The sequence below is a fragment of the Martelella sp. K41-7 genome, assembly GCF_055808365.1.
Genome location: NZ_CM147867.1, coordinates 1,381,523 through 1,439,193, shown reverse-complemented (window position 1 = coordinate 1,439,193; position 57,671 = coordinate 1,381,523). Strand labels below are relative to the sequence as shown.

Below are 57,671 nucleotides of genomic sequence, written 5' to 3'. Positions count from 1 at the left end.
AGCGCTGCCGCCCTTAGATAACGCCACCTCAACGACGTCGGTCAGATAGAATTCGCCCTTGGCATTGTCATTGCCGATTGCATCGAGGAATTCGAGCGCGCGGCGGCCGTTGATTGCCATCAGTCCGCTATTGCAGAGTGTGACCGCCCGCTCTTCGCCGCTCGCGTCTTTTTCTTCACGAATGGCCGTCAGTGCGCCGTTGCGCACCAGCAGCCTGCCGTAACCGGTGGGGTCGGCAGCCTCGAAACCGATGACGACGACATCGCTGCCTTCGGCAAGTGCCTTGCGGGCCTTGTCCAGGGTTTCGGCGGTCACCAGCGGCGTGTCGCCATAGGTGACGATGAGATCATCAAAGCCGGCGGCAATGGCTTCGCGCGCGGCGAGCACAGCATGGGCGGTACCAAGGCGTTCGCTCTGCTCGAAGGTCTTGCCTATCCGCCCAGCTTCTGCGCAAGCTGCCGCGACCTTTTCCCCGTCGCGGCCGACAACAAGGACGGTCTCGTCCACGCCTGAGCGGCCAACGGTCTCAACCACATGCGCTGCGATCGCACGTCCTGCCACTGCGTGCAGCATTTTGGTCTTGTCGGATTTCATCCTTGTGCCGTCGCCGGCGGCAAGAACGATGGCCAGAGCGCTGCGTGACATAAAACCTCCATTTACGAACCGGTTACCGCTTTTAGCTGAATCGTGCACGAGACCTATTCAAAAATTATGAATGAAGTTTATCGGTTTCCGGCAAAGACAACGGCGCAACAAAAAAGGCGCCCTTGCGGACGCCTTTTCTGAAGCGATTGAGAGAAGCGTGATCATTCCGAGCTTGGAATGGAACCGTCAACGCCTTCAACCAGAACATTAAGGCCGAGCAGTGTACCGTCATCGGCGGTTTCGCCTTCGGCAAGCCATTCGGACCCATCCTGCAGCGAAACCGGACCGGTAAACGGCTTTAGCTCACCGGAGATGATCTTGGCTTCGGTTTCCTCGGCCAATGCCTTCACATCGTCGGGCATATTGGTATAGGGCGCCATCGACAGGATGCCGTCCTTCAGACCGTCCCAGCTCTGTTCGGATTCCCAGGTGCCGTTCTGAACCGCTTCAACGCGCTTGATGTAGTAAGGCGCCCAGGTATCGAGGATCGCCGTCAACTGGGTTTCGGGGCCGGCCTCGATCATGTCGGATGCCTGACCGAAGGCCTTGACGCCACGCTCTGCAGCAATCTGCATCGGAGCGGTGGTGTCGGTGTGCTGCGCCAGAACATCGACCCCCTGGTCGATCAGCGCCTTGGCGGCGTCAGCCTCGCGGCCTGGGTCGAACCAGGTATTGGCCCAGACAATCTTGGTGGTGAAGTCGGGGTTGACCGACTGTGCGCCGAGCTGGAAGGCATCAATGCCCATGACCACTTCGGGAATCGGGAAGGAGCCGATATAGCCGCCAATGCCGCTTTCGGAAATCGAGCCAGCAATGACGCCGGAGATATAACGGCCTTCATAGAAGCGCGAATTGTAGGTCGCGACATTGTCGGCAGTCTTGTAGCCGGTGGCGTGTTCGAACTTCACATCCGGATATTTGGCGGCGACCTTGAGCGTCGGTTCCATGAAGCCGAAGGAGGTGGTGAAGACGACGGTGCAGCCGGAACGGGCCATGCGTTCGATGGCGCGCTCGGCATCCGGGCCTTCCGGCACGTTTTCGATGTAGGCGGTTTCCACACCGAGCGTATCTTCCAGCTCCTGGCGTGCGATATCGTGCGCCTGGGTCCAGCCGCCGTCAGTTGCCGAGCCGACATAGACGAAGCAGGCTTTGACATCTTCCTGGGCGCTGGCGCCCGAGGCGGCAAAGCCGGCGATAACTGCCGCGGAGGCAGCCAGTGTAAGTTTCAGGGATTTCATCGTTCACCTCTTTCGGTTTGATCTGAAATGACAAGTTTAACGCGGCTAGCGGTCCGGCACAAAGGGTTTGCCAAGCGCCGCCGGCGTGTTGATGAGCGTCATCCTGCGGTTCTGCGAGATGATGACGAGGACGAGGATGGTCACCACATATGGCAGCGCCGACAGGAACTGCGAAGGAATGGCGATACCGAAGGCCTGGGCATGCAGCTGGCCGATGGTGACCGCGCCGAAGAGGTAGCCGCCGAGCAGCACACCCCAGGGGCGCCAAGAGGCAAACACCACCAGCGCCAGTGCAATCCAGCCCCTGCCCGCCGCCATGTTTTCGGTCCATTGCGGGGTGTAGACCAGTGACAGCTGCGCACCCGCAAGCCCGGCACAGGCGCCGCCGAACATGACCGCGAGATAGCGGATGCCGATGACATTGATACCGAGCGCATGGGCAGACGCATGGCTGTCGCCGACGGCACGCAGGACCAGACCCTTGCGGGTCTTGAACAGGAACCATGAGGCGGCGGCCACAATCGCGATCGACAGATAGAAGAACAGATCCTGATCGAACAACAACGGACCGATAAAGGGTATGTCGGAAAGCACCGGGAAATCGAGCGACGGCATTTTGATGCCGGCACGACCGACCAGGCTTTCGCCGATCATCGCGGAAAGCCCTTGGCCGAGAATGGTCAGCGCAAGACCGGTTGCAACCTGATTGGCAACCAATGTCAGCGTCAGGAACCCGAACAGAAGCGAGAAAACCGCGCCGGTCGCAAGGCCCGCCAGCATGCCGAGATAGGGCGATCCGGTGGCATGGGCGGTGGCAAAAGCACCAACGGCACCCATTACCATCATGCCCTCGACACCGAGATTCAAAACACCGGCCCGCTCGCAGACGAGTTCGCCGATTGCAGCCAGAACCAGCGGAGTCGATGCGGTGATAACGGTCAGGAGAATGGCTTCGACAATCATGACGCTTTCCCCTCAGACGCCTTGCCCGCGAAAATCACCCGCACCTTGTACAGGATCAGCGTGTCGCAGGAGAGAACGAAAAACAGCAGCATGCCCTGGAACACGCGGGTCACTTTGTCGGAGACACCGAGTGTGAACTGCACGCCTTCACCGCCAATATAGGTCAGCGCTAGCACAAGACCGGCGACGATGGCGCCCAGCGGATTGAGACGCCCCAGAAAAGCAACGATGATGGCGGTGAAGCCATAGCCGGGCGAGATCTGCGGCTGCAGATAGCCGAGCGCGCCGGAAATCTCACTGATGCCGGCAAGACCCGCAAGCCCTCCGGACAGAAGAAATCCGAACCAGACCATGCGCCTGGAGGAAAAGCCAGCAAATCGCCCTGCCCGCTGCGATTGACCGATGACGTTGACCTCAAACCCTTTCAGGGTGAAGCGCATCATGAACCAGACCACCAATGCCGCTAGAATGGCGAGCGCGAAACCATAATGCGCCCGGCCCGAAGCAACCATTTCGGGCAACATGGCCGCGTCCACAAATTCGCGAGTCTGCGGGAAGTTGAAGCCCTCCGGATTACGCCATGCCCCGCGCACCAGCCAGTCAAGGAAAAGCTGTGCGACATAGACCAGCATCAGCGAGGTCAGGATTTCATTGGTGTTGAAGTAGTTTTTCAGGAGCGCCGGAATACCCGCATATAGCGCGCCGCCCACAGCGCCCATCACCAACATGATCGGCAAGAGCAGGGGCGAGGACCACTCGTAGAAATAGACTGGCACAATGGAGCCGACGATCGCGCCGATAGTGAACTGCCCTTCGGCGCCGATATTCCAGAGATTGGAGCGGTAGCAGACCGTCAGGCCGACCGCGATCATGATCAGGGGGGCGGCCTTGATCATCAGCTCATGCAAGGACCAGACATCAAACCACGGTTCGATGAAAAAGAGATAGAGCGCCTCGACCGGGTCGTTGCCCAACAGCGCAAACATGATCGCACCGAAAAACACCGTCAGGCCGAATGCTATCAGTGGCGACAGCAACGAAAACAGCGGCGAGCCGTCGGCGCGCCGTTCAAGTTCAATGCGCATCGGCAGTCTCCAGCTCGGCATCCCTGCCCGCCTCCTCGCCATGAATACCGCCCATCAACAAACCGATCCGCTCGCGGGTCATGGTTTCGGCTGGATGGCTATCCGAGAGTCGGCCCTCGGAAATCACGGCGATCCTTGTGGCAATTCCGAAAATTTCGTCGAGGTCCTGCGAGATGACCAGAACGGCGGACCCCGATTTGGCAAGATCGACCAGAGACTGGCGGATATGCGCGGCAGCGCCCGCATCCACACCCCAGGTTGGCTGGTTGACGATGATGACCTTTGGCTGGCGGTCAAGCTCGCGGCCGACGATGAATTTCTGCAGATTGCCGCCGGAAAGCGAACCGGCCGCCGGATTTTCGCCACTCTTTCGCACATCCATAAATCCGGCAATCTGCCCGGTGCGTGCGCGGGCCACGGCACGGCGGATGATCCTGAGCGGTCCTCCGGCCAGAAAGGTTTCCGATTCGGCCTGGTTACGGGCCAGAATAAGGTTTTCCGAAAGCGTCATACCTGTGACAGCGGCATGGCCGTGGCGCTCCTCTGGCACAAATCCCGCGCCGAGTTTGCGGCGATAGTTGATCCCTCTGGCCCCAACCGGCTGGCCCTCGATTTGGACACTGATATTGTCCACCACCGGGTATTCCCCCGACAGCGCATCGAACAACTCCGACTGGCCGTTGCCGGCGACACCCGCAATGGCGAGGATCTCGCCGGCCTTTACTTCAAGATAGATGTCCTTGAGTGCCGTTGCGAACGGCGTGCGAGCCGGTGCATTCAGCCCCTTGGCTTCCAGAAGAACCCTTCCGGTCTTCATGGCCTCCGGCCGGGAAATCTCGGAAACCTCCCCGCCAACCATCATCCGCGCCAGTGACGACGCTGTCTCGTCGCGCGGGTTGCAGGCACCGGTCACCTTGCCATGGCGCAGCACGGTGGCCTTGTCGCAAATGCGCTGAACCTCCTCCAGACGGTGGGAGATATAGAGCACTGAACGACCTTCGGCCTTCAGTTTGGCCAGCGTCTCAAACAGTCGGTCCGCCTCTTGCGGGGTCAGAACCGAGGTCGGTTCGTCAAGAATGATCAGGCTTGGGTTCTGCAACAGCGCACGCACGATTTCGATGCGCTGGCGCTCGCCGACAGACAGGTCGGCGACATGGGCGCGCGGGTCAAGAGGCAAACCATATTCAACGGACAGCCTGCGTGATTCTTCCGCGATTTTTGCAAGCGAGATACCGGGATCGAGCGAAAGGGCAATATTTTCAGCGACCGTTAGCGCCTCGAACAACGAGAAGTGCTGAAACACCATACCAATGCCGATCTTGCGGGCGGCGGCCGGCGCTTCGATGCGCTGTGGCTTTCCTTTCCACAATATCTCGCCATCGGAGGGCTCCAACACCCCGAACAGCATTTTTACCAGTGTTGATTTGCCGGCGCCGTTTTCGCCGAGCAGCGCATGGATTTCGCCCTTGTCGATATTGAGATCAATGCCGTCGCAAGCGGCAAAACTGCCGAAATATTTGGTCAGACCCCGGACGGACAGCAATGACCCGCTCGCCAGTTTATTATTTTGGTTCAAATTGTCCTCCGGTATCGACCCGAAAACGCGCACCCGGTGCTGCCGCAAATGTCGACATCACATCCGGAAATTGACTAAAAAATAGAACATCCCCTGTATTGCGTACAAATGAAGCACGAACCCTCATTGAAACGCAATGACTTTTGCCTGCCTCTCAACGAATTTATTCGCCTGCGTCATTCACCGCTTCAAAACTCCGCACGGGTTTCAGCAGCGTGAGAGCCAAGTTTCGGCAGGAATTGCAGCACTATTCCGATCAGATAAAGGTAGACGCCGCTGATCACGAACAAGACCTCGACAACGACCGGAGCATCAAAATTTGCAAGCAGCGCGATGAACCCGGTGACGCACCAAACCGCGAATACGCCAAGGTTCAGCGGCCTCAACCGCTTCACTCTCACCGGATGTAAAAAGTTCACCGGCGCGAAGGTGAGCGCGACCGAGGCGATGACAATCGCCATGGCCAGCAGCGAGGATGGCTGAATCACAAAGAAAGAGAACACCACCATATTCCAGACCACGGGAAAGCCGGAGAAAAAGTTCTCGTCGGTCTTCATTCCACTGTCGGCGTAATAGATCGCGCTGGACACCACGATCAGCGCCGCAGCAACGAAGGACAGCGGTTCGCCGATCATGTGCGACTGGTAGAGCGCGAAGGCCGGAAGCAAAACATAGGTGACATAGTCGATGATGTTGTCCAGCATCACGCCGGACCAGCTCGGCAGCACTTCACTGACCTTGAGCCGGCGCGCGATCGGCCCGTCAATGCCATCGACCAGCAGGGCGGCGGCCAGCCACCAGAACATGGCAACGAATCGTCCCTCGGCGGCGGCAACCACACCAAGGAAAGCCAGAAACGAACCTGAAGCTGTCAGAATGTGGACGGAAAACGCCCTGATTTCGGCATAGGGAACTTTGCGTTGACTGAATAAACCCATTCGATTTCCGTTGATTTCTGCATGTGGATGCCTGTCTCTCATACAATGCACCAGAACCGTGCCGAGGTACAAAAAAAACATGTTTTTCCAGAATTTTTCAGGGCAAAACCATGTCAGTCGCATTATATCGGTAGCCAACAGCTCCATGTTGAGACGAGGTGTCAGGAATGTCGGATTTTGAGATTGCCGTAATTGGCGGCGGACCAGCCGGAATGATTTCAGCACTGGCTCTTGCCCGTGCCGGACGGCGTGTCGCTCTGGTGGCACCTTCGCCCAATGTCAGCGATCACCGGACAACGGCGCTGATGGACCACTCGATCGCGCTTCTTGCCCGTCTCGGCCTGTGGCAGTCGATCAAGCCGGAAGCTGCACCTTTGAAAACCATGCGCATCATCGATGGCACCGGCCGCCTGGTAAGGGCGCCGACCGTCAGCTTCCGTTCGGCCGAGATCGATCTGGAGGCCTTCGGTTACAACATTCCGAACAGGGTTCTCGTTGGCAAGTTGACGGACGCCGTCGCAGCCGAACCGAACATCACCCATCTCGAGACCACGGCAGATGCCGTTACGGTCGACAAAAATACCGTTTCGATCACGACGGCCGGTGGCGATCCGATGACAGCAGACCTTGTCGTCGGTGCCGACGGGCGCCGTTCGAATGTGCGTGAAAGTGCCGGGATCGGCGTGAAGACATGGTCCTATAAACAATCCGCAGTGGTGCTGAATTTCAGCCACGCCCTGCCCCATGACGATATTTCGACCGAGTTCCACACGCGCGGTGGACCGTTCACCCAGGTGCCGCTGCCGGACAAAAACCGCTCCAGTCTGGTCTGGGTGATGGACACACCGGCGGCCGAAGCGATGGTCGCACGGCCCGAGGTCGATATTGCTGCCGCGATCGAGGAGCGCATGCAGTCGCTGCTTGGCGCCGTCACTGTCGAGGGGCCGGTGCAGAAATGGCCGCTGTCCTCCATGGTCGCCAGCCGTTTCGGCAAGGGCCGCGCAGTGCTTGTCGGCGAGGCCGCCCATGCGTTTCCGCCAATCGGCGCACAGGGGCTCAACCTCTCCCTGCGCGACATCATGCGCCTTGCCCGCATGCTGGATGGCATTGACGGCTCGAAGGTTTCGGCACGTGCAGGAGATCGCTACGATGTCCTGCGCAAATCCGACGTCTGGAGCAGAACCGCAAGCGTCGATCTGCTGAACCGTTCATTGCTGGCCGATTTCATTCCAGCCCAGCTTGCCCGTTCGGCCGGGCTCTTCATGCTGTCGTCCGTGCCGCCGCTGCGCCAGTTCGCCATGCGCGAGGGCGTGCAGCCGTTGAGAGGCGTCAGGGCGCTTTTCACCAGCTAAAACCGCAAAACCCCGCCGTCGATCAGCGCGAGCAGAATGGCGAGCGTTGCCGCAGAGCACACTGTTGTGATCAGAATGGTGGCGGATGCTCGCTCGTACCAGATGCCATATTGCTGACCGATGACAAACACATTGGTCGCGGTCGGAAGTGCGGCCAGAAGCACAGCCGCTTCCACCCAGACCGGATCGAAGCCGCCATGGATCATCATGAAGGTGAAAACCAGTAGCGGATGGAGAACAAGCTTGGCAGGCACGATATAGCCGATTTCCGCCGGCACGCGTTTGACCGGGCGAAGCGCCAGGGTGACCCCCATCGCAAAAAGCGCGCAAGGGGCAGCCGCCTGTGCCAGATAGTCCACCAGCCGCTCAAAGGCCGATGGCATATCGATCCCGCTGGCGGCGACGGCAAAGCCCAGCGCCGTGGCGACAATAAAGGGATGCAGCAGCGCTTTGGTCAGCACCTGGCGGGCAAGCTGCGCCTTGCGGACGGCCTTGCCATCGGCCACAGCCATGATCGTCGGTGCGACGATGAAATGCAGTGCATTTTCGAAACACACGATCAGAGCGACGGGGACAGCCGCGGCCTCTCCCAGCGCCAGAAGTGCAAGCCCGGGGCCCATATAGCCGATATTGCCATATGAGCCGGCAAAGGCCTGGATCGTGCTTTCACGCACGCCATTCTGCTTCCACCAGAAACCGGCCGCAAACAGCAGTGCAAACACGCTGTAGGTCGCCATCAGATCGACCGAAATGAAATCAAGCCTTGTGAGCTGATCGAATGGCGTGTTGGAGACAAGCTTGAAAAACAGAGCTGGCAGTGCCGCATAAATGATGAACACGTTCAGCCAGACGAGGCCCGATTCCGGCTGACGGATGATCTTGGCGGCGATGAAGCCGACAGCAATCAGCCCGAAGAAGGGAAACAAAAGCTCAAAAATGTCTGTCATTGCGCGAAACCCGGGTTTCGCAGGCCCTAGCCGATTTGCGACAGAACGGGGAAGGTCTGCTGGAACCAGATCGCCATATCGGCAATGAAGCCGAAAAGAAAGGCAAGACCGGTCAGAATCAGCAGTGCACCCATGGTTTTTTCGACCGCGCCCAGATGCTTACGGAAACGCGACAGGAACCGCATGAATGCCCCCGAGAAAAGAGCGGCGATCCAGAAAGGCACAGCCAGGCCGAGCGAATAAATCGCCAGCAGAACCGCACCGTTTGAAACCGTTGCCTTTGTCGCGGCAACCGCGAGTATCGCGCCCAGAACAGGCCCGATGCAGGGCGTCCAGCCAAAGGCGAAGGCGAGACCCATCACGTAGGCGCCGGAGATGCTGGCCGGCTTGCCGCCGCCATGAAACCGCGCCTCGCGCGACAGAAACGGAATACGAAGCACGCCGAGAAAATTCAGCCCCATGATGATGATGATGACGCCGCCGACCTTTGAGAGAAGGTCCATGTATTGCCGCAAGAGCTGACCGATAGAGGATGCCCCTGCCCCGAGCGCCACGAAGATCGTTGCAAAGCCAAGCGTGAAGAACAGTGCCGGCAGAAGAACGCTTGCCGTCCTGACTTTGGTATCGCCCCTGAACTGGTCGACCGAAATCCCGGCCATGTAACAGAGATAGGGCGGCACCAGCGGCAGAACGCAAGGTGAGAGAAACGACAACGCGCCGGCGAGAAGCGCGGTCCAAAGGGAAATATCGCCAATCGACACCAGAATGTCTCCCATCCCATCGGCCGAGGCGCAAAGGCGCCCGGCAACAGCAAAAAACCGCCGGAAAAGCGGCGCGTGAACAACCGGTTCCTTAAACCAGGCCTGCCATCAATTCCAATCACCTTTCTGCGCGCGAGGCTTGAGGGCAAATTGTCGCCTCAAGGCTGAATTTCCGGTTGACCTTCTGCAAGACCCTTTCTATGTTCCGCCCACTTTCAGCCGGTCACCCGGCTCGGGAGAGCGTAGCTCAGCCGGTAGAGCAACTGACTTTTAATCAGTAGGTCCAGGGTTCGAACCCCTGCGCTCTCACCACTTTGCAACACAGATCCCCCTCCTTCAGACTTTCAGCAATTGTTCATCTACAGCTGTGATCCGAGACCGAATCTGCATCACCGGGTGCTGCTTCCGGTGCTGGCGGCATTTGCAGCTTGCGGAACACAGTGAGAACAGATATAAACGTTCTGTATTTGTTTCGAAAGCAAGGGGCTGCAGATGCTGACGCGCAAACAACAGGAACTGCTCTATTTCATCCACGAACGGATGAAGGAAACAGGCATTCCCCCATCTTTCGATGAAATGAAGGAAGCACTCGACCTAGCTTCCAAGTCCGGCATCCACCGTCTAATCACAGCGCTTGAGGAGCGCGGTTTCATCCGCAGACTTCCAAACCGCGCGCGGGCTTTGGAAATCCTCCGCATGCCCGAAAACATGGTTGCACAGCCGCCACGCCGGGGCTTCTCGCCGAGCGTGATCGAAGGCAGCCTCGGCAAGACGCAGGCCGAAAGCAAGCCGCTCGTCGCGGGGAATGACAGCGGCTCTGCCGACATTCCCGTCATGGGACGAGATCGCAGCCGGCGTTCCGATTTCAGCTATTCAGGACAATACTCATGCAATTGCCGTCCCGGCAGAGATGCTGGGAGGCGGAGAGCACTACGCTCTGGAAGTTCAGGGTGATTCGATGATCGAGGCCGGTATTTTCGACGGTGACACCGTGATTATCCGCAACATTAACACCGCCTCCCCCGGCGATATTGTCGTTGCGCTGGTGAATGATGAAGAAGCCACGCTGAAACGCTTCCGCCGCAAGGGGGCGTCGATTGCGCTGGAGGCTGCCAACCCGGCGTACGAAACCCGGATATTTTCGGCCGACAAGGTCAAGGTTCAGGGCAAGCTCGTTGGTCTGATCCGCCGCTATCACTGACAAAATTGAGCCGGTGCGGTAGAATCACCGGCTCGGCATATTCATCGCGGCGCCAATTGTAGAGGCGATGCATGTTCCATTGTCGGCCTGTCGTGGTGACTGCGGGCGTGACGGAGACCTGTTTCTTTTCGCATAGACTGACTGGACTGGCACTCAGGGCTGCCGGGTCAGGATCGTCCGTGTCCGTGATGACGGCAAGTTGCAACGTGCCGGTCTGGCGCCTTAATGACGGCGTTATAAGGAAGCTCCCGGAATAGCATGTCTGAAATCCGGGACGATAGACGCTGACGATGATGTCGGCCAGGTCGCATGCGGGGCCTGTCAGAGCAGGCCGGAAGATCTGCGCAACCGTCGGACCAGTACCGGTTAATGACGCCACACACCATTCGCCTCTCTCGCAGATGAACAGACCGGGGCTGTCGCGCGCCGCCTTCAGATTTTCGGCTAGCGCTGCTCTTGCTGTTGCTGTTCGGGTTTCGCCCAGATGGTCGAACCGGTCCGCGCCATTGAACTGGGCCGTGATGTTTTCTGTTTCGACGGGCGGAAGCTTGACTTTGATGGAAAGGGCGCGCTGCCACTGATCGAAAACAAAGGCCGGGGGCCGGCGTTTACTGAGCGCGGCCTTATCCCCTCGAATGATCGAGACCAGCGAACCGTCTTCCGAGATCAACAAAAGTTGCGGTTTGTTGCCATCAGAAAATGCCGGCAACGCAAATGCGAATGCGATCGGCACCAGCCCGGCAAGCCTCAGTCGCGTGCGCAACAGAACCAACGGCATGAAGCCGATGAAGAACAGCAAAAGAAATCCCGGTGGCATGGCCCCACTGTCGAGCGCGCCGTCGAGATGATCGACCCACGCTGCGATAGACATCACCCGATCGAGCCCCCAGCCCATGACCAGAAGAAAGGGCGCGTGAAGATTGAGCGGCATGGCCAACATCGCCAACAGGCCGGCTGGCATGACCAGAAAGGTCACGATCGGCATGGCCAGCAGGTTGCCAAGCAAACCATAGCTGGCAATGCGCTGAAAATGAGCCATCGCGATCGGCGCGGTCGAAAGCCCACCAATCAACGCAGTCATCAGGATACCGAAAATGCCCAACGCGACGAGACGGAACAGATTGTGCTTCGGCATCTTGTCCGGACGCGCGAAGGCGCGCCTCTGCCACGCGCTGTAGCCCGCAATCAGCGCCAGTGTTGCCGCAAACGACATCTGCATGCCCGGGCCAACCGCTTCCGACGGCGAGACCGCGAGTATCGCAAAGCCCGCTAGCGCGACATTGCGCATGCTGATCGCCGGACGGTCCGCGACTGTCGCCGCCAGCATGATGGCAAGCATGATAAAGGCGCGCTGGGCCGAAACCTGCATGCCTGAAATCAGCAGATAGAAACCGGCAGCAGCAATGGCGGCCACCGCCGCAAGTTTCTTGGTTGCGATAGCTGCGCTCGCCTTCGGCGAGAGCGATAACAGCAGCCGCAGAGTGGAAAAAGATGCCTGCAGCCAGTGCCATGTGGAGCCCGGAAATGGCAATGACATGTGCGAGACCGGCATTCCGCAGCGCTTCCAGCGTGTCGCTGCTCATCGCGCGGCGTTGTCCGGTGATAATCGCATTGGCGAAGGCGCCCGATTCTCCAGGCAGAACAGCACGGATCCGTCCGGCAATTGTACCGCGCAGCTTTTCAACACCGTGACGCATGAACAGACCGGTGGATTGCAATGCGCCCTGCTTCGCTTCGACAGCACCTCCCGGAACCGCGTCCGGAGCGCCGTAGAAGAACCCGACGGCCCCGATACCGTCGAAATAGGACAGGAAACCGAAATCGACCAACCCGGGCAAGGCTGGCCCGGATGGCGGCGAAAGACGCGCGAGCCCGGTCAATGCGCCGCCGATGTCCACCGGCGGCAAATTGCCGCGGGCAACCAGGGTTACACGCTGCGGCGGACGATGAATGACCGGATCATCCGTGGCGACAACATGCACCACATAGCGCCATCCGTTTTCGGTCGGCTCACGCGCATCAACTACACCCGTTACATGGGTCGTCACCGGCAGATCGAGCATCACCGTGGCGCGTCTGACGGTCTCAGACTGCGCGAATATGGCACCAGTGAGAAAAAGCGCGATCAATCCCGCGACAAGACGTTTGCCTGCTCCACCATGGCGCAACGCAAAAGCAGTGAGCACAGCAACCGACCAGTAGAGCCAAAGCCCCCATGACAACGGCGATACCGGCCTTGAAAACCACCATGTGGCTCCAAAAGCCAAGAATAGCGGCGCGAACAGAAAGGCGCGTCCGAACGACAGTTCCTCCGAAACTACGGAGGCAAGACGCGCGGGTCTTGCCTGTTGGTGAAGTCCGGAAACATCTGAGGCAGGATTGCGGAAAGGCCCAAATTTCGTTGTTACAGCACGTGAGGTCCCACGAGCGGCCCCCGATCCGGTGCGCGCTTCAACTCCCGCAGACTGTATCTCACCCTCTCCCATCGCGCCCGCCCACACTCAACCGAAAGTATGGTGTGACCGCAGAGGTTGAAATGCAACATTGCAGAACAGAGTGAGCAGAAGATTTTCCTTTTCAGAACATCAAAAAACTTGCTAAACGCAATTATAAATCATCAATCGCACCGCAACATGAACCATTCAGCGGCTTGGCAGCGGCGCATCGATCCTATACCTAGTTGGTACGTTTGATCGTGTTTATCACGCGTCCCGCGCTGGAAGATTTGGAGGATAGCATGACGGAAACTGGCAAACTCACCTTTGACGGACAGGAATTCGATCTGAACGTCGAAGCAGGCACCTTCGGTCCAAAAGTGCTCGACATTAACAGCCTGTACAAGCAGTCGGGCATGTTCACCTACGACCCCGGTTTCACCTCGACAGCATCGTGCAAATCCACGATCACATATATCGATGGCGACAACGGTATTCTTTTGCACCGCGGCTATCCGATCGATCAGCTGGCCGAAAACGCCGACTTCCTGGAAGTGTGCTACCTGCTGCTGTTCGGCGAACTGCCGACGGCAACGCAGAAGAAGGATTTCGATTTCCGCGTCACCCATCACACCATGATCCACGAACAGCTGACGCGGCTGTTCACCGGTTTCCGCCGCGATGCCCACCCGATGGCAATCATCTGTGGCGCTGTTGGCGCCATGTCGGCTTTCTATCACGACTCGATCGATATTACCGATCCCTACAAGCGTGAGATCGCCAGCGTCCGCATGATCGCAAAGATCCCGACGATTGCGGCGATGGCCTATAAATATCACGTCGGCGAGCCCTTCGTTTATCCGCGCAACGATCTCGATTACGCGGCAAACTTCCTGCACATGTGCTTCGCCACGCCGTGCGAGGAATACAAGGTCAACCCGATCCTGTCGCGCGCGCTTGACCGGATCTTCATTCTGCATGCAGATCACGAGCAGAACGCCTCGACCTCGACCGTGCGTCTTGCCGGCTCTTCGGGCGCGAACCCGTTCGCTTGCATCGCCGCCGGTATTGCCTGCCTGTGGGGCCCGGCCCATGGCGGCGCAAACGAAGCCGCCCTCAACATGCTTGAGGAAATCGGTTCCGTCGACCGTATTCCTGAATATATCGACCGGGCAAAGGACCGCGACGACCCCTTCCGCCTGATGGGCTTCGGTCACCGCGTCTACAAGAACTATGACCCACGCGCCAAGATCATGCAGAAGACCTGCCATGAGGTTCTCGGCGAACTCGGCATCAAGGATGACCCGCTTCTCGACGTCGCCATGGAGCTGGAAAGGATTGCGCTGACGGACGAGTACTTCATCGAGAAGAAACTCTATCCGAACATCGACTTTTATTCCGGCATCACCCTGAAGGCGCTGGGTTTCCCCACCTCCATGTTCACAGTGCTGTTCGCACTCGCCCGTACCGTCGGCTGGATTGCCCAGTGGAACGAGATGATCGAGGATCCGGAACAGCGCATCGGCCGCCCGCGCCAGCTTTACACGGGTGCAGCCGAACGCGACTTTGTCGCCGTAGCCGATCGCTGATCGAACGCACAGCCACACCGATTTCAGAACGGGCCGGTCCGACGACCGGCCCTTTTGCGTATCGTGGCAAAGACAAAAAAGACCGCGACGCATCTTGCGCCGCGGCCATACTGAAGATCGGGCGGCATCGCCGCCACCCGAGCGGATCTGTGCTGGGCGTTACATACCCATCGGGACCTTGAAGAACAGAGTTTCGCCGGAGCTGTCATCAACGCCATCATTGTCGGTCACAGCATAGGCCGTGCCATCGGCAGCAATCGTGAAACCTTCGATCTTGTCTACAACGAAGCCGTTGGTGGCCGACTTCATCAGCGGCAGCAAATCGGTGACTTCCTGCTTTTCAACCACCGGAAGCTTTGAACCGATTGGCGCCGGTTTCAGGTCGGAGAGTGCCACCTTGAAGAGCTTCTTGACCTTGGCGGCGTCGCCGATCTGGTTGTCGCGCTCGACAATGTAAACAGTCTCGCCACTGGCCGTGATTTCCGAAAGACCGATCCAGCCTTTTTCAGGCGTTTCCAGCGCATAGGACACGGCGCCCCATTTACCTGTTGTCGGGGTGTAGGCCAGGAGCTTTACAAGCCCCTTGGTGTCATCGCCCCATTCGCGCTGAACGGCCATCCACAGCGTCAGGGCATCGCCCTCGCCGACCTTTGTGATGCCTTCCATACCGAATCGCGTCTGGTGGGCAAGGAGCGCTTCCGGCAGATTGATCGTTTCGGTGATCGCACCGGAGCCGTCGATATGAAGCACCGCATGCGGCACCTCCTTGTCCGGGTTCCCTTCCGAAGCAAGCCAGAAGCCGCCATTACCGTCCACGGCAACACCTTCAAGGTCGAGCTTTTCGGCAGGCTTGCCGTCACGCGTCACGCGGATAGCATCGGTAATCATCGCCGGCTTTTTTGAAGCGTCGATGATAAACACCGAGGGCTGGCCCGAATAGAAGCTGTCATTGACAGCGTAGAGTTTCGAGGCGTCCTCGGGGTCTGCCGCAAGGCCGGAAAGCGCGCCGAAACCGATCAGCGGATCGCGGGAAGCGTCCGAGGCGATCTGCGGATAGGCAGCCTCGCCCTCTTCATAGGCATAGAGCATGACATGGGCGCGTACGCCGCCGTCAGGTCCGAGGTCATTCTCATTGGCTGTGACCAGCAGATTGCGAGCCGGGATCGCAACACCGCTTTCCGGAGCGAGCCCGGACGGCAGAAGCTGAACCAGTTCGGGAGCCTCCTGGACGTTATCGTCGTAGACGCCCACGACAGAACCACGCTCGGACATGACGAAAAGGTAGTTTTTGTCGCCAAACGTGCCGGTGATGAGGCCTTCCGGCTCGACACCCTTCTTGCCCGCACGCTTGTCAGGGAAATGACCAATAGCGGCAACGGCGCGTTCGAATGAGGCACCAGCTTCATACAGCAGCTCACCGGCGTCGGAGAAGATCGAGAAGCCGCGAGAACCACCCTTGTAGTCGCCTTCATTGGCGATGACGAAACGGTCATTGTCGAGCCACTTGACAGTGTCGGGCTCGCGCGGAATGCCGGTCAGCGACCCGGTAAAGTCGAGCTTGCCATCCTTTTCGGTGTCGATCCCGGTCAGATCAACCGTACCGGCGGAGAAATGGTTCTTCACCTCACCCGTATTGCCGTCGACGATCACAAGGCCATTGTTTTCCTGCAGGGTTACGACGATCTCATTGTCGTCATTGATGTCGATAAATTCCGGCTCCGGATCGCTCGGGGCGGTCATTTCCGCAAAGCCGGTCATGGCGACGTGTTTCGTGGTCGCGCAATCAGCAGCACCGTCCTTCAACGCGATAATGACCAGATCGCCGGCCGGCATCTGCGGAATTACGCCGTCGTTCAGGTCTTCATCGCGTTCATTCTCGATGGCGATGGCAACGATCGAACCATCGGGAGACACGGCAACCGAATCGGGCTGGCCGCCGAGATCGCATTGGGCTTCAAGAGTCTTGGATGCGATATCGATAACCCCCAGGAAGCCTGAAGGCGCCGTATAGCTTTCCGAGGTGTTAACGCCGACAAAGGCTTTTGCACCCGAAACGGCGACCGATGTCGGCTCACCGTCCAGCTTGATGGTGCCGGCGGGCTTGGGCGCACGCGGATCGGTGATGTCGATCAGACCGACGGCTTCCAGAGGACTGTCGGAATAGACAAGCATAGTGCCGTCTTCGCTCGCGGCGATGATCTCCGCCGAAGTTTCACTCATCGCATCCACATCGGCAGGCAGGTTCTCGGCAACGCTGAAAACGGCGATACGGTTGAAAACAGGTTCTGCGGACGCCGGAATGGCAACAGACGTCAAAAGCGCGGCTGAGAGCGCAGCGCCGGAAAGGCGGAGTTTCATGGTTTTCCCTCCAGGAATGAGATACCGGAGGGTTGTGCGTCACGCCTGTGACAGGATGATTACGACTTAATGACGCGACGGTGACACTCAGCGTTCCTTCTGCCGCTCAATCAGCAAAATCGAAAGAGAGGCCGCCAGGATCATTACACCGCCGATCCAGAACAACGTGTCGGGCGCGAAGCCGAACACCAGCCAGCCGCCGAGAACATTCAATGGCAGCTTCAGATCGTCGAAAGGCTGCACATAGGCGGCATCGGCACGGGAATAGGCGAGTGTCAGGAAATACTGCGCCAATACAGTCATCAAGCCGAGCGCCAGCATAATCCAGATAGCATCTCCTGTGGGCACGGCGAAGCCGCCGCCCACTGCGACGATGGCGTTGATCGGCGTCAGCAGCATCAACAGCCAGACCGTGATCGATTCCGGACGTTCATGGGCTGTCAGCTTCTTGGTGATCAGCGATGTGCCACCCCACAGAAGCGCAGACAGAACCGGAAGGAGCGCCGCCCAAGTGAAACTCTCGGACCAGGGCTGAAGGATCAGCACCGCGCCGGAAAAGCCGGTTGCAGTCGCAATCCATCGCGAGGGACCGACGCGCTCGCCGAGAAAGACCCTGGCGCCGACGATGATGAAGAACGGTGAAGTCATCACCAGCGCGATCGCCTGGCTGATCGGAACCGATGCCAGGCCGATAGCCCAGGCCTGCACACCCAGAGCGGAAAGCGCCACGCGAGCGATATGCTGACCGGGAAAGGCGCTGCGCATCACCGAAAGGCCGGTGCGCCAGAGATAGGGTATGGCAAACAGAAAGGCGATGCCATACTGCCAGAAGGCCACCGACGATGCGGCAAAACCCATCTTCATCGTCAATTGCTGGATCAGCACATTGCCGGCGGCATAAACCACCCCGGCAAGCACCATCCAGAAGGCGCCGGTCAATGCGGGAGAACGATAGATTGCCTTGCTCATGCCTGTCTCGATCCTTCACTGCGCCTCAAGGCGCGCGCAATACGGGACGACGCATGTCACCGGCGGCGATCGGCGACCCCTCCGGCAGCTTGCATTCTCTTTCATCCGGACTGTAACCGTCGGCTCCGGTATCTCACCGGATCTGCTGACCCTTTCCGATCTTCATCGGAAAGGCGCTCGCGGGCTTGCGTCATCAACGCTTACCGCCGGTGGGGAATTGCGCCCCGCCCCGAGAATGTTCCGGCAGCACACCTGTGCGCCCGGCTGTGTTCATGCAGCAAGACTTAGTGAAGCCGCTCGCCTGTCGCAACAAAATTATGCGCAGGCTTTGGTAACTGAGCGTCAACAAAACACAACAAAAAACCCGGAGCGAAAAGCCCCGGGTTTGTGCGCCATTCATGAGACGGCAGATCAGGAGTTGCAAGCTTCCTTGAGACCCTTGCCAGCCGTGAACTTCGGAACATTGCGGGCCGGGATGTCTACTTCCGCACCCGTCGACGGGTTGCGGCCCTTGCGCGCCGCGCTGTGCGAAACGGTGAAGGCACCAAAGCCAGCAAGGCGCACTTCGCCGCCGTTCTTCAGTTCGCCCTGTACGGCGTCGAATACGGCGTCGACAGCAGAAGCAGCATCGGTTTTGGACAGACCGGCCTTTTCGGCAACGGAGGCTACGAGTTCACTCTTGTTCATGTTTCCACCCTTTCTCAAATGGTTCGAAACGGATCTTTTGTTTCTGGAATGTCGGCAACGCAATGACCGGCACCCGCTGACTTCAAAAGCCCTGCGTTTCAGGGAATTGCAATAGGCTTGCGCCAAATTGTGAGGAAAAGGCCGACCAAAGGACAACCTCAGGGGCCCCTTTTCCACAGGAGCCCCTGAAAAGTGGCGACATTACGGCCTCAATGCGCCACAGACTTGACCGATTCGCCGTCTGTTTCATCGGTGGAAATCGCAACAGGTTCGGCGTTCGGGTCCCATTCAATCGGCTGCGGCATCTCCAGAAGAGCATGCCGCAGAACATCACCCACATGCGATACGGGGATGATCTCCATACCGTTCTTCACATTGTCCGGGATCTCGGGAAGGTCCTTGGCATTCTCTTCCGGGATCAGCACCTTGGTGATACCGCCGCGCAGAGCCGCAAGCAGTTTCTCCTTGAGTCCGCCGATGGGAAGCACACGGCCGCGAAGGGTGATCTCACCCGTCATTGCCACGTTCTTGTTCACCGGAATTCCGGTCATCACCGAGACGATCGCAGTGGCCATGCCAACACCGGCAGACGGTCCGTCCTTGGGCGTTGCGCCTTCCGGAACATGGACGTGAATGTCAGTCTTGTCGAACATAGGCGGTTTGATGCCGAAGTCGACCGCACGCGAACGGACATAGGATGCCGCCGCCGAAATCGACTCCTTCATGACATCGCGCAGATTGCCGGTAACGGTCATACGACCCTTGCCGGGCATCATCACGCCTTCGATCGTCAGCAGCTCGCCACCAACTTCGGTCCAGGCGAGACCCGTCACGACACCAACCTGGTCTTCACCTTCCGCTTCACCATGACGGAAGCGCTGAACGCCGAGATAGTCCTCGAGATTGTCAGCGTTGATGTGAACAGCCTTCGCATCACCCTTGACGATTTCAGTCACAGCCTTGCGGGCAAGCTTCATCAGCTCGCGTTCCAGACTGCGCACGCCCGCTTCGCGGGTGTACTGCTGGATCGTTCGTTCCAATGCCGCATCGTCGACCGAAAACTCATCCGGCTTCAACGCATGCTCGCGGATCGCCTTGGGCAGCAGGTGACGCTTCGCGATTTCCAGCTTTTCCTGTTCGGTGTAGCCAGCAATGCGAATGATCTCCATGCGGTCCATCAGCGGGCCGGGAATGTCGAGCGTGTTGGCGGTGGTGATGAACATCACGTTGGACAGATCGTATTCGACTTCCAGGTAGTGATCCATGAAGGTCGAGTTCTGTTCCGGGTCCAGCACCTCAAGCAAGGCAGACGACGGATCGCCGCGGAAATCGGCACCCATCTTGTCTATCTCGTCGAGCAGGAAAAGCGGGTTGTTCTTGCCGACTTTCTTCATCGACTGGACGACCTTGCCGGGCATGGAGCCGATATAGGTGCGCCGGTGACCACGGATCTCCGACTCGTCACGGACCCCGCCAAGCGCCATCCGCACATATTCGCGACCGGTTGCCTTGGCGATCGACTGCGCAAGCGAGGTCTTGCCGACGCCGGGCGGGCCGACGAGGCACAGGATCGGGCCCTTCAGTTTCTTGGCGCGCGCCTGCACCGCAAGGTATTCAACCACGCGCTCCTTAACCTTTTCGAGGCCGAAATGGTCTTCCTCAAGCACCTTTTCGGCAAGCTTGAGGTCACGCTTGACCTTCGACTTCGAATTCCACGGCAGGCCGGTGAGCCAGTCAAGATAGTTGCGCACCACGGTCGCTTCCGCCGACATCGGGCTCATGTTGCGGAGCTTCTTCATCTCCGCATCGGCCTTTTCGCGGGCTTCCTTGGAAAACTTGGTCTTCTTGATACGGTCTTCCAACTCGGCCATTTCGTCACGGCCATCCTCGCCCTCGCCGAGTTCCTTCTGAATGGCCTTCATCTGCTCATTGAGATAATACTCGCGCTGGGTCTTCTCCATCTGCCGCTTAACGCGGGTCCGGATGCGCTTTTCGACCTGCAGGACCGAGATCTCGCCTTCCATGAAGCCGAGCGCCTTTTCCAGGCGGCCCTTAACGCTGGTGGTTTCCAGCATTTCCTGCTTTTCGGTGAGCTTGATCGCAAGATGCGAGGCAACGGTATCGGCCAGTTTCGAGTAGTCCTCGATCTGACCCGCAGCACCCACGACCTCGGGCGACACCTTCTTGTTGAGCTTCACATAGTTTTCGAATTCGGACACCACAGAACGGGACAGGGCCTCGATTTCGACATGGTCTTCTTCCGGCTCGCCAAGCACTTCGCCAGTGGCTTCGTAGAAGTCATTCTCCAGCCGGATATCACCAATGGCCGCGCGCGACTTGCCTTCGACCAGCACTTTCACCGTGCCATCGGGCAACTTCAGAAGCTGAAGCACATTGGCGATAGTGCCAATACGGTAAAGCGCGTCGGGCGCTGGATCGTCGTCGCTGGCATTGACCTGGGTAACCAGCATGATCTGTCGGTCGGCATTCATGACCTCTTCCAGGGCGCGGATCGATTTCTCGCGGCCAACGAAGAGAGGAACGATCATGTGGGGGAAAACCACAATGTCACGCAATGGCAACACCGGGAACGCAGCGTTTTCCGCTGCTGGCGCATTCTGCGTCATGTCTTTTTCCTTTCAGGCGGCCCGGCCGCAAACCGGGCGTTGACGGGCTGTTGGGAGGCAACCCGAACACTCTTCTAGATTGTTGCGGAACAAGTGGCGCTTTAAAAGGTCGATTTCAACCTTTGCCCCTGTTTTCGCTGGAACAACACACAGGGTGAAGCATTCAGGCAGGTTACAGATCAAAAACGCCGAAGGCAGGGACCCTGCCCTGCCTCCTGATTCGATTGCCAATATTGTTGTCAGGCCGAAGCGTTTGCCTTGTCATCCGAGCGATTGGCATAGATGTAGAGCGGCTGAGACGTTCCCGAAACGACTTCGTCCGAGATCACGACCTCGCGCACACCTTTCAGTGCCGGCAGATCAAACATCGTGTCGAGCAGGATCTTCTCCATGATCGAACGTAGACCGCGGGCACCGGTCTTGCGTTCTATCGCCCTGCGCGCAATCGCGAGCAGCGCATCCTCATGAAAGCTCAACTCGACATCCTCCATTTCGAACAGACGCTGATACTGTTTCACCAACGCATTCTTGGGCTCAGTCAGGATCTGCATGAGAGCGGCCTCATCAAGATCCTCAAGTGTCGCGATTACGGGAAGACGACCGATGAACTCCGGTATCAGGCCGAACTTGACAAGGTCTTCCGGTTCAAGGTCCCGCAGCACATCGCCGACCTTACGGTCTTCGGCCGCTTTGACTGAAGCCCCGAAGCCGATCGACGTGCGCTCACCGCGCGCGGAAATCACCTTGTCGAGGCCGGCAAAGGCGCCACCGCACAGGAACAGGATATTGGTGGTATCGACCTGCAGGAATTCCTGCTGAGGATGCTTGCGGCCACCCTGCGGCGGTACGGAAGCAACCGTGCCTTCCATGATCTTCAACAGCGCCTGCTGCACACCTTCGCCCGAGACATCGCGCGTTATCGACGGGTTGTCGGATTTGCGCGAAATCTTGTCGACCTCGTCGATATAGACGATGCCGCGCTGGGCGCGTTCGACATTATAATCGGCCGACTGCAGCAGCTTCAGAATGATGTTTTCGACATCTTCGCCGACATAACCGGCTTCCGTCAGTGTTGTCGCATCAGCCATCGTGAACGGCACGTCAATGATGCGGGCAAGCGTCTGCGCAAGATACGTCTTTCCGCAACCCGTTGGCCCCACAAGGAGAATGTTCGACTTCGAAAGTTCGATGTCGGAACTCTTCGAGGCGTGGGAAAGGCGCTTGTAGTGGTTATGTACCGCCACAGACAAAATGCGCTTGGCATGATTCTGGCCGATCACATATTCGTCCAGAACCGCCATGATCTCCTGCGGCGTCGGCACGCCATCGCTCGACTTCACCATCGAGGTCTTATTTTCCTCGCGGATGATGTCCATGCACAATTCGACGCATTCATCGCAGATGAATACCGTCGGGCCAGCGATCAGCTTGCGGACTTCGTGCTGACTCTTGCCGCAAAAGGAACAATAGAGCGTGTTCTTGGAGTCACCGCCATTGTTACCGCCGACTTTGCTCATTATCACTTCCTTCCAGTAAGCCGCCCCGAACTCGCCGGACCGGCCACTAACTATTTCGCTTCCTGCCACACGACGAGATGTTTGCAATACAAAAGGGCAACATAACGACGCAGCAGATTTACAGACAACAGACGCAAACGCGAAACAACGCCGTATCGACTCGATGGAACCGGGGTATCAGCTCCGGTTTTCCATACTATTAACGGCTTATGCGCCGGTTTAAAGCCAAAAAACACAATCGTGAAGCCGAATTGCCCTCAGGCAAGGCTCCCGCACCGGGCTCCGTTCAATCGATAACACCGTCAAACGCATCAGAGTCGCACAGTTTCAAATACGACCGTTTTCGCGCTGCGGATCAGTTGCCGCCCTCGATTTCGCTTCGTGAGGTCATAACCTTGTCGATAAGGCCCCAATCCTTTGCCTCGCCCGCGTCCATGAAATGGTCACGGTCCAGCGTCTTTTCAACCTCTTCGTAAGTCTGTCCGCAATGACGGACGTAGACTTCGTTCAGGCGGCGTTTCATCTTCAGAATATCGCGTGCGTGACGCTCTATGTCCGATGCCTGCCCCTGAAAGCCGCCGGACGGCTGATGTACCATCACGCGGGCGTTCGGCGTGGCAAATCGCATGCCTTTCTCACCAGCTGCAAGCAGCAGCGAACCCATTGAGGCCGCCTGCCCGATGCAAAGCGTGGAAACCGCCGGCCGGATAAATTGCATGGTATCATAAATCGCCATACCCGCTGTCACCACGCCGCCGGGTGAATTGATATAGAGCGCGATTTCCTTCTTTGGATTTTCCGCTTCGAGGAACAGCAACTGGGCGCAGATCAGCGACGCCAGATGATCCTCGACCGGGCCGGTCAGAAAGATGATCCGCTCTTTGAGCAGGCGGGAATAGATATCATAGGAACGCTCGCCGCGGTTGGTCTGCTCTACGACCATGGGTACAAGCGCCATCGCGGTGTCTACGGGATTTGTCATGTCTGTCCTTCGGCCGGCTGATCGGAGCCATTTTCCATCGAGATCTTCGTTCTCTCCTACATAGAGTGCCTGACCGGGTCACTTCAAGAGATGGTTTTCAAAGCGCCGCCAGGATCAAGGGGCCCGGCGATTGTCAACCTCCGCGAAATTGGGGCCCCTTTTTGGGGTCGGACTGACAACACCTCAATTTAAATTGTTTAAACCTAAAAATGATCCAGTGCGGATATGGTGTCATACCGGTATGACCGCTAAGAGTGCCTGCTCTATTTCTGACATTGGAAGCGATCTTCGGCCTTGCAATATAACATGATGACTGTTTTTGCCTGGGCGGCAGACTGTATTTTACTATCTTTTCTTCTATTGCCGTTGTGGCTGCGGAACAGGGAAAGACTGTTTATAATGCTCTGGTCTGCTTCTCTCGCGCTGATGGGTATCGGACTTCTGGGGCTGGCCTATTGCGCGTCTGTCGCCCCCTCGCTGTTTGCATTACCGATAGTTGTGCTGGTGGCTTCCCAAGCGCTCGCTGCCGCAGGACTGCTCTGCCTTTATGGCGAAAACCGTCCGGTAAGATTCATAGCGACCGGCCTGACAGTCTGGTTTTGCGCATTTGTTCTTTTCAGACTATCGGCCTTCGGTCTGGTCGCCGCCGTGGCCAGCTATTATCTTGCCGACATCGCCATCGCCGTCGTTGCGCTCTATTTTCTTCATTACCATGCACATTTCGACGAGGTTCGCTTTCATCGGTCCATTTCGTGGTTTCTTTCGATAGAGGCCACCACAGCTCTCGTCATCGTCATCTTGTATCTGTACGTGGGGCCGACAGTGCCGTTTCAAAGCACGCTGACCTCAATCACGCTGATTTCCAGCTTTATCCTTTTTTCAGCAAAGATTTTTCTGGCGGTCTGGCTGTCGATCGAAAAGCACGAATTTAACCTCAGAAAACTGGCATTCAATGACCCCCTGACCGGCATCCTGAACCGCCGTGGTCTCTTCAAAGGCATTGAAGGACGACTGAAGACCGCAGCCCCGCGAGACCTGTTCGCCTATCTCTCAATCGATATTGATCACTTCAAGTTGATCAACGATCGTTTCGGACACGGCGCCGGTGACCTGGCCCTTGTCGGCTTCACACGCAATGTTGAAGACGAGTTGGTCCAGCAATACCTGTTCGGACGAACCGGCGGTGAGGAGTTTGCCATTTTTCTCCAGGTCGACAACGTCTGCGGCGCAATCAGGATTGCCGAAAAGATCAGGCATAAGCTGTCCGATGCCGTAGATGATCATCCGCCACTTTCCGCACCAATGACTGTCAGTATCGGAATAGCCTTCCATCAGGGGCGCTGCGCCGATCTAGAAGCGTTGCTTTCACAGTCCGACCGGGCACTATACGAAGCGAAGAACAAGGGTCGAAACTGCGTGGTTGCCTGCGAACAGCCAAGACAGCTCCCGGAACACATCAAGGCGTAAAGACCAGCCGAAACTGCTCGCCGCAGGGCCTGTGGATAAACAGATAACAAACAGCGGGCGATACGCGGTATCGCCCGCTGTTTCGTTTCAGTCGGACGAAGGCCGATGATCAGATCTTTGCAAAGGCCTGCTCGAGATCGGCAATGATATCAGCCACATCCTCGATACCTACCGAAAGACGGACCACATCCGGGCCGGCACCGGCGGCAATCTGCTGCTCCGGCGTAAGCTGTGCATGGGTTGTGGATGCAGGGTGGATAACCAGTGACTTTGTGTCGCCGATATTGGCCAGATGCGAGAACACCTCAAGCCCTTCAACGAAGGCCTTGCCGGCGTCATAGCCGCCCTTCAGGCCGAAGGTGAAAACTGCACCCGCCCCCTTCGGCGAATAGCGCTGCTGCAGCGCATGGTTTGCATCGTCCTCGAGACCCGGATAGCCGACCCACGCGACCTTGTCGGACTGTTTCAGCCATTTCGCAACTTCAAGCGCGTTGTCGCAATGACGCTGCATGCGCAGAGGCAGGGTTTCGATGCCGGTAGAGAGCATAAACGCATTGAAAGGCGAAATCGCCGGACCAAGATCGCGCAGGCTCAAAACGCGCGCGCCAAGCGCAAATGCCATTGGACCGAAGGCTTCGTGAAGCACCAGACCGTCATACTCGGCGCGCGGCTGGCTCAGCATCGGGTAGTGTCCCGATTTCGACCAGTCGAAGGTGCCGCCGTCCACGAGGATACCCCCCATGGAATTGCCATGTCCGCCAAGAAACTTGGTCAGAGAGTGAACGACAATATCCGCACCATGCTCGATGGGCCGAACCAGATAGGGTGTCGCCATGGTGTTGTCGACAATCAGCGGAAGCCCGTGATCATGGGCGACCTTTGCAATCGCGGCAATGTCTACGAAAGAGCCGCCGGGGTTGGCCAGGCTTTCGATGAACACAGCCTTGGTCCGGTCGTCGATTTGCGCCGCAAAACTGTCGATGTTGTCGGAATCAGCCCAACGCACCGACCAGCCGAAGTTTTCAAAAGCATGACCGAACTGGTTGATCGAGCCGCCATAGAGACGACGCGCCGCGACGAAGTTGTCACCCGGCTGCATCAGCATGTGAAATGTCAGAAGCTGTGCAGCATGACCGGAAGCAACAGCAAGGGCTGCCGCGCCACCTTCGAGCGCTGCAACCCGCTCTTCCAGAACCGCCGTCGTCGGGTTCATGATCCGTGTATAGATATTTCCGAACTCCCGCAGGCCGAACAGTGCAGCCGCATGGTCGGAATCATTGAACACGAACGACGTCGTCTGGTAGATCGGCGTTGCCCTCGCATTGGTGGCGCTGTCGGGGCTGCGCCAGCGTGGATCGAGAGTGTCGAAAATCCCGGTACCTTGGTTTCCATAAAAAGTGTCCTTCCCTGTTTCACAAACCAGCCTTATTGGCTCGGCGGCCTGCCCTGTTTTGATCAAGATCAATGTCGTCATTTATACAAACGTCAATATCGCTGTCGACCAGCAGGAGCATCGCAATGGATGTTTTGACCAACGATAGCAGCGCCGATGATCGTTATGCCGATTGGCGCAACGCCTCTCATTTCGAGGGTGAAGAAGCAGGCTTGCTTGCTGTTCTTCAGAGGATCGCAGACGAAGACCTTGCCACCGCGGAGCCCCGCGACGCCTGCGAGATGGGCGAAATGATGAAGGCCCTCAACATTGACCCGGTCGAGGCCGAATTTCAATACCGACGCCTTTATTACGGAATGCAGGCCAATTGTGCGGGATGCCGGTCGAAACAACGCTGCCGCGACGATCTTGCCTGCAACACTGCAGGCCGCCACTTCCGGGAATACTGCGAAAACGCAGAAACGCTGAGTGAGATGCGTGCCGATCCCGATGTGCTGCGCTTCGAGGGCTGACCGCCATTACACTGCGCGCATGAGTCGAGGGTATTCAATCGCCGGGCACCGGTCCATGATCACGTCCAGCCCTCTCGCCTCCGCCCTGCGCGCGGCCGCCTCATCAATGATATCGAGTTGCATCCAGATCACGCCGGGCAATGGGTCAAGTGCCAGTGCCTCGTCAACCACGCCGCCAGCATGCTCCGATGCACGGAAGATATCGACCATGTCGATGGTGCCGGGTATCTCCGCAAGGCTGCCATAGACCGTCTGGTACAGAATTTCCTTGCCCGCCAGACCTGGATTGACCGGCACCACATCAAATCCCTTTTCCAGAAGAAAACCCATGACCCGGTTGCTTGGCCGCTCTGGTTTTGGCGATGCGCCGACAAGAGCAATGCGCTTGACCGATTGCAGAATGTCACGAATTTTTGCGTCGTCTTGCCCAGGTTGTATCATAGCGTCAAATATCTCCTTATGGTATGTATTCAAGGACGATCCATAGAGGAGTCCTGAAAGGGCATTGGGTAGACTATGAAGCTTGTACTCGCATCAGCCGTGCTCCTGCTAGCCGCCGGTACCGCCGGAGCACAGGAACCGATCAATCGTTACGACATTCAGGACATGACGTGCAATCAGGTGCATGGCATTCTTGCCCAACAAGGTGCAGCAATCCTGCGCTACCCCTCTCCGAGCGGCAGTGGACGCACCCTCTATGACCGATTCGTCAACAGCCCGACAATCTGTTTCAGCCAGGGCGGCCATGCGGTACAGCGCGAGATACCGACCAAGGACACCAAGGCCTGCCGGACACTTTCCTGCAAACCGGGACCACCGGAATGCGATACGCTCGGTTTTGACATGCTCTATTGTGATGACGACAACTGAGTGATCTGTCTTCAGTCACTGCAGCACCCAGGCAGGTTCGCGGCTGCCGGACATAGCTAACTAAATTGTGATTTCTGACCGTCATTTATGCGCTCCGGAAAAAGATTCTCCGGGGCTTCACCTCTTTTCAGCCTGTTGTTAAGCTTCACCGATCTCCGATGTTCTTTTCAGAACTGCGCGGCCTGAAGCTGCGTGGCAATGGTGGCCAGGCGAGACGATCTGGCTGATACAGGCGCACTCAGCCGGACCGGCAGTTGCTTCCAGGCGTCAGGCAAGGAAAAGAGCTTATCCATGGCAGAGAGTATCGCACATTACATTGCCCGCTATCTGGGCGAGGCTGGGGTGAAGCGGATCTGGGGCGTGACGGGCGATCTCGCTGAACGGCCTCAGCGACAGTATCGGCCGGCTGAAGACGCTTGAATGGATGGGCACCCGCCACGAAGAAGCGGCCGCCTTTGCCGCCGGCGCCGAAGCCCATATTACAGGCGAACTGACGGTCTGCGCGGGCTCGTGCGGGCCAGGCAACCTCCACCTCATCAATGGGCTTTATGACTGCAATCGCAACCACGTGCCCGTTCTGGCGATTGCCGCCCATATCCCCTCGTCCGAGATCGGCAGCGGCTATTTTCAGGAAACCCACCCGCAGGAGCTGTTTCGCGAATGCAGCGTCTATTGCGAACTGATTTCATCGCCGGACCAGATGCCCTATGTCCTTGAAGTCGCGATGCGCGCCGCTATTGCCAAGAAGGGTGTCGCCGTCATTGTTCTGCCGGGTGATGTTGCGCTGAAGGAAATGCCCGCGGATACGAAAATTCGCTGGAATGCACCACGTCAGCCGGACATCGTTCCGCAGGAACCGGAAATCGATGCGCTGGCCGACCTGCTCAACAGCGGTGGCAACATCACGCTGCTGTGCGGCGCTGGCTGTGCAGGTGCGCGTGAGGAGGTTCTGGAGCTCGCCGAAGCGCTACAGTCTCCCATGGTGCATGCCATGCGCGGCAAGGAATTCATCGAATATGAAAACCGGTTCGATGTCGGCATGACCGGGCTGATCGGTTTCTCCTCCGGCTACCATGCGATGGAATCGGCCGATACCTTGCTCATTCTCGGCTCAGCCTTCCCTTACCGTGCGTTCTATCCCGAAGACGCCAAGATTGCCCAGGTCGACACCCGCGCAGAGGCGCTTGGCGCCCATACCCAGGTCGACCTCGGCATTTTGGGCGATGTCGGGTCGACAATCCGCGCCCTGCTGCCCAAGCTGAAAAAGGAACGCAGTAGCAAATTCCTCGACAATGCCATCAAGCATTACCGCAAGGCACGCGAGGGGCTGGATGCGCTGGCCACCGAAAAGAGCGCGAAAGAACAAATCCACCCGCAATATGTCGCCAAGCTGCTCAGCGAAAAAGCCACTGATGATGCGATCTTCACTTGCGATGTCGGAACACCGACCGTCTGGGCCGCCCGCTATGTCGGCATGAACGGCAAGCGCCGGCTGATCGGTTCGTTTTCACACGGCTCCATGGCCAACGCGCTGTCACAGGCCATCGGCGCCCAGGCCATCGATCCGAAACGTCAAGTGATCGCCATGTGCGGCGATGGCGGGTTTGCGATGATGATGGGCGAAGTGCTTTCGGTCACCCAGCTGAACCTGCCGATCAAAATCGTCGTATTCCACAATCGTTCCCTTGGCTTCGTCGCAATGGAAATGAAGGCTGGCGGCTACATCTCCGATTCGACCGATCTCAGCAGCCCCGACTTCGCCCGCATTGCCGAAGCCGCCGGTATGAAGGGCATCAAGGTGGACGATGCCAAGGCGCTTCCAGCCGCCCTCGACGAGGCACTCGCGACACCGGGGCCGGTGCTGGTGGATGTGATGACGGCCAAGCAGGAACTCGCCATGCCGCCGCAGATCACCATGGAACAGGCCAAGGGTTTCAGCCTCTACATGATGCGCGCGATCCTCAACGGGCGCGGCGACGAACTGATGCAGTTGACCAAGACAAACCTGCGCTGAGAAGAGCCCAAGCAACGAAAGACCCGCGATACATGCGGGTCTTTCTTATCTGCGCCGGTATCCATTCCTCCATGCGGAGATCACGGGTTCAATCCGCGTGATCACGCGTCGGAAACTCCGGCCTGCGGAACGTGGAGGAAATCATCGTGAGCCCGGCCCCGATTGCACCGACGGTGAAGATCACCTGAAGCCCGGCGCTGGTGGTTGCCGCCAGCATCATGTCGGACTTCTCAAGTGGCTGCACGGTGATCTCCAGAAGGCCGATGATCCAATGGGCCGCAGCACTTCCCGGCACCATCGGAATACAGCCGGCAACGGCAATCGCATTGCCGACGCGCCGAACCGGGAACGGAGTGTTGTAGGACAGCTCAACCACCAGCGCGACCGCTACGGCAGCCGCGAAAGACGCTGCTTCCAGAGGCCAGCCGCTCAGCATGCACACCGTTCTGACCGCAAGTGCCAGCGCGCCGGCGAGCGCGGCCCAGCCGAGATTGCGATAGCCGAAATTAAACAGCACGCCGAAGCCTGCCGCCGCGACCGCGCCAAAGAAGGCATGATGGGCGATGTTGGGCGTTGACTTGACCGCATCGTTCAGACCGCCGCCCAGCACGATATGGGCCGCACCGACACCCAGCGTGATAAAGACGAGAATCATGGCCACGGTCACGAAGCGGGCACTGCCAAGCGTGGGAAACCCTTCCATGATATCCGTCTGCGCGTTCATCGAGGGTACGCCGGGAACCAGCATCAACACCGCGGCGCTCATGGATGTATCGATCATGGTGCTGCCCATGGCCATTGCGCCGAGGCCGGAAAGCACGGCCGCCGCGAAGGCAACTGTGGCAGTCACGACAAAGGCATTGTAATGCCGCTCGAGCAGCAAAAGCCGGATATACTGGCCGATCATACTGGCAATCAGGGTGGTGACGAAAGCCGGCGCATCGGCCCCCAGAAGCCTGCCGAATGCCGCACAGGCAAGGCCGGCAGCAAACACATTCAGCAATTTGTGATGCTTGGGCGTAATGCGCTTTGCTTCAAGAAGCTTCTTCTCCACCTCCTCCGGCGTATGCTCGCCCACCTCCATCGCTGCGCAGATTTCGCGGACGCGGTGGTTTATACGCATATTGACACCGTGATGCCCCACACCGACCATGTGGGTCGAGGTGCACACGCCGTCGCCAACCGTTGTCGAGATCGATGCGAAACCGACACGGATATCGGCACTCTTGACGCCGAGGCCCGCCGCCACCTTCTGTACCCCCTCGCGAACGACCCCGGATTTCGCGCCGGTTTCCATCAGGATACGCCCTGCCTCAAGTGCTACCAGCGCTGCCTTTTCAAGCTGCCTCTGCCGTAAAAGTAGCTCTGCGACGGTATCTTCATGCAAACCGCGCAGCGCATGGTCCGGGGTGCCTGTTTCAGTCATTGCCTCTCCTGATTTCATACGCGGATTGAAGAACGGTGGATATCGCCGAAGCGGCTGGCCGGCGGCGAAACTAGACGGCGGATCAATATTCGCCTTGCTCTATGTCAAGCAGGGCTTCAGCACCATCGTGGCTATCGTAACCAAAGCGCGCCAGTGAGGAAATGCCTCAGACGGGAATGGCGCAGCTTCGCCGAGCTGAAAAGTACTATCGTAAGTCTAGTTTGTTTATGACAGTTTTACGACAGTTGTATGACGGTTTTTTGAAAGAAAACACTGGTTTTTCCCCGAAATATGAATTTTTTACAACATACTATGCTTGCTATTATTTCGTTGTTATACGACTTGCGTTTTCAACCAAACCTCAAAAGGGCTATCTGATGAAAATCGGAAATTTTTCCACGGGCGCTAAGGTTGCCGCCGTTGCAGCCGCCATGCTGGTATCCGGCACTGTTGCCCAGGCTCAGGATGTTCAGCTGACGGGCTCCGGCGCCTCTTTCCCCTTCCCGCTCTACTCGGCCTGGTTTAAGGATTTTGGCCAGAAGACCGGTATTCAGGTCAACTACCAGTCCAAGGGTTCGGGCGCTGGCATCGAAGACTTCATCAACGGTGTTGTTGACTTCGCTGCTTCCGACGCAGCCATGGACGATGAAGAAATCGCCAAGGTCGAAGGCGGCGTTGTTCTCCTGCCGATGACGGCCGGTGAAGTCGTTCTCGCCTTCAATCTTGACGGCGTTTCCGATCTGAAGCTGCCGCGCGACGTTTACCCGAAGATTTTCCTTGGCGAAGTCACCAAGTGGAATGACCCGGCCATCGCCGCTGCCAATGACGGTGTCGACCTCCCCGACGAAGACATCACCGTCGTTGTCCGTTCGGACTCTTCCGGCACGAGCTTCAACTTCACCAACCACCTGGCTGCCATCAGCTCCGATTTTGAAAGCACTGTCGGCGCCGGCAAGACTGTTCCGTGGCCGAAGGCTTCGAACTTCATTGCCGCTCCGGGCAACCAGGGCATCACCGCCACGATCAAGCAGACGCCCGGTGCGATCGGCTACATCGAATACGGTTACGCCCAGCAGACCAAAACGCCTTACGCCATGCTCGAAAACCAGGCCGGCAACTATGTTGCAGCCGGTGCAGACGCTGGTAAGGCCGCCCTTGCTTCGGCTGAATTCGACGACATGAACCGCGCGTTCATCACCGACCCGAAGGGTGAACAGGCTTACCCGATCGCAACCTTCACCTGGCTGCTTCTCTACAAGCAGGGCCAGGATGCCGACACCGTTGCCGCACTGAAGAAAATGGTCGACTACGGCCTGACCACCGGCCAGGACATGGCTGACAAGCTCGGCTACATTCCGCTGCCGGAAAGCGTTGTCGAACTTGATCGCAAGTCGGTCGCAGAAATCAAGTAATCGAGGCAGTACGCTGTCTTGTGCCGGGGCGTGTTTCCAATGCGCCCCGGTTTGATCCGTTTAAGACCCGTTTACGCCTGAGCTTTTCAGATCACGGGGAAAACACCCCGATCTTCGCCAGTAGGAGCCCGCTTGATGGCCGACAAAACGAAAAACGCTGAGCCTAAAGTCGGCAGCGTTTCGAGACCGCCGACCGCTTTCGAATACGGTTACGATAAATCCTTTCGTATTTTGACATTGGCCGCAGGCGTTCTGACCGTCCTGCTTCTGGTCTACATCTTCTGGAAGCTCGGCGCCCTGGCCGCACCGGCAATGCGCGAATATGGGCTTGGCTTCCTGACCACGGTCGAGTGGAATCCGAATAAGAACGAATACGGCATTCTGGCTGAAATCTGGGGAACGCTTTATTCTTCATTCCTGGCCCTGCTGTTCGGCGGCGTTCTCGGCATTTCGGTGGCGATCTTTCTCACGCAGGGTTTTCTCAATGCGCGCCTTGCATGGGTGTTCCGCCTGATCGTGGAAATGCTCGCGGCGATCCCATCCGTGGTATACGGTCTTTGGGGCATCTATGTTCTGATCCCGGCCATCCGGCCGATGGCCAACTGGCTGCATGAAACCCTGCCCTTCATACCGTTCTTTTCGACCAAGCTTGCCGGTCCCGGGATGTTTCCGGCAATGATCGTCCTGTCGATCATGATCCTGCCGACGGTGGCGGCGATCTCCCAGGACGCTTTCAAGGCGATCCCGATGAAGATCCAGGAAGCGGCCTACGGCATGGGCACCACCAAGTGGGAAGCCATCCGCAAGGTCATCATCCCAACGGCTTCCGGCGGCATTTTTGCCTCGCTGGTGCTCGGTTTCGGCCGCGCGCTCGGAGAGACCATGGCGCTCGCCATGCTGATCGGCAATGCCCAGCAAGTCTCGCTGTCGCTGTTTTCGCCGGCCACCACGCTGGCCTCGCTGCTTGCCTCCACCTTCCCGGAGGCCGGCGCGAACCAGATTGGTCCGCTGATGTACGCCGCCGTCGTTCTTCTGGTGATCACCATGGCCGTCAATTTCATCGGCACGATCATAATGAATTATACTTCGCGCCAGACCGTCACCTGAGGATGATCAGACCATGAGCACGACGGAACAGACGACAATGAACCCCGAAGTGGTCGCCCTTGGCGATCCGAATCTCAGCTTCTCCTTCGGCGAGCGCCGCACGCTGATGAACTTCCTTCAGACTGTAACCTTGTGGATACTGGCCGGCATTGCCGCCATCCCGCTGATCTCGGTGCTATGGATGCTGATCAGCCGCGGTGGCCTGCGCATCTCTACGGCCATCTTCACGGAACTTCCACCCGCCCCTTTCGAGCAGGGCGGCGGTATCGGTAACGCCATCGTCGGCACCCTGGTCATGGTCGCGATAGCATCGCTGATCTCGATCCCGATCGGCATTCTCGGCGGCCTTTACACCGGGCTTCTCAACCCGGACAGCCGGATATCCGCCCTCATCCGGTTTGTCGGCAAGGTGCTGACCGGCTTTCCCTCAATCCTCTCCGGTGTTTTTGTCTACGCCTGGCTGGTGATTGTGATGAAGACCTATTCGGCAATAGCCGGTGGCGTATCGCTGTCGATCCTGATGCTGCCAACCGTGCTGCTGACGGCCGAACAGGCCTTCAGGATGGTGCCGCAGCGCATGAAGGATGCCGCCTACGGAATGGGGTGCAATTCGACCCAGGTTGCGACAAAAATTGTTTTGCCGACAGCGCTTCCGGGTGTTATGACCGGTGTAATGCTCGCAGTGGCGGGTGCGTCCGGTGAATCGGCCCCGCTTCTGTTTACGGCACTCTTTTCGAATTACTGGATCGGAAGCTTTACGGAGCCGACAGCATCATTGTCGATTTTGATCTACAATTTTTCGGCAATGCCCTATGAAAACCAGATTGAACTTGCATGGACAGCCTCTCTCGTACTGGTCTTGATCGTGCTTGTTTTCAACATTCTCAGTCGCTCGTTCGGCACTCGCCGCGTGTAAGAGATAAAGGTCGTTTACGATGTCTATGGAAATGGAAATGAACAAGCTTGAGGCCACTGCTGCACAGCAGGCCGCCGGCGATGTCGCGATTGGCGCAAACATCGACAAAATCTACTACGGCGATTTCCTTGCCGTACGCGATGCAGCAGTCGACATCGAAAAGGGCAAGATCACCGGCTTCATCGGCCCGTCGGGCTGTGGCAAATCGACCGTGCTGCGTTCTCTGAACCGCATGAACGACCTGATCCCGATCTTCCGCCTTGAAGGCCATGTCCACTTCCTCGGCCAGGATGTTTACGGCAAGAATGTCGACCCCGTGGTCGTCCGCCGCCATATCGGCATGGTGTTTCAGCAGCCGAACCCGTTCTCGATGAGCATTTTCGAAAACGTTGCCTTCGGCCTGCGCCTCAACGGTTTCAAGGGTGACATTTCCGGCCGCGTTGAAAAGGCGCTGCGCCGCGCCGCGCTCTGGAACGAGGTCAAGGACAAGCTGAAGCAGAACGGCCTGTCGCTTTCCGGCGGCCAGCAGCAGCGTCTGTGCATTGCCCGCGCGATTGCCACCGAACCGACCGTTCTGCTGATGGATGAGCCCTGCTCCGCTCTCGACCCAATCGCCACGCGGCAGATCGAGGAGCTGATGCTGCAGCTCAAGAAGGACTACACCGTCGCGATTGTGACCCATAACATGCAGCAAGCGATCCGCGTTGCCGACAAGACGGCGTTCTTCTCCGTCGACATGACGCAGGGCGGCCGTACAGGCTTCCTCGTTGAGGTTGGCGACACCAAGCAGGTATTCGAAAACCCGAAGGAAAACCTCACTAAGGAATACCTCTCGGGCGAGTTCAGCTAAGGCTGAATTCCGTTATCGGCATTTTGTCTTTCGGGCGGCTTTCTCGGTAAAGCCGCCCTTTTGATATAGTCTGCACGCCGGCCGCGTGAATGCCAGACAGGGCTTCCCATTGATCTAGCCCGCGCCCGACCGCTACGATAGCGGGCGTTATGTCAGCACAGCGACCTTCAAGGGTTGCGCAACCCCGGTCCCGGAACCACTGGAAAGCGACATGTTCAAGCACAGTCTTGACCTTGCCAGGATTGAAGCCAGACTGCGCGAAACACAGCGCCAGTTTGACCGGATCAATGCGCTTTTGACCATGCACCGCGACGGCATGCCCGACAGTGTCGTCGAGCACATGCTGGAAGGCTATGCCTATGTAAACGGGCTGCTGCGGGATGGCACCGATATCCTCAAGCTTGGCGAATTTCATCACCTGCTGGAGCTCAACCATCTGGTCCTGTGTGGTTCTTCGCGCGAAAGCCGCTCGGAATTCAGCAACCACGTCATCCGCACCGAAGAGCACTTCTATGACCGCGAGCTCGGCGATATCGGCGGCCTCGTCGATTGGTACGCGCGCAGCAAGAGCAAACCTGTGCGCAAGCGCGCTGCAGGCGTCTATGTCCGGGTTTTGAGCCGCCCTCAGCTATTCATCGAAGGCAACCACCGCACCGGCGCGCTGATCATGAGCTATATTCTCGGTCGTGAGGGCCTGCCGCCATTCGTGCTGACGCCGGAAAACGCCGAGGCCTATTTCAACCCCTCGACGCTTGTCCGCGACGCCCACAAATATTCGATGGATGAGCTGGTCAAAATCCCGAAACTCAAGCGCTATTTCGCCAGGTTTCTCGCAGAAACCGAGGATGACAGCCTCGTCGTCAAGACGAAATCGCCGGAGAATAGCTGAGCCGCCTCAGCTCACCTTGACAACAACACGTCCGCGCACCTTGCCAGCCAGAATGGCTTCGGCAACCTCCGGCAGCTCAGCCAGTCCAACTTCAGCTTCGGTGGCAAGCTCGATATGCTCCGGCGTAAGCTGTGTCTGCAACAGCCGCCAGGCTGCCTCGCGCCGTTTCATGGGCGCCATCACCGAATCGACCCCGATCAGCGCGACCGACCTCAGAATATGCGGTATCACCGTTGCCGGCAGATCCGCGCCGGCCGCCAGCCCGCAGGCCGTCACCGCACCGCCATAGGTCGTTTGCGCCAGCACATTCGCTAGCGTTGTCGAGCCAACGCTATCGACTGCACCGGTCCAGCGCTCTGCCTGAAGCGGCTTTCCGGCTTCCGAAAGTTCGTGACGGTCAATGAAATCGCTGGCGCCGAGCTGTCGCAGATAGTCATGGGTTTCCGCGCGGCCTGTCGAGGCAGTGACGCTGAAACCGAGCGACGACAGCAGTGCGATGGCATAGGAGCCGACGCCACCGGCAGCGCCTGTGACAAGCACCTTGCCCTCCTCGACGGAGACCGCCCCCCAGGCGAGCAGCTGGTTGACGCAAAGCGCTGCCGTATATCCTGCCGTGCCGATCGCCATGGCCTGCTTCTGCGTCAAACCCTCGGGTTGGAGCATCAGCCATTGCGGCTTTACCCGCTGATAGGTGCTATAGGCGCCCCATTCGGTCTCCGACATGCCGTTGCCGTTGGCGATCACCTTGTCGCCGGGCTGAAACGCATCGGAAGCGGATTCAACCACGGTTCCGGCAATATCAATGCCGGGCACCATGGGAAACCGCCGCGCGATACGGCCCTTGCCGCTGACCGAAAGCCCGTCCTTGTAGTTCAGGCTGGAATAGTCCACGCGGACCAGTACAGGCAGGTCCGGCAGGTCAGACAGACTGAGTTCTGTCAGCTCTGCCCTGGCGTTTTCCTTGTCCCGGATCAGCAAAGCTGGAAAGGTGTCGGTCATCATACGCTCCTTGTTTTGGACGGGAGGATAACGCTGTCCGCAACGCAAACGCAATGCGGACTGTCAATCCGACATAGCAACGCGCGCAACGGCGATCTTGGCAGCAAGCGCTGCATTGTTTTTCACCAGCGCGATATTGGCTTTCAGGCTCCGCCCTTGTGAAAGCTCATTGATGCGGCCAAGCAGGAACGGTGTCAGCTCCTTGCGTGCGATGCCCTTTTCCGCTGCCTCGCGCAGCGCATTCTCAATCGTCCCGTCGATGAATTCGTGGGTCAGGGCATCGGCTTCGGGCACCGGATTGGCCACAAGAATGCCCGTACCGGTTTCCAGCGCATCATGCAGCAGCATCGCCCTGGCAATATCATCGGCGCTGTCCATGCGGTGATCGGCAGCATAGCCGCTCGAGCGTGTGAAAAACGCCGGAAAATCATCGCTGCGATAGGCCAGAACCGGCACACGCTGGGTTTCCAGATACTCAAGCGTTTTCGGAATATCGAGGATCGACTTTACCCCGGCGCAGATCACCGTCACCGCAGTACGGCCGAGCTCGGTCAGATCAGCGGAGACATCGAAGGTCTGCTCGGCGCCGCGATGCACGCCGCCGACGCCGCCGGTGGCAAAGATAGGAATGCCGGCAAGGGCTGCGATTTTCATCGTCGCAGACACGGTGGTGCCGGCCGTCTGCCCCTTGACCATGGCGATGGCGAGGTCACGCCCGGAGGCCTTGACGATGCCATCCTCGACCTTTGCAAGACGCTCGATAACCTCCTGGTCGAGACCGGCATGGAGCTTCCCATCAATGACGGCGATGGTGGCCGGAACCGCGCCGTTTTCGCGCACCACCGCCTCGACCGCCAGCGCGGTTTCAAGGTTCGCCGGATATGGCATGCCGTGGGTGATGATGGTGGATTCCAGCGCGACGACCGGCTTGCCGCCAGCCAATGCGGTTTCAACTTCACCGCTCTTGATGATTTCGATATCAGACAAGATGATCTCCTTGGGGAACAGATGTGCCGAGCCTGTGCAGATTGGCTTCGACAAATTGAATGGAAAGTTGCGGGTGGACGCTGGCCGGGGTTTCGGTCGTCAATGAACCGATCAGCGCGCCCTTGCGGACCGCCTCAACAAGCGTCTCGTTTTGGGCGTAGAAATTAAGGGTGCCGGCGATCATGGCGTCTCCGGCACCGGTCATGTCGACCGGTTTTGCGTCGATGACCGGGATATGGCAGATGCCGTCCGGTGTGCAGACAACAACACCGAGGGCACCGCACGAAAGGATGACACCGGTGGCTCCGGCATCATTCAATAGATTAGCTGCATCTTTCATCCCGCTGATATCATGTGAAAATGATCGATCAAGCCAGGCATTGGCCTCATCCAGATTCATAAACAGCAGGTCGATACCGCTGAGGCTGGATGGCAAACGCATCACTTTGGGCGTGGACACCGCATCAATTGCCAGCCTGAACCGGCTTCGCGGCCGCTTTTCGATCAGCGCTTCAAGTGTGGCGGCAGGCAGATTGCAGTCAGCAAAAACCAGACTGGCTGAGGCAACGGCCGGCCAGACACTCTCCATCATTTCCGGGGTCATCCGGTCGAAAATCGCCATGTCGGCAATGCCATAGGCGAGATCTCCGGACGGCTCCAGGATCGCGGCGTATTCGGCCGTGCGATGATCCGGCAGTGAAACAACATGGGCCACATCTACGCCGCGTTCGCGCAAATGGTCGAGCAGAGACCGGCCGTTTTCATCGCTTCCGACGGTGGAGACAAAGCCTGTCGTGGCCCCCAGCAGGGCCAGGTTTTCCGCAACATTGCGGGCAACCCCGCCAAAGCTGCGCATGCCTTCTACCGGATTTGAGGTTCCGGCGATCAGCGGTGTGCGGGCGATATATTTGCGGTCGATCACCGCCCCCCCGACCGCGACGACCCGGCCTTCCTGAGGCAGAACGTAGCCACGACCCAGAATATGCCCCCGCTCCGTCAGTCGCACGATATGAGCCGCGACCGCCGGGCGTGAGATGCTGAGCCGGTGGGCCATTTCCTGTTGTCCGGCAAACGGGTCCTCACGAATGAGGCGCAGTAGCGCGATTTCAATCTGACTGAGTTCCGGCATTCGCTATGGCCCCTAAAGTCCGACAATGAACGCCCTAATAACATATGTTATTTTTAAAACAATAGTTATGGGTGCGCTATGGAGGTCTTGATCTCAACGTCAGGAAGACAGGTGGCGGCGAATGGCGCTTAACTGCGGCGAATTGATGAACCGTCGGTCAGGGTGTCATTGCGGGAGGGGACAGGCTGGCATGCTGTTCTGCCGGCTGTCATTTTCCCTGCGCCAGACAGATCGGCCGGTTATTACCAAAGTTTAGCGCCCGAATGCCTTTTTTCCCCGGCATCGCAATGCTATAGCCCTCGGGACTTCTTGCAACACCAAGGGCGCTTTCCGACGGCACCCGCTAGACGAGGATGAATAATGACGAAGATCAAGGTGGCAAATCCGGTTGTCGATCTCGACGGCGATGAAATGACCCGCATCATCTGGCAGTTCATCAAGGAAAAGTTGATTTTTCCGTATCTCGATCTGCCGATCGAATATTACGACCTCTCGGTCGAGAACCGCGACGCTACTGACGATCAGGTCACCGTTGACGCCGCCAACGCCATCAAGAAACACGGCGTCGGCATCAAATGCGCGACGATCACGCCCGATGAAGGCCGCGTCGAAGAGTTCGGTCTCAAGAAGATGTGGCGTTCGCCCAACGGCACCATCCGCAACATTCTCGGCGGCGTTATCTTCCGTGAGCCGATAATCATGCAGAATGTGCCGCGTCTGGTTCCGGGCTGGACCCAGCCAATCATCGTTGGCCGTCATGCTTTTGGCGACCAGTACCGCGCAACCGATTTCCGCTTCCCCGGCAAGGGCAAGCTGACGATCAAGTTTGTCGGCGATGATGGCCAGGAAATCGAACACGAAGTGTTTGACGCCCCCTCCTCCGGTGTTGCCATGGCGATGTACAACCTCGACGACTCGATCCGCGATTTCGCCCGCGCTTCGCTGAACTATGCGCTGATGCGCGGCGTGCCCTGCTACCTGTCGACCAAGAACACCATCCTCAAGGCCTATGACGGCCGCTTCAAGGATCTGTTCCAGGAAGTCTACGACGCCGAGTTCAAGGAACAGTACGAAGCCAAGAAGATCTGGTACGAACACCGCCTGATCGACGATATGGTTGCTGCCTCGCTCAAGTGGTCCGGCGGCTATGTCTGGGCCTGCAAGAACTATGACGGCGACGTTCAGTCCGACATCGTCGCCCAGGGTTTTGGCTCGCTTGGCCTGATGACCTCGGTTCTGATGACGCCGGATGGCAAGACGGTTGAAGCCGAAGCCGCGCACGGCACGGTGACCCGCCACTACCGCCAGCACCAGAAGGGCCAGGAAACCTCGACCAACTCGATTGCGTCGATCTTTGCCTGGACCCGCGGCCTCGCTCACCGCGGCAAGCTCGATGACAATCAGGCGCTCACCGACTTCGCCCTGACGCTGGAAAAGGTCTGCATCGACACCGTCGAAAGCGGCCACATGACCAAGGACCTGGCACTGCTCATCGGCCCCGACCAGCCCTGGCTTTCGACCACGGCCTTCCTCGACAAGATCGACGAGAACCTGCAGAAGGCCATGGCCGCCTGAGGCAGACACGGATAGAAATCGAAAAACCCGGCCATTGCGCCGGGTTTTTTGTTGCCTGCATTTTCCGGTTTACTTTGACCGGAAAGCAGATGAATATAATAAGAACATAAAGAGAACGCTGTCGGAGACACGCTATGGGCACACTCGATTTTTACACCAATCCGCAATCGCGTGGCCGCATGGCCCGTTGGATGCTGGAGGAGAGCGGTGCGGCATATGAAACGCACATTCTGACGTATGGCGGCACGATGAAGTCGGAGAGCTATCTGAAGATCAATCCGATGGGCAAGGTGCCGACAATCGTGCATGACGGCAAGGTGGTGACAGAATGTGCCGCCATCTGCGCCTATCTCGCTGATGCCTTTCCCGAAGCCGCATTGGCGCCAGCCCTGAATGATCGCGCAGCCTATTACCGCTGGCTGTTCTTTGCTGCGGGCCCGCTCGAGGCTTCGATTAGCAACAAGACATTCGGCTTCGAGGTTCCGGCTGAGCGCGAGCGCGCGATCGGTTACGGAACCTTCGAAAATGTGATGTATACGCTGGACAAGCGTCTGACAGAGAGCCCATACATTGCAGGCAATCATTTCACGGCTGCCGATGTCTATGTCGGTTCGCAGATCGTCTGGGGCCTGCAATTCAAGACCATCGGAGAGCGCCCTTCGTTTCAGGCATATTCCGAGAGGCTTGCCAGCCGCGAGGCTTTCATCCGCGCCCACCAACTTGACGACGCGGCAACGGAAGCATCTTAAGATGACAAAGCGGGTGCCGGGCTTAACCTAGTGGAATGAATTTGACATTTGCGTCCCGTTTCAGCGACCTCGTCCATCCAATGTCAAATTCTAAAAATCCACTAGAAAACCTATACTTGCCAGTGGCCCCTATGTTTCCAACATTTGCTGATGAGGTTGCAGCGAGGGGAACCAAATGTTGGAATCGGACCACTAGCGCCCACATCGCGCTTTATGCCGCGTCGTCGACATTGTCTTTGTTTCCGGGAATGTAGTTCAGAACCGGCCCGAGCCAGCGTTCGACCTCTCCAACATCCATCCCCTTGCGCAGCGCATAGTCTTCGACCTGATCGCGTTCGACCTTGGCGACACCGAAATAATAGCTGTCGGGATGACAGATATAGAGGCCGGACACTGACGATCCCGGCCACATGGCATAGCTTTCCGTCAGTTCCACACCGGAGGCATTCTCTGCACCCAGCAGGTCAAACAGTGTCCGTTTTTCTGTGTGGTCGGGCTGCGCCGGATAGCCGGGTGCGGGCCGGATGCCGCCATAGGGTTCCCCGATCAGCTCGGCATTGCTGAAGCTTTCATCCGGCGCATAGCCCCAGTACTCTTGGCGCACGCGCTCATGCATCCGCTCTGCAAAAGCTTCGGCGAAGCGGTCTGCCAGCGCCTTGACCATGATCGATGAATAGTCGTCATTGGCACGCTCAAAGCGTTCCGCGATTGCCACTTCCTCAATCCCCGCCGTGACGACGAAGCCGCCGACATATTCCTGCTTGCCGGTCTCGAGCGGTGCGACGAAATCCGACAGCGCCACATTTGGCCGTTCACCGCGCTTGGAGAGCTGCTGGCGCAGCGTAAAGAACGTGGCAAGCTCGCGCTCGCGTGTCTCGTCGGTGTAGAGACGAATGTCGTCACCGACAGCATTGGCTGGCCAGAAGCCGATGACAGCGCGCGGGCGGAACCACTTTTCGTCGATGATCTGCTTAAGCATTGCCTGCGCATCGTCAAACAGCTGGCGCGCAGTTTCGCCCTGCTTTTCGTCGTTCAGAATATTCGGATAACGGCCCTTCAACTCCCATGTCTGGAAGAACGGCGTCCAGTCGATATAGCGCGAAAGCTCCTCAAGGTCATAATCCTCAAACACCTTGGTGCCGAGGAAGGACGGCCGATGCGGTTCATAGGCATTCCAGTCGATCTTGACGCGGTTGGCGCGCGCGGCGACGAGCGGCAGACGGTTTTTCTGCGCTTCGGCACGACGATGGCTTTCGGCCACCTTGACGTATTCCTCGCGGATGCCTGCAACATAGCCGTCCTTCAACTCCGGCGACAGCAGGTTGTTGACAACACCAACGGCGCGGCTGGCATCGGTGACATAGATCGCCTGCCCTTTCTCATAGGCCGGATGGATCTTCACCGCCGTATGCACACGGCTGGTGGTGGCCCCGCCGATCAGCAGCGGGATGTCGAAATCCTGCCGCTCCATTTCGGCGGCCACATGCACCATTTCATCGAGTGACGGCGTGATCAGTCCGGAAAGCCCGATGATATCCGCCTTATGCTCCTTCGCGGCCGCAAGGATCTTTTCAGCGGGCACCATCACGCCGAGATCGATGATCTCGTAATTGTTGCAGGCCAGAACCACGCCGACGATATTCTTGCCGATGTCGTGCACATCGCCCTTCACCGTCGCCATGATCACCTTGCCGGCGGGCTGGCCCTGCTCGCCGCCATTGAGGCGCTTTTCTTCTTCCATGAACGGCAGCAGCACAGCCACGCCCTGCTTCATCACCCGGGCGGATTTGACCACCTGCGGCAGGAACATCTTGCCGGCGCCAAACAGGTCGCCGACGACATTCATCCCGGCCATCAGCGGCCCTTCGATGACGTGCAGCGGCCGTTCGGCAGCCAGGCGTGCCTCTTCGACATCGGCCTCGACATATTCGGTGATACCGTTGACCAGCGCATGCTCCAGACGCTTGTCCACCGGCCACTCGCGCCATTCGAGGTTCTGCTTGCGCTCCTCGCTCTTGCCGGTTCCGCGATAGCGCTCGGCAATGTCGAGCAGCCGCTCGGTCCCATCCTTGCGGCGGTTGAGGACCACGTCCTCACAAGCTTCGCGCAACTCCGGATCAATCGTCTCATAAACGATCAGCTGACCGGCATTGACAATGCCCATATCCATGCCGGCCTGAATGCAATGGTATAGAAAGACCGCGTGCATGGCCTGACGCACCGGCTCGTTGCCGCGGAAGGAAAACGACAGGTTTGAAACGCCGCCGGAGATATGCGCATAGGGCAGCGTTTCGCGGATTTTCTGCGTGGCCTCGATGAAATCGACACCGTAATTGTCGTGTTCCTCGATTCCTGTCGCCACAGCAAAGATGTTCGGGTCGAAGACGATATCTTCCGGCGGGAAGCCGACCTTTTCGGTCAGAATGTTGTAGGCGCGGGTGCAGATCTCGACCTTGCGTTCAAAGGTATCGGCCTGCCCCATTTCATCGAAAGCCATGACCACGGTCGCCGCGCCATAGTCCCGGATCAGCTGTGCTCGCTCGATGAACTGTTCTTCACCCTCCTTCAGCGAGATCGAATTGACCAGCGATTTGCCCTGGACGCATTTCAGACCGGCCTCGATGATCTCCCATTTGGACGAATCGATCATCAGCGGAACGCGAGCGATGTCAGGCTCGGCGGCGATAAGATTGAGGTACTCGACCATCGCCTGTTGCGAGTCGATCAGCCCCTCATCCATGTTGATGTCGATGATCTGGGCACCGGCCTCGACCTGATCGCGCGCCACATCAAGGGCGGCGGCGAAGTCAGCATTGGTGATGAGCTTGCGGAATTTCGCCGATCCCGTGACATTGGTGCGCTCGCCGACATTGACGAACGGGATGTCCTTGGTCAGGTGAAACGGCTCAAGGCCGGAAAGCGACAGTACAGGACGATGCTCCGGCACCTCGCGCGGCGCGAATTTCGAAGCGACTTCCGCAATCGCGCCGATATGCTCGGGCGTGGACCCGCAGCAGCCGCCGACGATATTGACAAGACCCTGCTGAGCAAACGGCCGGATCAGGCCGGCCATTTCCTCCGGATCCTGATCATACTGGCCGAACTCATTGGGCAGGCCAGCATTGGGATAGGCACAGACGAACGTATCGGCAACGCCGGAAAGCTCCTGCAAATGCGGCAGCATCGCATCGGCGCCGAGCGCACAGTTGAGCCCGATCGTGAACGGATCGGCATGCGACAGCGAATTCCAGAAGGCCGTCGGCGTCTGGCCGGACAGGGTGCGTCCGGAAAGATCGGTGATGGTTCCCGAGATCATCAGCGGAAGCTCGATGCCCTTTTCACGGAAAACCTGACGTGCGGCGAAAACGGCGGCCTTGGCGTTCAGCGTATCGAAAATGGTTTCGATCAGGATCAGGTCGGACCCACCATCGATCAAACCGATGATTTGTTCGCGGTAAGCTTCACGTAATTGATCAAACGTTACAGCACGATAGCCAGGATTGTTAACGTCCGGTGAGATCGAAGCCGTGCGGTTTGTCGGCCCAACAGCACCGGCGACAAAGCGGCGGCGGCCGTCTTCCTGCTCGGCACGGATCGCCGCACGGCGGGCAAGGCGCGCACCGTCGCGGTTCAGCTCATAGACCATATCCTCCATCTGGTAATCGGCCTGCGCAATGCGCGTGCTGGAAAATGTGTTGGTCTCGAGAATATCGGCGCCTGCAATAGCATACTCGTAGTGGATATCCTCCAGCGCCTTGGCCTGGCTGAGGATCAGAAGGTCATTATTGCCCTGCTGGTGACAGGCACAGCCGATGAAGCGGTCGCCGCGGAAATGCTCCTCGTCATAGCCCAGCCCCTGGATCTGGGTACCCATGGCACCGTCGAGAATCAGGATACGCTCGCGCGCTGCCTTTTCCAGTGCGGCGCGGATCTCAGCGCCGGTACGTTTCGGCGCTTCTTCTCCGAACAGTTCGTCAAGCATGAGCCATCTCCAGTTTCTGAATCGCCGAGATCACATAAAGATATATTTATGTCAATATATTCGCAACGAAATCGACCAGATACGCGGGTCAGCCGGGCCCGTTTTCCGCCAGCACGTCATTATTTTCCGCAAGGCGAAGGTTTTCCGGCATTCTTTGCGCATGATCAAGCAGGATGCAAATCGGAATTGAGATGCTACTATCGGCGTGAAATAAACTAATCAAACGACTTAACGGTGTTCGCGCGGCCAAGTAGGATGTAGCATCCGACAGTAGCGGACAACATTACCGGGCGCCTGCGCAGCGCCCGGTTGTACAAAGGGAGGGTTTGCCCATGAAACCGAAGATCAACACACTCGTCGCACCGCCGCGCTGGATCCAGAGGCCCTATCATCGCGATTGGCTCTGGCAGCAGGCCAACAACCTGTTCGACTATTTCCAGTATCGGTCGATCAACCCCAAAGGCGGTTTCTTCGAGTTCGACAAGGATGGCAAGCCGACAGGTGGCGACAACCCCGTTCGCGGCATCCATACCACGGCGCGCATGGTGCATTGCATGGCCATTGGTCATCTGTTGGGGCGGCCGGGCTGTGACGATCTGATGGATCACGGCATGCATTATCTGTGGGAAAACCATCGCGACAAAGAGCGTGGCGGCTATTTCTGGCAGGTCAATGACGATGGCCCCGTAGGCAATCCGTCAAAGCAGGCCTACGGTCACGCTTTCGTACTCCTGGCTGCCTCCTCCGCCAAGTTCGCTGGGCATCCGTTGGCCGACGCCATGATTGCCGACGTCACCGAGGTCATCAACAAACACTTCTGGGAGGAAAAACACGGCGCGGTTGCCGAGGAATTCGAGACCGACTGGACACCCGTGCCCGGTTATCACGGCCAGAACTGCAACATGCACATGACCGAAGCGCTGATGGAAGCCTATGAGGCGACCGGCGATATCGAGTATCTCACCAAGGCCAAGCGTATTGCCGAGCTGATCATCCACAAGCATGCCCGTGAATGCGGCTTCCGTGTAGCCGAACATTTCACCGAGGACTGGAAAGTCGATTACAACTATTCCGGAAACGAGATGTTCCGCCCATCGGGCACCACGCCGGGCCATTGGGTGGAATGGACACGGCTTTTGCTCCAGCTTCACACGCTGACGGGCCGATCGCACAGCTGGATGCCAAAGGCTGCGCACGAACTCTTCGTTTCGGCCTTCAAGCTCGGCTGGGATTATGAAAAACGCGGCATGTTCTACACGCTCGACTGGGAGAACAAGCCGAGGAACCGCGCGAAGCTGTGGTGGCCGCATTGCGAGGGCATCGGCGCAACCCATTTCCTCACAGCCCATTTCGGCCAGGACGTGCATATGTATGCCTACCGCAAGCAGTGGAGTTTTGTCGCCAACCACCTGCTCGATCATGAAAAAGGCGGCTGGCACGAGGAGTTGTCCGAGGATCTGGTACCACAGACCACGCTGTTCCCCGGCAAAAGCGACATTTATCATGCGCTTCAGGCCTGCCTCATCCCGCTTTACCCGGGACTGGGAAGCCTGCCGGAAATGATCTTCCGCGAAGTCAAACACTAAAAACGCGGAACAGACGAATACATTGCGGGCCGTCAAGGCCCGCTTTATATAGGGCGGCAGAATTCAGCCCCAAAGCGACAGGACAAGACAATGGCAGCGAAGATCTTCATCGATGGAGAACACGGCACAACGGGCCTGCAGATCCGCTCCCGCATGGCCGAACGCCGGGATGTCGAGCTTCTCTCCATACCGCACGAAGACCGGCGCAATCCGAAGATGCGCGAAGACCTCATCAACAGCGCCGATATCGCAATCCTGTGCCTGCCGGACGATGCCTCGCGCGAGGCTGTCGGTATGCTGGCCGGCAACAACAGCGTACGTGTGATCGACACCTCGACTGCCTACCGCGTCAACCCGGACTGGGCCTATGGCTTTGCGGAGATGGACAAGGGCCAGTGCGGAGCGTATCCGCTCGGCCCGTCACGTCGCCAATCCCGGGTGCTATCCAACGGGCGCCATCAGTCTCATCCGTCCACTGCGCGCCGCCGGCGTCATTGGCGACAGCTATCCGGTCACGGTTAACGCGGTCTCCGGCTATACCGGCGGCGGCAAGAACCTGATTGCCCAGATGGAGGATGAGAGCCGCGACGATCATGTCAACGCGCCGCATTTTCTCTATGGTCTCAACCTTGCCCACAAGCATGTGCCGGAAATGACGACGCACGGTCTGTTGCCGCGTGCACCAATCTTCTCGCCTTCGGTCGGCCGGTTTGCGCAGGGCATGCTGGTGCAGGTTCCGCTCTATCTGGAAGAGCTTGAAGGCACCCAGACGCCGGAAAGCATTCATGCCCAGCTTACGGAATTCTATAATGGCCAGGATATCGTCCAGGTCGTTCCGCTTTCTCAAAGCAGGTCGCTTGCCCGCCTGAATGCTGAAGAGCTGGCCGGTCAGGATATCATGAAGCTCTATGTGTTCGGCAGCGGGGCCCATATCAATCTGGTGGCCCAGCTCGATAATCTTGGCAAGGGCGCTTCCGGCGCCGCTGTGCAGAATATGGACCTCATGCTCTCGGCCTGACTTGCAGAATGTGAACAATCCGTCGACCGGTTGAGGCATCGCGGCCGGTCGATCACCTCGCTATATTGCAGGCAAGCAATCAGAGAGGTCTACGCCGATGTCTACGCAATCACGCCTTCCGGTGTTCTTCATCCCCCATGGCGGTGGTCCGTGGCCATTCATGCATGGCCCGGAAGGTGTTTTGCCACCCAATGACCCCTGGAAAGAGCTCGAGCTGTTTCTGAAGGGATTCGACAGAGCACTCGGCCATCGTCCCAAAGCCGTTCTCGTGATCTCCGCCCATTGGGAAAAGGTCGAGAATCTCACCGTTTCCACGTCGGCCAATCCGGGCATGTATTTCGACTATTACGGCTTTCCGCCTCACACATTCGAACTGAACTATCCCGCGCCCGGCGCGCCGGACGTGGCAGAACATGTCCGCGACGTTCTCGGCGCCTCAGGCATCGAGACGGCGGCTGACCGCGAACGCGGGTTTGACCATGGCGTCTTCATTCCGTTCATGATGATGTATCCGGATGCCGATGTCCCGATCGTGATGATGTCACTCGACCCGGATCTCTCCGCTGAAACGCATTTTCGGATCGGCGAGGCTCTGCAGCCGTTGCGGGATGAAGACATTCTGATCGTCGGATCGGGCCTGTCCTATCACAACATGCAGATGTTTTATCGCAGGGATGAACGGCACGCTGCAGCCGCAACCCGTTTCGATGGCTGGCTGAAGGACGCTCTTGCGATAGAGGACCCGAAGGCGCGCGAAGACCGGCTTGCAACCTGGACCGCAAACCCCGATGCGCTGGAATGCCACGTGCCCGACCACGATCACCTGGTTCCGGTCTTTGCCGCTGCCGGTGCAGCGGGAGACGACAGTGGCGAGCGGGTATTCCAGGGCAATTTTCGAGGAAAGCCCTATTCGGCCTATCGATTCGGATAGTCTGGCTCAGACCTCTTCAATGAGGGGGCGCCGATACCCGCGCAGATGGCCAGTGACGACGATCAGCACGATGATCGCACCAGCCTGATGCGACAGCGCCAGCCACAGCGGCATCTGCAGCACAAGCGTGAAGATGCCGAGGATGGCCTGAAGAATAATGACAACCAGGATGGCAAGTGCGCCGCGCGCATGCTGGGAGAGCTCCAGATCAAGGCCGCGCGCGACGGCGCCGCGCCATTCCACCGCATAATGCAAAAGCGCCAGAACCAGCAGCACATAGCCGCCGATACGGTGGGTGAACTGCACGGTCTTCGGATTTTCAAAGAAGTTCAGCCATGCCGGCTGATGCAGCAGAAGGTCCTGAGGCACCAGTGCACCATCCATCAAAGGCCAGGTGTTGTAGGACAGGCCGGCGTCAAGTCCTGCCACCAGTGCGCCGAGATAGATCTGGACAAAGGTCGCGATCAGAAGAATGACCGCAAGCCCGTGCGAGGCTCCGATCGGCGCATCTTCATGGCGACGTGGTTTCAGCCCGCGGGCAATATAAACGCAAGCAGCAATGATCAGACAGGCCATGATCAGGTGAACAGCGAGGCGGTACTGGCTGACATCTGTCCGTTCGGTCAGGCCTGACGATACCATCCACCAGCCGATAAAGCCCTGGAGCCCGCCAAGGGCCAACACGCCGGTCAGCGGCCAGCCAAGCCCTTTCGGCAGTCGCTTCGACAGCCAGAAGAACAGCAGCGGCAGCGCGAAGATGATTCCCACGGTGCGCGCCAGCAGGCGATGCGACCACTCCCACCAGAAGATATTCTGGAACTCGGCGAGCGACATGCCCTTATTCAAAAGCTGGTATTCCGGAATGCGCTTGTAGAGGTCAAACTCGTCCTGCCACTCGGCAAGGCTCAAGGGTGGAATGATGCCATGGATCGGTTTCCATTCGGTAATCGACAGGCCCGATTGCGTCAGCCGCGTTGCGCCACCGACCAGCACCAGACAGAACAGCGTCCAGACAACGAAATAGAGCCAACCGCGGACAAGCGCGGCGTTCAGCCGCAGTTCGCTTTCGGTCCAGGCGGGGAAGTTGCTGTTGCCATCGGCCTCACTCCAGTCAAACCAGCTTTGCCATTTCCCGCGTTCTGCAATAAAGGGCGGAGCAGATCCGCCAGACTTCACACATGTCGCTCAACGGCATAGTCTCAGATCACTTCATAAGGGGGAATTGCTGCCGTGCCAGTCAGATTGCGCAAATTTATCGGAACGATCGTCATCGTAACGCTGGTCATCGTCTATGCGCTGACCGCAACGACGCTGGCAACGGTCGTGCTGGACGGTCGTTCCGCCTGGGCCGCCCTCGTTTACTTTCTCCTGACCGGCCTGTTGTGGATTATTCCGGCAATGTTCATCATCAAGTGGATGGCGGGCCCGCCCGTTGACCGTCGCTGAACCAGGCGGATAACGATTTTTCGCGCGATCATGGAACCGCAAGAGATTTTCCACATTGGAAATGATATAGATCGCCGACACTGACAACGCTTGCCGAGGGCATCACGACCATGATCACATCGCAACAGATCCGCGCCGCACGTGCATTACTGGGACTTTCGCAAGACCAGGCTGTCGCCATGGCCGGCATCGGCCGCGATGCGCTTGTCAGCGCCGAGAATGACGCCGCCGAACGCGATTTCGCTGTGTCGGATGCGTTGGAGAAGGCATTCGTGAAAAACGGCGTCGCCTTCATCGAAGATGGCGAGTATGGCGGCGGCCCGGGCGTACGCCTTGTTCATGCAATTGATCCGAGCGATGGCATCCGCCCGGAAAACCTGAATTCCGCGAATGACGGTTAGCAAGCTCTGCCCCGAATTCCGGTCAGCTTGTGGCCTGCAAGCAAGGCCTTATCGCACACGGAATCACAAAGCATACCTGTGACTTTTTCATAAAAATTGCGATTGCTTTTCAATAAGTTACAGATGAGCAGCAAACCAAAACATCAAGCCTTTTTCTGCCAGCGACCGCCCTCGCCCTGTTGCCAGTAGGTCAGGCTGCGCGCGCCCTGCCTAAGCCGCTTCCACTGGGCACGCGCCGCGTTGAGTTCATCGACATCGTGGCCATCGAACATCACCACAATCCGGCTGTAAGCGTCGATCTCGCCCACATTAGCCCCTTCCACGAAGAAGCGGATATCGGCTTTATTGAGGTTTTCTGCCCGCGCAGTGAGCAACACCGGTTGGTCACCGAAATTGTCTTCGGCATCCGTGCCGTGCGGAATGAAACTGTCCGCACGGAAGATCCAGAGAGTGCCGTCAAGGCGGTCCCTTTCGGCCTCGCTCGCCGTCTGGATCGCGACCCGCCAGCCACGTTCCAGACTTTTTTCGACGAGCGGAGGCAGGGCCGTATCCCTCAGCGATTCCGTAAGGTGGTAAAACAGGATCTCGGTCATAAGCCTTGATCTCCCCGCCCGTCTGTTCAGTCCCGCTTTTCGTAGTTGGCCCGGACCAGTTCATCCAGAAGGCGGACACCGAACCCGGAGGCCCAGCCGCGATTATATTCGCTTTTCGGCGCGCCCATGGCCGTGCCGGCGATATCGAGATGCGCCCACGGTGTTTCGCCGACAAACCGCTTCAGAAACTGAGCAGCCGTAATCGAACCGGCATGGCGGGAACCACCGGTGTTGCGCATATCCGCAAACCGGCTGTCGACCATGCGGTCATATTCCTCGCCAAGAGGCAGGCGCCAGACCTTCTCATGGGTCGTATCAGCAGCTTTTTCCAACTCTGCAGACAGGCCGTCATCATTGCTGAACAGCCCGGCACGATGGGCTCCGAGCGCAACCATAACAGCGCCGGTCAGGGTCGCCAGATCGATCATGAACCGCGGTTTGAAGCGCTCGTTGCAGTACCACAAGGCATCGGCAAGCACGAGACGCCCCTCAGCATCGGTGTTGATCACCTCAATAGTCTGACCGGACATCGACGTCACGATATCGCCGGGCCGCTGGGCATTGCCATCCGGCATGTTCTCCACCAGGCCGAGAATACCGACCGCATTCACCTTGGCCTTGCGGGCAGCGAGCGTATGCATCAGGCCGATCACCGCGGCCGCGCCGCCCATATCGCCCTTCATATCCTCCATCGATGCCGCCGGTTTGATCGATATGCCACCGGTATCGAAGACAACGCCCTTGCCGACGAAAGCGATCGGCCGCTCGTCGCTGGCCCCGCCATTCCATTCGATGACGGCGAGATAAGGCGGACGGACGGAGCCCTGTGCAACGCCGAGCATAGCCCCCATGCCGAGTTCCTTCATCCGGCTATCGTCCAGGACCTCGACGTTAGCGCCAAGAGCGGACAGCTCGACCGCCCTGTCGGCAAATTCTCGCGGGCCGAGAATATTCGCGGGAAGGTTCACAAGTTCGCGCGCGAGCATCACGCCCTCACCGACAGACTTGCGCTCGGCATAGGCGGCTTCGGTGGCTCCGGGATCGGAACAGACGATCTCGACCTTGATCTCGTCGGCGCTATCGTCGTTATCCCGGCCCGTCGTCTTGAACCTGTCGAAACTATACCCGCCCAGCACCAAGCCAAGGGCGAAATCGGCGATCGGGGCCGGGCCAGCGCCGCTGCCGGCCGCTTCGGGATAGACCGTGAGCGCGTCTGCCTTTGCAGCAAGCGCGGCGGCCTTGCCCCCTGCCCGTACCCAGCTTTGGGCAGCGACCGCGCCCGAGGCCCCGAGACCAACCACGAAAATCCGCGCCGCCGCGCTGCCGGCGGGCGAGAGAAGATCGAGGGAAGCACACAATTTGGCTTTGAATCGAACCGTAGCAGCAGCCCCTTCATACAAGGCCGCAATGTTCCCCAGTGCTTCCATTCCAGCCGGAACACCACCTTCAGTTGAAAGCACAATGGCTGTCTTTCCAGCGTTTTCGGCATTGGACACAAAGGAAATCGAGAATTTCATTTTTATTGCTCCGGAGTTCGGGGGAATCGGCAGGAAATGGGCAGCAGGTTGCGGGCACAAAAATCCACACCTTGTTAACGCAACCGACCACGAGTGGTTGACCCTGCCCACATAACACTTAAAACCTCCAAAGTGAAAACAGTGTGCGCCTTGCCAGATGAACTATTCCGGAAACCGACATTGCCAAGATCCAGACCGACCCGATGGCTGACAAACGTTCCCGGCCGTCTCGGCGACATGCCGCCGCTCAAGGCGACTTTCGTCGTGCTGTTCGTGTCATGGTGGCTTCTGCTGCTTATTTTTTATGTTTTTCCCGGAATTGACATTCTTGCGTCAAGGGCATTTTTCGCCCAGACCAGCTGCGCAAGCAGCACCCCGCCGGAACAGTCTGCGGCAGCTTCCCGATTTCCGGTGAAAAGGCGCTGGGCCTGCTGCGGGAGCTGGTATTCTATCTTCCGATTATTCTCGGTCTCGCGGTCATTTACCGCCTGATTGTCGCCTGGTCGCATCACGGAGCAACTTATGACGCGCTGTTGACGAAAAGGCTTATCGCCGGACTGGTTTCACTGATACTCGGACCTGGAATTCTGGTAAATTCGATCCTCAAGGAGGTTTCGCATCGTCCGCGCCCCCGCAACACAGATCTGTTCGGCGGCGATCTAGGCTTCGTGCCTGCCGGCGACTTCTCCGGCGCCTGCGGCGCAAACTGTTCGTTCGTATCCGGAGAGGCCGCCGGCGCGGGCTGGCTTTTCTGCTATGCAGTTTTTCTGGTGCCGGACAGGTTCAAGCTTCTGTTTTCACCACCCCTGATCGCGCTTGCCATTATCTCGCCCGTCATGCGGGTAGCCTACGGCGGTCACTATCTCTCTGATGTGATTCTCGCCTGGCTGGGATCCCTCATCGTCTTTATTGGAACACTTTATTTTCTCACGAGGAACGACACAGATCGCGCAATTGGCCACTAACCCAAGCGTATCGATGCCATTCGAAGAACCACAGAACGCATGAAGATACTGGAACGCTATATTCTGGGCCGGGTAATCCGGATGTTTCTGGCAACACTGTTGCCGGTGCTGGCGATCCTGTGGCTGACGCAGGTTCTGGGCCGTATCAATCTTGTGACCGACAGTGGACAGTCGATTCTCTCCTTCCTGACGCTGGCAACGCTGATCCTGCCGACAGTCATCCCGACTGTTCTGCCGTTTGGCCTCGTTCTTGGCGCCGCCCAGACGCTGACAACGATGAACAATGATTCGGAGCTTGCAGTGGTTGACGCCGCCGGCGCTCGCCGTTCGATCATCTATCGGCCTATTCTGGTCTTTGCCGCATTTTTGTGTGCGTTTTCGTTCATCCTCGACAACTACATCGAACCGCGCTCACGCGCCGAAGCCCGCAGCTTGATTGCTTCGGTCTACGCCGACCTTTTGTCGACGGTCATTGAGGAGAAAACGTTCCGCAAGATCGAGGACGGCCTCTATATTCAGATATCAGAGCGCATGACGGGACGCGTCCTGAAAGGACTTTTTGTCGCCGATTACCGTGAGCCCGACAATTCTTACATCTATTATGCCCGCGAAGGCGCCGTAGACGAGAGCGGAAGCCAGCTCATCATGAAGCAAGGGCAGGTGCAGCGTGAGGATGAAACCGGCAACGTTTCCATAGTCCAGTTTGATTCCTACAGCTTTGACCTGTCCGAACTGACCAGCGACAAGAGCCAGGCCCGTCGCCGGGCAACTGATCGCAGTATTGGTTTCCTGCTCAACCCTGATCCGAACGACCCTGATTTTGTTGCAAATCCAGGTGCCTATCGCGCGGAGCTCACCCGTCGCCTGACTGACTGGACGCTGCCCTTCATCTACGCGCTTTTCACGATTGTAATAGTCGGCGATGCCCGCTCCCATCGTGAACGGCGTGTTCCGCCGATGGCGACCGCCTTCGCGCTGACGCTTTTGCTGCGGCTTCTGTCTCAGTTTTCCACCAACCGCGCGGAAGATGATGCTGCATTTGTCTTTGTTTCCTACGCCATCATAGTGATCCTGCTGGCGGTAGGTCTTTACCTTCTCCTGAAGCCGCGCCGCGCCCGAACGGGTGTGCCCCTCGCCGAGCGCGTCAATGCTGCCGTGACAAAGGTGTTCCGCCGCTCAAACTCCGGCAGCGGAGGCACATCATGATCTTCTCCGTTCTCGGCCGCTATTTCTTCACGCGTTACGTCGTCACCGTCGCCTGGTTCCTGTTCGGTGTTGTGTCGATCATCTACCTCATCGACTTCAGCGAGGTGGTGGGCAACATCTCGGCGGAAGCCGGACAGGGCCTGGGGGATGCAATGCTGATCACACTGCTCCGCCTGCCCTACATCCTTCAGCAGACGGTTCCCTTCATCGCGCTCTTTTCCGCCATGGTCACATTGATTGCTCTGAATCGCCGTAACGAGCTTGTCGTGACCCGTTCCGCTGGTATTTCGGTCTGGCAGTTTATTCTGCCTTTTGTGATTGGCGCCGCTCTGCTTGGGCTGATCAGCCTGCTCGTGCTCAACCCGCTCGCCTCATGGAGCCAGAAAAGAGCGCTGGGGCTCGAGGCAGTGGGCAGCAATCAGGATCAGACCGTTCCTTGGCTCAGGCAGATATCGGACGGTCAGGACACGATCATAGGCGGCCGGGGCATTGCCGAAGGCGGCACGACGCTACTTGAGGCCGTGGTCATCTACTTCAACGATCAGAACCAGCTTGTGAAGCGCCTGGACGCAGCTACGGCCGAGCTCGAAAACGGCTGGTGGATCCTGAACGACGTGACGGAAACCAAAATCGGCGAGCTATCCACACATTCTGATGAGATTCGCGTAAAGACCAATCTTGATGAGAGGTTTGTGCAGCAAAACCTCGTTCAACCCGACCTTGTCAGCATTTTCGCGCTACCGAGACAAATTGACCTCGCGCGACAGTTCGGCATCTCAACAAAGGCACTAGAGACTCAGTATAATTATCTGTTATCACTTCCTTTTCTTCTGGTTGCGATGACGTTGATCGCGGCGACGGTTTGTCTGAAATTTTCACGCTTCGCGCAGTCCCCTGCCGTTATTTTGGGTGGAATCCTTTCCGGCTTTCTGCTTTATGTGACGAGTGTTCTTGTAAAGGCGTTTGGCAGCAGCGGAGTTTTATCGCCGCTTCTTTCGGCCTGGATTCCGGTGGTCGTGGCGATGGCGTTGGGTTTGACAATATTATTGCATCAGGAGGACGGTTAGTGGCCCGGCGTCGTTGGAGCAAATTGCGCTTCGCCGGGATGCTGGCGCTCGCAAGCGCGCTGACGCCTGTCGGCTTTGTTGCACAATCAGTGCAGCCCGCCTTCGCGCAGGAAGACTTCGGCCTGTCTGTGCCGGACGAGGGCTCGGGGCCGATGCTTCTGACTGCCAACGAACTCGTCTATAACCACGATACCCAGCAGGTCTACGCGCTCGGCGGCGTACAAATCTACTATGCCGGCTATCGTATGGTCGCCAACCGTGTTGAATACGACCAGAAGGCCGGACGTCTGATGGCTTATGACGGGATCGAAGTCGTTGATCCCGACGGCAACCGCCTGAGAGCCGAAAAGTTGGATGTCACAGACGATTTTGCCAACGGGTTTCTCGATGCCATCAGTGTCCGGACGCCGGACAATATCGCTATTGCCGGCGAACGCGGCGAGCGAGATCGACGGCAACAAGATGGTTCTCGAAAACGGCGTTTATACAGCCTGCATTCCCTGCGCCGAAAATCCTGAGAAGCCGCCCTTCTGGCAGATCCGCGCGCAGCGCGTGATTCAGGATGGCGAGACGCACACGGTGCGTCTTGAACATCCCAGGTTTCAGCTACTCGGCCACACGATTGCGCTGCTGCCGTCTATCACCGTTCCCGATCCCAGCGTTAAGCGGAAACGGGGCTTCCTGTTTCCGACGATGAGCATCGCGGAAAATCTCGGTGTCGGTTTCTCGCTGCCTTACTACATCCCGGTCTCCCCGAGCTCGGATGTGACCTTCACCGGTACCGGTTACACCGA

The 57,671-nt window shown here is 58.1% G+C and carries 43 protein-coding genes, 1 tRNA gene, 6 pseudogenes and 1 riboswitch (2 of these 51 running past the window's edge); of the genes and pseudogenes, 24 read left to right on the top strand and 26 right to left on the bottom strand.

The window, feature by feature from the left end; genetic code table 11:
- The 6 genes from glmU to pcsA form a co-directional block, all read right to left on the bottom strand.
- Window positions 1–645, bottom strand: partial view of a bifunctional UDP-N-acetylglucosamine diphosphorylase/glucosamine-1-phosphate N-acetyltransferase GlmU gene (gene glmU, locus AC0L7L_RS06825; RefSeq protein WP_473512969.1) — the start only. 717 nt of this gene lie to the left of the window's left edge; only the first 645 of its 1,362 coding nucleotides appear in the window; the start codon lies at window positions 643–645; the stop codon falls past the left edge of the window.
- Window positions 646–806: 161 nt separating this feature from the next.
- Window positions 807–1,883 carry a BMP family ABC transporter substrate-binding protein gene (locus AC0L7L_RS06820; RefSeq protein WP_473512967.1) on the bottom strand — a complete coding sequence of 359 codons (1,077 nt, stop codon included), beginning with the start codon at window positions 1,881–1,883 and terminating at the stop codon, window positions 807–809.
- A gap of 45 nt (window positions 1,884–1,928) precedes the next feature.
- Window positions 1,929–2,846, bottom strand: a complete 918-nt coding sequence (locus AC0L7L_RS06815) for an ABC transporter permease (protein ID WP_272211048.1) — start codon at window positions 2,844–2,846, stop codon at window positions 1,929–1,931.
- Window positions 2,843–3,931 (bottom strand): ABC transporter permease, encoded by a 1,089-nt coding sequence (locus AC0L7L_RS06810; protein WP_473512964.1) that lies wholly within the window; start codon window positions 3,929–3,931, stop codon window positions 2,843–2,845. Before AC0L7L_RS06810 ends, AC0L7L_RS06815 begins: the two co-directional genes overlap by 4 nt.
- Window positions 3,921–5,507, bottom strand: a complete 1,587-nt coding sequence (locus AC0L7L_RS06805) for an ABC transporter ATP-binding protein (RefSeq protein ID WP_473512962.1) — start codon at window positions 5,505–5,507, stop codon at window positions 3,921–3,923. Before AC0L7L_RS06805 ends, AC0L7L_RS06810 begins: the two co-directional genes overlap by 11 nt.
- Before the next feature lie 188 nt (window positions 5,508–5,695).
- Window positions 5,696–6,445, bottom strand: a complete 750-nt coding sequence (gene pcsA / locus AC0L7L_RS06800; RefSeq protein ID WP_473512960.1) for a phosphatidylcholine synthase — start codon at window positions 6,443–6,445, stop codon at window positions 5,696–5,698.
- A gap of 167 nt (window positions 6,446–6,612) precedes the next feature.
- On the opposite strand from pcsA, the gene AC0L7L_RS06795 reads away from it, so the two are divergent.
- Window positions 6,613–7,797: a UbiH/UbiF family hydroxylase gene (locus tag AC0L7L_RS06795; protein ID WP_272211042.1), complete on the top strand. Its 1,185-nt coding sequence runs from the start codon at window positions 6,613–6,615 to the stop codon at window positions 7,795–7,797.
- Here AC0L7L_RS06795 and AC0L7L_RS06790 read toward each other — a convergent pair.
- Together AC0L7L_RS06790 and AC0L7L_RS06785 are read right to left on the bottom strand one after the other, a co-directional pair.
- Window positions 7,794–8,744 carry an AEC family transporter gene (locus AC0L7L_RS06790; RefSeq protein ID WP_272211041.1) on the bottom strand — a complete coding sequence of 317 codons (951 nt, stop codon included), beginning with the start codon at window positions 8,742–8,744 and terminating at the stop codon, window positions 7,794–7,796. The two genes, AC0L7L_RS06795 and AC0L7L_RS06790, sit on opposite strands and share 4 nt — an antisense overlap.
- 26 nt (window positions 8,745–8,770) lie before the next feature.
- Window positions 8,771–9,505: a cytochrome c biogenesis CcdA family protein gene (locus AC0L7L_RS06785; RefSeq protein WP_473512957.1), complete on the bottom strand. Its 735-nt coding sequence runs from the start codon at window positions 9,503–9,505 to the stop codon at window positions 8,771–8,773.
- Between the two features lie 236 nt (window positions 9,506–9,741).
- Between AC0L7L_RS06785 and AC0L7L_RS06780 the strand changes: the two genes are divergently transcribed.
- A tRNA-Lys gene (locus AC0L7L_RS06780) sits at window positions 9,742–9,817 on the top strand.
- A 180-nt stretch (window positions 9,818–9,997) separates the two neighbouring features.
- A pseudogene (gene lexA / locus AC0L7L_RS06775) lies at window positions 9,998–10,706 on the top strand (transcriptional repressor LexA).
- Here lexA and AC0L7L_RS06770 read toward each other — a convergent pair.
- Window positions 10,660–12,120 (bottom strand): ComEC/Rec2 family competence protein, encoded by a 1,461-nt coding sequence (locus tag AC0L7L_RS06770; protein WP_473512956.1) that lies wholly within the window; start codon window positions 12,118–12,120, stop codon window positions 10,660–10,662. The pseudogene lexA and the gene AC0L7L_RS06770 overlap by 47 nt on opposite strands.
- 112 nt (window positions 12,121–12,232) lie before the next feature.
- Window positions 12,233–12,289: pseudogene (locus AC0L7L_RS06765) on the bottom strand (hypothetical protein); the annotation flags it as partial.
- A gap of 1,154 nt (window positions 12,290–13,443) precedes the next feature.
- On the opposite strand from AC0L7L_RS06765, the gene gltA reads away from it, so the two are divergent.
- Window positions 13,444–14,730: a citrate synthase gene (gene gltA, locus AC0L7L_RS06760; protein WP_272211029.1), complete on the top strand. Its 1,287-nt coding sequence runs from the start codon at window positions 13,444–13,446 to the stop codon at window positions 14,728–14,730.
- 159 nt (window positions 14,731–14,889) lie between these two features.
- Here gltA and AC0L7L_RS06755 read toward each other — a convergent pair whose 3' ends face one another.
- The 6 genes from AC0L7L_RS06755 to clpP form a co-directional block, all read right to left on the bottom strand.
- Window positions 14,890–17,088: an esterase-like activity of phytase family protein gene (locus tag AC0L7L_RS06755; RefSeq protein ID WP_473512954.1), complete on the bottom strand. Its 2,199-nt coding sequence runs from the start codon at window positions 17,086–17,088 to the stop codon at window positions 14,890–14,892.
- Between the two features lie 87 nt (window positions 17,089–17,175).
- Window positions 17,176–18,057, bottom strand: coding sequence for a DMT family transporter (locus AC0L7L_RS06750; RefSeq protein WP_272211023.1), 882 nt, complete (start codon window positions 18,055–18,057; stop codon window positions 17,176–17,178).
- Window positions 18,058–18,146: 89 nt separating this feature from the next.
- A riboswitch (FMN riboswitch) is annotated at window positions 18,147–18,298 on the bottom strand.
- A gap of 170 nt (window positions 18,299–18,468) precedes the next feature.
- Window positions 18,469–18,744: an HU family DNA-binding protein gene (locus AC0L7L_RS06745; protein ID WP_018066007.1), complete on the bottom strand. Its 276-nt coding sequence runs from the start codon at window positions 18,742–18,744 to the stop codon at window positions 18,469–18,471.
- 209 nt (window positions 18,745–18,953) lie between these two features.
- Window positions 18,954–21,371: an endopeptidase La gene (gene lon / locus AC0L7L_RS06740; RefSeq protein WP_473512950.1), complete on the bottom strand. Its 2,418-nt coding sequence runs from the start codon at window positions 21,369–21,371 to the stop codon at window positions 18,954–18,956.
- Between the two features lie 239 nt (window positions 21,372–21,610).
- On the bottom strand, window positions 21,611–22,888 hold the full coding sequence (clpX, locus tag AC0L7L_RS06735; protein WP_473512948.1) for an ATP-dependent Clp protease ATP-binding subunit ClpX: 1,278 nt from the start codon (window positions 22,886–22,888) through the stop codon (window positions 21,611–21,613).
- Between the two features lie 355 nt (window positions 22,889–23,243).
- Window positions 23,244–23,870 (bottom strand): ATP-dependent Clp endopeptidase proteolytic subunit ClpP, encoded by a 627-nt coding sequence (clpP, locus tag AC0L7L_RS06730; protein ID WP_138749102.1) that lies wholly within the window; start codon window positions 23,868–23,870, stop codon window positions 23,244–23,246.
- Window positions 23,871–24,176: 306 nt separating this feature from the next.
- Between clpP and AC0L7L_RS06725 the strand changes: the two genes are divergently transcribed.
- Entirely contained in the window at window positions 24,177–25,337 is a 1,161-nt protein-coding gene (locus AC0L7L_RS06725) for a GGDEF domain-containing protein (protein WP_473512946.1), read from the top strand.
- A gap of 109 nt (window positions 25,338–25,446) precedes the next feature.
- On the opposite strand, the pseudogene AC0L7L_RS06720 reads toward AC0L7L_RS06725, so the two are convergent.
- A pseudogene (locus AC0L7L_RS06720) lies at window positions 25,447–26,729 on the bottom strand (O-acetylhomoserine aminocarboxypropyltransferase).
- Between the two features lie 126 nt (window positions 26,730–26,855).
- Between AC0L7L_RS06720 and AC0L7L_RS06715 the strand changes: the two are divergent.
- Complete coding sequence (locus AC0L7L_RS06715) at window positions 26,856–27,242, top strand: DUF6455 family protein (protein WP_272211019.1); 387 nt, start codon at window positions 26,856–26,858, stop codon at window positions 27,240–27,242.
- Between the two features lie 6 nt (window positions 27,243–27,248).
- Here the strand turns inward: AC0L7L_RS06715 and AC0L7L_RS06710 are convergent, their stop codons facing one another.
- Complete coding sequence (locus AC0L7L_RS06710; protein WP_272211018.1) at window positions 27,249–27,683, bottom strand: CoA-binding protein; 435 nt, start codon at window positions 27,681–27,683, stop codon at window positions 27,249–27,251.
- A gap of 75 nt (window positions 27,684–27,758) precedes the next feature.
- Here AC0L7L_RS06710 and AC0L7L_RS06705 point away from each other — a divergent pair, with 75 nt between their 5' ends.
- A complete protein-coding gene (locus tag AC0L7L_RS06705) occupies window positions 27,759–28,112 on the top strand; it encodes a hypothetical protein (RefSeq protein ID WP_473512943.1) in 354 nt (117 codons plus the stop codon).
- Window positions 28,113–28,403: 291 nt separating this feature from the next.
- Window positions 28,404–30,126, top strand: a pseudogene (poxB, locus tag AC0L7L_RS06700) (ubiquinone-dependent pyruvate dehydrogenase).
- Between the two features lie 88 nt (window positions 30,127–30,214).
- On the opposite strand, the gene AC0L7L_RS06695 reads toward poxB, so the two are convergent.
- A complete protein-coding gene (locus AC0L7L_RS06695) occupies window positions 30,215–31,552 on the bottom strand; it encodes a threonine/serine exporter family protein (RefSeq protein ID WP_473512941.1) in 1,338 nt (445 codons plus the stop codon).
- 377 nt (window positions 31,553–31,929) lie between these two features.
- On the opposite strand from AC0L7L_RS06695, the gene pstS reads away from it, so the two are divergent.
- From pstS to AC0L7L_RS06670, 5 genes are all read left to right on the top strand, one after another.
- Window positions 31,930–32,964: a phosphate ABC transporter substrate-binding protein PstS gene (gene pstS, locus AC0L7L_RS06690; protein ID WP_272211014.1), complete on the top strand. Its 1,035-nt coding sequence runs from the start codon at window positions 31,930–31,932 to the stop codon at window positions 32,962–32,964.
- Between the two features lie 135 nt (window positions 32,965–33,099).
- Complete coding sequence (gene pstC, locus AC0L7L_RS06685; RefSeq protein ID WP_272211012.1) at window positions 33,100–34,071, top strand: phosphate ABC transporter permease subunit PstC; 972 nt, start codon at window positions 33,100–33,102, stop codon at window positions 34,069–34,071.
- Window positions 34,072–34,084: 13 nt separating this feature from the next.
- Complete coding sequence (pstA, locus tag AC0L7L_RS06680; protein ID WP_473512938.1) at window positions 34,085–34,987, top strand: phosphate ABC transporter permease PstA; 903 nt, start codon at window positions 34,085–34,087, stop codon at window positions 34,985–34,987.
- A gap of 37 nt (window positions 34,988–35,024) precedes the next feature.
- Window positions 35,025–35,837 carry a phosphate ABC transporter ATP-binding protein PstB gene (gene pstB / locus AC0L7L_RS06675; protein ID WP_272211008.1) on the top strand — a complete coding sequence of 271 codons (813 nt, stop codon included), beginning with the start codon at window positions 35,025–35,027 and terminating at the stop codon, window positions 35,835–35,837.
- A gap of 211 nt (window positions 35,838–36,048) precedes the next feature.
- Window positions 36,049–36,726, top strand: a complete 678-nt coding sequence (locus AC0L7L_RS06670; protein ID WP_272211007.1) for a hypothetical protein — start codon at window positions 36,049–36,051, stop codon at window positions 36,724–36,726.
- 6 nt (window positions 36,727–36,732) lie between these two features.
- Here AC0L7L_RS06670 and AC0L7L_RS06665 read toward each other — a convergent pair whose 3' ends face one another.
- The 3 genes from AC0L7L_RS06665 to AC0L7L_RS06655 form a co-directional block, all read right to left on the bottom strand.
- Window positions 36,733–37,725 (bottom strand): MDR family oxidoreductase, encoded by a 993-nt coding sequence (locus tag AC0L7L_RS06665; protein WP_473512932.1) that lies wholly within the window; start codon window positions 37,723–37,725, stop codon window positions 36,733–36,735.
- Between the two features lie 63 nt (window positions 37,726–37,788).
- Window positions 37,789–38,712, bottom strand: a complete 924-nt coding sequence (locus AC0L7L_RS06660) for a pseudouridine-5'-phosphate glycosidase (protein ID WP_334312892.1) — start codon at window positions 38,710–38,712, stop codon at window positions 37,789–37,791.
- On the bottom strand, window positions 38,705–39,841 hold the full coding sequence (locus tag AC0L7L_RS06655) for a carbohydrate kinase (protein ID WP_473512927.1): 1,137 nt from the start codon (window positions 39,839–39,841) through the stop codon (window positions 38,705–38,707). The genes AC0L7L_RS06660 and AC0L7L_RS06655 overlap by 8 nt, the downstream gene beginning before the upstream one ends.
- A gap of 360 nt (window positions 39,842–40,201) precedes the next feature.
- Here AC0L7L_RS06655 and AC0L7L_RS06650 point away from each other — a divergent pair, with 360 nt between their 5' ends.
- Window positions 40,202–41,416, top strand: coding sequence for an NADP-dependent isocitrate dehydrogenase (locus AC0L7L_RS06650; RefSeq protein ID WP_272211002.1), 1,215 nt, complete (start codon window positions 40,202–40,204; stop codon window positions 41,414–41,416).
- 134 nt (window positions 41,417–41,550) lie between these two features.
- A complete protein-coding gene (locus tag AC0L7L_RS06645; protein ID WP_272211001.1) occupies window positions 41,551–42,165 on the top strand; it encodes a glutathione S-transferase family protein in 615 nt (204 codons plus the stop codon).
- Between the two features lie 211 nt (window positions 42,166–42,376).
- Here AC0L7L_RS06645 and metH read toward each other — a convergent pair whose 3' ends face one another.
- On the bottom strand, window positions 42,377–46,147 hold the full coding sequence (gene metH / locus AC0L7L_RS06640; protein ID WP_272210999.1) for a methionine synthase: 3,771 nt from the start codon (window positions 46,145–46,147) through the stop codon (window positions 42,377–42,379).
- 332 nt (window positions 46,148–46,479) lie between these two features.
- Between metH and AC0L7L_RS06635 the strand changes: the two genes are divergently transcribed.
- The 3 genes and pseudogenes from AC0L7L_RS06635 (at window position 46,480) to AC0L7L_RS06625 (ending at window position 49,682) form a co-directional block, all read left to right on the top strand.
- Entirely contained in the window at window positions 46,480–47,733 is a 1,254-nt protein-coding gene (locus AC0L7L_RS06635; RefSeq protein ID WP_272210997.1) for an AGE family epimerase/isomerase, read from the top strand.
- Window positions 47,734–47,823: 90 nt separating this feature from the next.
- Window positions 47,824–48,751: pseudogene (gene argC / locus AC0L7L_RS06630) on the top strand (N-acetyl-gamma-glutamyl-phosphate reductase).
- A 97-nt stretch (window positions 48,752–48,848) separates the two neighbouring features.
- Complete coding sequence (locus tag AC0L7L_RS06625; RefSeq protein WP_272210995.1) at window positions 48,849–49,682, top strand: DODA-type extradiol aromatic ring-opening family dioxygenase; 834 nt, start codon at window positions 48,849–48,851, stop codon at window positions 49,680–49,682.
- A 6-nt stretch (window positions 49,683–49,688) separates the two neighbouring features.
- Here the strand turns inward: AC0L7L_RS06625 and AC0L7L_RS06620 are convergent, their stop codons facing one another.
- Complete coding sequence (locus AC0L7L_RS06620) at window positions 49,689–50,741, bottom strand: COX15/CtaA family protein (protein WP_473513810.1); 1,053 nt, start codon at window positions 50,739–50,741, stop codon at window positions 49,689–49,691.
- A 171-nt stretch (window positions 50,742–50,912) separates the two neighbouring features.
- On the opposite strand from AC0L7L_RS06620, the gene AC0L7L_RS06615 reads away from it, so the two are divergent.
- On the top strand, window positions 50,913–51,128 hold the full coding sequence (locus AC0L7L_RS06615) for a DUF2842 domain-containing protein (protein WP_272210991.1): 216 nt from the start codon (window positions 50,913–50,915) through the stop codon (window positions 51,126–51,128).
- A 110-nt stretch (window positions 51,129–51,238) separates the two neighbouring features.
- Complete coding sequence (locus AC0L7L_RS06610) at window positions 51,239–51,529, top strand: hypothetical protein (protein WP_272210989.1); 291 nt, start codon at window positions 51,239–51,241, stop codon at window positions 51,527–51,529.
- A 143-nt stretch (window positions 51,530–51,672) separates the two neighbouring features.
- On the opposite strand, the gene AC0L7L_RS06605 is transcribed toward AC0L7L_RS06610, so the two are convergent.
- Window positions 51,673–52,122, bottom strand: a complete 450-nt coding sequence (locus AC0L7L_RS06605) for a DNA polymerase III subunit chi (protein WP_473512912.1) — start codon at window positions 52,120–52,122, stop codon at window positions 51,673–51,675.
- A 26-nt stretch (window positions 52,123–52,148) separates the two neighbouring features.
- Window positions 52,149–53,645 (bottom strand): leucyl aminopeptidase, encoded by a 1,497-nt coding sequence (locus AC0L7L_RS06600; protein WP_473513808.1) that lies wholly within the window; start codon window positions 53,643–53,645, stop codon window positions 52,149–52,151.
- Window positions 53,646–54,172: 527 nt separating this feature from the next.
- Here AC0L7L_RS06600 and AC0L7L_RS06595 point away from each other — a divergent pair.
- The 4 genes and pseudogenes from AC0L7L_RS06595 to AC0L7L_RS06580 all read left to right on the top strand — a co-directional run.
- Window positions 54,173–54,604, top strand: coding sequence for a phosphatase PAP2 family protein (locus AC0L7L_RS06595; RefSeq protein ID WP_272210984.1), 432 nt, complete (start codon window positions 54,173–54,175; stop codon window positions 54,602–54,604).
- Between the two features lie 39 nt (window positions 54,605–54,643).
- Entirely contained in the window at window positions 54,644–55,810 is a 1,167-nt protein-coding gene (locus AC0L7L_RS06590; RefSeq protein ID WP_473512906.1) for an LptF/LptG family permease, read from the top strand.
- Window positions 55,807–56,877 carry an LPS export ABC transporter permease LptG gene (lptG, locus tag AC0L7L_RS06585; RefSeq protein WP_473512905.1) on the top strand — a complete coding sequence of 357 codons (1,071 nt, stop codon included), beginning with the start codon at window positions 55,807–55,809 and terminating at the stop codon, window positions 56,875–56,877. Before AC0L7L_RS06590 ends, lptG begins: the two co-directional genes overlap by 4 nt.
- A 38-nt stretch (window positions 56,878–56,915) precedes the next feature.
- Window positions 56,916–57,671, top strand: a pseudogene (locus AC0L7L_RS06580) (LPS-assembly protein LptD); it runs 1,552 nt beyond the window's last position.

Excerpts from the sequence above, each read along its gene's own strand:
- AC0L7L_RS06820 (WP_473512967.1), bottom strand. The coding sequence starts at position 1,883 with ATGAAATCCCTGAAACTTACACTGGCTGCCTCCGCGGCAGTTATCGCC.
- AC0L7L_RS06815 (WP_272211048.1), bottom strand. The coding sequence starts at position 2,846 with ATGATTGTCGAAGCCATTCTCCTGACCGTTATCACCGCATCGACTCCG.
- AC0L7L_RS06810 (WP_473512964.1), bottom strand. The coding sequence starts at position 3,931 with ATGCGCATTGAACTTGAACGGCGCGCCGACGGCTCGCCGCTGTTTTCG.
- pcsA (WP_473512960.1), bottom strand. The coding sequence starts at position 6,445 with ATGGGTTTATTCAGTCAACGCAAAGTTCCCTATGCCGAAATCAGGGCG.
- AC0L7L_RS06795 (WP_272211042.1), top strand. The coding sequence starts at position 6,613 with ATGTCGGATTTTGAGATTGCCGTAATTGGCGGCGGACCAGCCGGAATG.
- AC0L7L_RS06790 (WP_272211041.1), bottom strand. The coding sequence starts at position 8,744 with ATGACAGACATTTTTGAGCTTTTGTTTCCCTTCTTCGGGCTGATTGCT.
- gltA (WP_272211029.1), top strand. The coding sequence starts at position 13,444 with ATGACGGAAACTGGCAAACTCACCTTTGACGGACAGGAATTCGATCTG.
- AC0L7L_RS06755 (WP_473512954.1), bottom strand. The coding sequence starts at position 17,088 with ATGAAACTCCGCCTTTCCGGCGCTGCGCTCTCAGCCGCGCTTTTGACG.
- AC0L7L_RS06750 (WP_272211023.1), bottom strand. The coding sequence starts at position 18,057 with ATGAGCAAGGCAATCTATCGTTCTCCCGCATTGACCGGCGCCTTCTGG.
- AC0L7L_RS06745 (WP_018066007.1), bottom strand. The coding sequence starts at position 18,744 with ATGAACAAGAGTGAACTCGTAGCCTCCGTTGCCGAAAAGGCCGGTCTG.
- lon (WP_473512950.1), bottom strand. The coding sequence starts at position 21,371 with ATGACGCAGAATGCGCCAGCAGCGGAAAACGCTGCGTTCCCGGTGTTG.
- clpX (WP_473512948.1), bottom strand. The coding sequence starts at position 22,888 with ATGAGCAAAGTCGGCGGTAACAATGGCGGTGACTCCAAGAACACGCTC.
- clpP (WP_138749102.1), bottom strand. The coding sequence starts at position 23,870 with ATGACAAATCCCGTAGACACCGCGATGGCGCTTGTACCCATGGTCGTA.
- AC0L7L_RS06725 (WP_473512946.1), top strand. The coding sequence starts at position 24,177 with ATGATGACTGTTTTTGCCTGGGCGGCAGACTGTATTTTACTATCTTTT.
- AC0L7L_RS06715 (WP_272211019.1), top strand. The coding sequence starts at position 26,856 with ATGGATGTTTTGACCAACGATAGCAGCGCCGATGATCGTTATGCCGAT.
- AC0L7L_RS06710 (WP_272211018.1), bottom strand. The coding sequence starts at position 27,683 with ATGATACAACCTGGGCAAGACGACGCAAAAATTCGTGACATTCTGCAA.
- AC0L7L_RS06705 (WP_473512943.1), top strand. The coding sequence starts at position 27,759 with ATGAAGCTTGTACTCGCATCAGCCGTGCTCCTGCTAGCCGCCGGTACC.
- AC0L7L_RS06695 (WP_473512941.1), bottom strand. The coding sequence starts at position 31,552 with ATGACTGAAACAGGCACCCCGGACCATGCGCTGCGCGGTTTGCATGAA.
- pstS (WP_272211014.1), top strand. The coding sequence starts at position 31,930 with ATGAAAATCGGAAATTTTTCCACGGGCGCTAAGGTTGCCGCCGTTGCA.
- pstC (WP_272211012.1), top strand. The coding sequence starts at position 33,100 with ATGGCCGACAAAACGAAAAACGCTGAGCCTAAAGTCGGCAGCGTTTCG.
- pstA (WP_473512938.1), top strand. The coding sequence starts at position 34,085 with ATGAGCACGACGGAACAGACGACAATGAACCCCGAAGTGGTCGCCCTT.
- pstB (WP_272211008.1), top strand. The coding sequence starts at position 35,025 with ATGAACAAGCTTGAGGCCACTGCTGCACAGCAGGCCGCCGGCGATGTC.
- AC0L7L_RS06670 (WP_272211007.1), top strand. The coding sequence starts at position 36,049 with ATGTTCAAGCACAGTCTTGACCTTGCCAGGATTGAAGCCAGACTGCGC.
- AC0L7L_RS06665 (WP_473512932.1), bottom strand. The coding sequence starts at position 37,725 with ATGACCGACACCTTTCCAGCTTTGCTGATCCGGGACAAGGAAAACGCC.
- AC0L7L_RS06655 (WP_473512927.1), bottom strand. The coding sequence starts at position 39,841 with ATGCCGGAACTCAGTCAGATTGAAATCGCGCTACTGCGCCTCATTCGT.
- AC0L7L_RS06650 (WP_272211002.1), top strand. The coding sequence starts at position 40,202 with ATGACGAAGATCAAGGTGGCAAATCCGGTTGTCGATCTCGACGGCGAT.
- AC0L7L_RS06645 (WP_272211001.1), top strand. The coding sequence starts at position 41,551 with ATGGGCACACTCGATTTTTACACCAATCCGCAATCGCGTGGCCGCATG.
- metH (WP_272210999.1), bottom strand. The coding sequence starts at position 46,147 with ATGCTTGACGAACTGTTCGGAGAAGAAGCGCCGAAACGTACCGGCGCT.
- AC0L7L_RS06635 (WP_272210997.1), top strand. The coding sequence starts at position 46,480 with ATGAAACCGAAGATCAACACACTCGTCGCACCGCCGCGCTGGATCCAG.
- AC0L7L_RS06625 (WP_272210995.1), top strand. The coding sequence starts at position 48,849 with ATGTCTACGCAATCACGCCTTCCGGTGTTCTTCATCCCCCATGGCGGT.
- AC0L7L_RS06610 (WP_272210989.1), top strand. The coding sequence starts at position 51,239 with ATGATCACATCGCAACAGATCCGCGCCGCACGTGCATTACTGGGACTT.
- AC0L7L_RS06605 (WP_473512912.1), bottom strand. The coding sequence starts at position 52,122 with ATGACCGAGATCCTGTTTTACCACCTTACGGAATCGCTGAGGGATACG.
- AC0L7L_RS06590 (WP_473512906.1), top strand. The coding sequence starts at position 54,644 with ATGAAGATACTGGAACGCTATATTCTGGGCCGGGTAATCCGGATGTTT.
- lptG (WP_473512905.1), top strand. The coding sequence starts at position 55,807 with ATGATCTTCTCCGTTCTCGGCCGCTATTTCTTCACGCGTTACGTCGTC.